General features: G+C 70.9%; 45 protein-coding genes and 3 pseudogenes. 30 read left to right on the forward strand and 18 right to left on the reverse strand.

Annotation, left to right across the window (positions count from 1 at the left end):
• Nucleotides 1-92: 92 nt before the first annotated feature.
• Both AB0P06_RS28160 and AB0P06_RS28165 read right to left on the reverse strand, forming a co-directional pair.
• The gene (locus tag AB0P06_RS28160; protein WP_363612118.1) at nt 93-662 is read right to left on the reverse strand and encodes a DinB family protein; all 570 of its coding nucleotides are present in this window, start codon (nt 660-662) and stop codon (nt 93-95) included.
• 95 nt (nt 663-757) lie between these two features.
• Nucleotides 758-1,411: a TetR/AcrR family transcriptional regulator gene (locus AB0P06_RS28165; protein WP_363612120.1), complete on the reverse strand. Its 654-nt coding sequence runs from the start codon at nt 1,409-1,411 to the stop codon at nt 758-760.
• A 191-nt stretch (nt 1,412-1,602) separates the two neighbouring features.
• Here AB0P06_RS28165 and AB0P06_RS28170 point away from each other — a divergent pair, with 191 nt between their 5' ends.
• Nucleotides 1,603-2,247: an SRPBCC family protein gene (locus tag AB0P06_RS28170; RefSeq protein ID WP_363612122.1), complete on the forward strand. Its 645-nt coding sequence runs from the start codon at nt 1,603-1,605 to the stop codon at nt 2,245-2,247.
• A 167-nt stretch (nt 2,248-2,414) separates the two neighbouring features.
• A complete protein-coding gene (locus tag AB0P06_RS28175; RefSeq protein WP_363612124.1) occupies nt 2,415-4,451 on the forward strand; it encodes a transglycosylase domain-containing protein in 2,037 nt (678 codons plus the stop codon).
• A gap of 55 nt (nt 4,452-4,506) precedes the next feature.
• Here AB0P06_RS28175 and AB0P06_RS28180 read toward each other — a convergent pair whose 3' ends face one another.
• The gene (locus AB0P06_RS28180; RefSeq protein WP_363612126.1) at nt 4,507-5,769 is read right to left on the reverse strand and encodes a hypothetical protein; all 1,263 of its coding nucleotides are present in this window, start codon (nt 5,767-5,769) and stop codon (nt 4,507-4,509) included.
• Between the two features lie 556 nt (nt 5,770-6,325).
• On the opposite strand from AB0P06_RS28180, the pseudogene AB0P06_RS28185 reads away from it, so the two are divergent.
• The 6 genes and pseudogenes from AB0P06_RS28185 to AB0P06_RS28210 all read left to right on the forward strand — a co-directional run.
• Nucleotides 6,326-6,601, forward strand: a pseudogene (locus AB0P06_RS28185) (hypothetical protein); the annotation flags it as partial.
• Between the two features lie 605 nt (nt 6,602-7,206).
• The gene (locus AB0P06_RS28190) at nt 7,207-7,752 is read left to right on the forward strand and encodes an AAA family ATPase (RefSeq protein WP_363612128.1); all 546 of its coding nucleotides are present in this window, start codon (nt 7,207-7,209) and stop codon (nt 7,750-7,752) included.
• A gap of 95 nt (nt 7,753-7,847) precedes the next feature.
• A complete protein-coding gene (locus tag AB0P06_RS28195) occupies nt 7,848-8,468 on the forward strand; it encodes a DJ-1/PfpI family protein (protein WP_363612130.1) in 621 nt (206 codons plus the stop codon).
• 397 nt (nt 8,469-8,865) lie between these two features.
• Complete coding sequence (locus tag AB0P06_RS28200) at nt 8,866-9,969, forward strand: hypothetical protein (RefSeq protein ID WP_363612132.1); 1,104 nt, start codon at nt 8,866-8,868, stop codon at nt 9,967-9,969.
• Between the two features lie 993 nt (nt 9,970-10,962).
• Nucleotides 10,963-11,523 (forward strand): hypothetical protein, encoded by a 561-nt coding sequence (locus AB0P06_RS28205; protein ID WP_363612134.1) that lies wholly within the window; start codon nt 10,963-10,965, stop codon nt 11,521-11,523.
• Between the two features lie 228 nt (nt 11,524-11,751).
• Nucleotides 11,752-11,925, forward strand: a complete 174-nt coding sequence (locus tag AB0P06_RS28210; protein ID WP_363612136.1) for a DegT/DnrJ/EryC1/StrS family aminotransferase — start codon at nt 11,752-11,754, stop codon at nt 11,923-11,925.
• A 23-nt stretch (nt 11,926-11,948) separates the two neighbouring features.
• Here the strand turns inward: AB0P06_RS28210 and AB0P06_RS28215 are convergent, their stop codons facing one another.
• Nucleotides 11,949-12,821 (reverse strand): glycosyltransferase family 2 protein, encoded by an 873-nt coding sequence (locus tag AB0P06_RS28215; RefSeq protein WP_363612138.1) that lies wholly within the window; start codon nt 12,819-12,821, stop codon nt 11,949-11,951.
• 175 nt (nt 12,822-12,996) lie between these two features.
• Between AB0P06_RS28215 and AB0P06_RS28220 the strand changes: the two genes are divergently transcribed.
• The 3 genes from AB0P06_RS28220 to AB0P06_RS28230 all read left to right on the forward strand — a co-directional run bounded on the left by AB0P06_RS28220 (nt 12,997) and on the right by AB0P06_RS28230 (nt 14,835).
• Nucleotides 12,997-13,332 carry a hypothetical protein gene (locus AB0P06_RS28220; protein ID WP_363612140.1) on the forward strand — a complete coding sequence of 112 codons (336 nt, stop codon included), beginning with the start codon at nt 12,997-12,999 and terminating at the stop codon, nt 13,330-13,332.
• Between the two features lie 306 nt (nt 13,333-13,638).
• On the forward strand, nt 13,639-14,073 hold the full coding sequence (locus tag AB0P06_RS28225) for an NUDIX domain-containing protein (protein WP_363612142.1): 435 nt from the start codon (nt 13,639-13,641) through the stop codon (nt 14,071-14,073).
• Nucleotides 14,074-14,301: 228 nt separating this feature from the next.
• Complete coding sequence (locus AB0P06_RS28230; RefSeq protein ID WP_363612144.1) at nt 14,302-14,835, forward strand: helix-turn-helix domain-containing protein; 534 nt, start codon at nt 14,302-14,304, stop codon at nt 14,833-14,835.
• 1 nt (nt 14,836) lies between these two features.
• On the opposite strand, the gene AB0P06_RS28235 is transcribed toward AB0P06_RS28230, so the two are convergent.
• The 4 genes from AB0P06_RS28235 to AB0P06_RS28250 all read right to left on the reverse strand — a co-directional run bounded on the left by AB0P06_RS28235 (nt 14,837) and on the right by AB0P06_RS28250 (nt 17,155).
• Nucleotides 14,837-15,253: a VOC family protein gene (locus tag AB0P06_RS28235; RefSeq protein ID WP_363612146.1), complete on the reverse strand. Its 417-nt coding sequence runs from the start codon at nt 15,251-15,253 to the stop codon at nt 14,837-14,839.
• A gap of 280 nt (nt 15,254-15,533) precedes the next feature.
• The gene (locus AB0P06_RS28240; RefSeq protein WP_363612148.1) at nt 15,534-16,382 is read right to left on the reverse strand and encodes a helix-turn-helix transcriptional regulator; all 849 of its coding nucleotides are present in this window, start codon (nt 16,380-16,382) and stop codon (nt 15,534-15,536) included.
• A 28-nt stretch (nt 16,383-16,410) separates the two neighbouring features.
• Nucleotides 16,411-16,935: a DUF6879 family protein gene (locus AB0P06_RS28245; protein WP_363612150.1), complete on the reverse strand. Its 525-nt coding sequence runs from the start codon at nt 16,933-16,935 to the stop codon at nt 16,411-16,413.
• Nucleotides 16,907-17,155: a hypothetical protein gene (locus AB0P06_RS28250; protein ID WP_363612152.1), complete on the reverse strand. Its 249-nt coding sequence runs from the start codon at nt 17,153-17,155 to the stop codon at nt 16,907-16,909. The genes AB0P06_RS28245 and AB0P06_RS28250 overlap by 29 nt, the downstream gene beginning before the upstream one ends.
• 291 nt (nt 17,156-17,446) lie before the next feature.
• Here AB0P06_RS28250 and tgmA point away from each other — a divergent pair, with 291 nt between their 5' ends.
• Genes tgmA through tgmC form a run of 3 tightly spaced genes read left to right on the forward strand, consistent with a single transcriptional unit; the run spans nt 17,447 to nt 19,867 of the window.
• The gene (gene tgmA / locus AB0P06_RS28255) at nt 17,447-17,698 is read left to right on the forward strand and encodes a putative ATP-grasp-modified RiPP (RefSeq protein ID WP_363612154.1); all 252 of its coding nucleotides are present in this window, start codon (nt 17,447-17,449) and stop codon (nt 17,696-17,698) included.
• Between the two features lie 4 nt (nt 17,699-17,702).
• On the forward strand, nt 17,703-18,659 hold the full coding sequence (gene tgmB / locus AB0P06_RS28260; RefSeq protein ID WP_363612156.1) for an ATP-grasp ribosomal peptide maturase: 957 nt from the start codon (nt 17,703-17,705) through the stop codon (nt 18,657-18,659).
• On the forward strand, nt 18,656-19,867 hold the full coding sequence (gene tgmC, locus AB0P06_RS28265; RefSeq protein ID WP_363612158.1) for an ATP-grasp peptide maturase system methyltransferase: 1,212 nt from the start codon (nt 18,656-18,658) through the stop codon (nt 19,865-19,867). Before tgmB ends, tgmC begins: the two co-directional genes overlap by 4 nt.
• Nucleotides 19,868-20,094: 227 nt before the next feature.
• On the opposite strand, the gene AB0P06_RS28270 is transcribed toward tgmC, so the two are convergent.
• The 6 genes from AB0P06_RS28270 to AB0P06_RS28295 all read right to left on the reverse strand — a co-directional run bounded on the left by AB0P06_RS28270 (nt 20,095) and on the right by AB0P06_RS28295 (nt 23,283).
• Nucleotides 20,095-20,943: a helix-turn-helix transcriptional regulator gene (locus AB0P06_RS28270; RefSeq protein ID WP_363612160.1), complete on the reverse strand. Its 849-nt coding sequence runs from the start codon at nt 20,941-20,943 to the stop codon at nt 20,095-20,097.
• Nucleotides 20,944-20,971: 28 nt separating this feature from the next.
• The gene (locus AB0P06_RS28275; protein ID WP_363612162.1) at nt 20,972-21,496 is read right to left on the reverse strand and encodes a DUF6879 family protein; all 525 of its coding nucleotides are present in this window, start codon (nt 21,494-21,496) and stop codon (nt 20,972-20,974) included.
• Nucleotides 21,468-21,668: a hypothetical protein gene (locus tag AB0P06_RS28280; protein WP_363612164.1), complete on the reverse strand. Its 201-nt coding sequence runs from the start codon at nt 21,666-21,668 to the stop codon at nt 21,468-21,470. Before AB0P06_RS28280 ends, AB0P06_RS28275 begins: the two co-directional genes overlap by 29 nt.
• 225 nt (nt 21,669-21,893) lie before the next feature.
• Nucleotides 21,894-22,127 (reverse strand): DUF397 domain-containing protein, encoded by a 234-nt coding sequence (locus tag AB0P06_RS28285; RefSeq protein ID WP_363612166.1) that lies wholly within the window; start codon nt 22,125-22,127, stop codon nt 21,894-21,896.
• A gap of 65 nt (nt 22,128-22,192) precedes the next feature.
• Nucleotides 22,193-22,426 carry a DUF397 domain-containing protein gene (locus AB0P06_RS28290; protein WP_363612168.1) on the reverse strand — a complete coding sequence of 78 codons (234 nt, stop codon included), beginning with the start codon at nt 22,424-22,426 and terminating at the stop codon, nt 22,193-22,195.
• Nucleotides 22,423-23,283 carry a helix-turn-helix transcriptional regulator gene (locus AB0P06_RS28295; RefSeq protein ID WP_363612170.1) on the reverse strand — a complete coding sequence of 287 codons (861 nt, stop codon included), beginning with the start codon at nt 23,281-23,283 and terminating at the stop codon, nt 22,423-22,425. The genes AB0P06_RS28290 and AB0P06_RS28295 overlap by 4 nt, the downstream gene beginning before the upstream one ends.
• Before the next feature lie 221 nt (nt 23,284-23,504).
• Between AB0P06_RS28295 and AB0P06_RS28300 the strand changes: the two genes are divergently transcribed.
• The 8 genes from AB0P06_RS28300 (at nt 23,505) to fxlM (ending at nt 33,213) form a co-directional block, all read left to right on the forward strand.
• Complete coding sequence (locus AB0P06_RS28300; protein ID WP_363612172.1) at nt 23,505-23,951, forward strand: ATP-binding protein; 447 nt, start codon at nt 23,505-23,507, stop codon at nt 23,949-23,951.
• A gap of 5 nt (nt 23,952-23,956) precedes the next feature.
• Nucleotides 23,957-24,391 (forward strand): hypothetical protein, encoded by a 435-nt coding sequence (locus AB0P06_RS28305; protein ID WP_363612174.1) that lies wholly within the window; start codon nt 23,957-23,959, stop codon nt 24,389-24,391.
• Nucleotides 24,392-24,421: 30 nt separating this feature from the next.
• Nucleotides 24,422-25,144 (forward strand): hypothetical protein, encoded by a 723-nt coding sequence (locus AB0P06_RS28310; protein WP_363612176.1) that lies wholly within the window; start codon nt 24,422-24,424, stop codon nt 25,142-25,144.
• Between the two features lie 103 nt (nt 25,145-25,247).
• Complete coding sequence (locus AB0P06_RS28315) at nt 25,248-26,057, forward strand: alpha/beta hydrolase (protein ID WP_363612178.1); 810 nt, start codon at nt 25,248-25,250, stop codon at nt 26,055-26,057.
• Nucleotides 26,058-26,521: 464 nt separating this feature from the next.
• Nucleotides 26,522-26,680: an FxLD family lanthipeptide gene (locus AB0P06_RS28320; RefSeq protein WP_363612180.1), complete on the forward strand. Its 159-nt coding sequence runs from the start codon at nt 26,522-26,524 to the stop codon at nt 26,678-26,680.
• Nucleotides 26,681-26,832: 152 nt separating this feature from the next.
• The gene (locus tag AB0P06_RS28325; protein ID WP_363612182.1) at nt 26,833-29,853 is read left to right on the forward strand and encodes a lantibiotic dehydratase; all 3,021 of its coding nucleotides are present in this window, start codon (nt 26,833-26,835) and stop codon (nt 29,851-29,853) included.
• Nucleotides 29,850-31,130: a lanthionine synthetase C family protein gene (locus AB0P06_RS28330; RefSeq protein ID WP_363612184.1), complete on the forward strand. Its 1,281-nt coding sequence runs from the start codon at nt 29,850-29,852 to the stop codon at nt 31,128-31,130. The genes AB0P06_RS28325 and AB0P06_RS28330 overlap by 4 nt, the downstream gene beginning before the upstream one ends.
• Before the next feature lie 13 nt (nt 31,131-31,143).
• Nucleotides 31,144-33,213 (forward strand): methyltransferase, FxLD system, encoded by a 2,070-nt coding sequence (gene fxlM, locus AB0P06_RS28335; RefSeq protein WP_363612186.1) that lies wholly within the window; start codon nt 31,144-31,146, stop codon nt 33,211-33,213.
• 236 nt (nt 33,214-33,449) lie between these two features.
• Here fxlM and AB0P06_RS28340 read toward each other — a convergent pair whose 3' ends face one another.
• Nucleotides 33,450-34,493, reverse strand: coding sequence for a HEAT repeat domain-containing protein (locus tag AB0P06_RS28340; RefSeq protein WP_363612188.1), 1,044 nt, complete (start codon nt 34,491-34,493; stop codon nt 33,450-33,452).
• Nucleotides 34,494-34,692: 199 nt separating this feature from the next.
• Between AB0P06_RS28340 and AB0P06_RS28345 the strand changes: the two genes are divergently transcribed.
• The 3 genes and pseudogenes from AB0P06_RS28345 to AB0P06_RS28355 all read left to right on the forward strand — a co-directional run.
• A complete protein-coding gene (locus AB0P06_RS28345) occupies nt 34,693-35,184 on the forward strand; it encodes an alpha/beta hydrolase (protein ID WP_363612190.1) in 492 nt (163 codons plus the stop codon).
• A 400-nt stretch (nt 35,185-35,584) separates the two neighbouring features.
• Nucleotides 35,585-36,094, forward strand: coding sequence for a GNAT family N-acetyltransferase (locus tag AB0P06_RS28350; RefSeq protein WP_363612192.1), 510 nt, complete (start codon nt 35,585-35,587; stop codon nt 36,092-36,094).
• A gap of 13 nt (nt 36,095-36,107) precedes the next feature.
• Nucleotides 36,108-36,467 (forward strand): annotated as a pseudogene (locus AB0P06_RS28355) (methyltransferase domain-containing protein); the annotation flags it as partial.
• A gap of 75 nt (nt 36,468-36,542) precedes the next feature.
• Here the strand turns inward: AB0P06_RS28355 and AB0P06_RS28360 are convergent.
• Nucleotides 36,543-36,890, reverse strand: a pseudogene (locus tag AB0P06_RS28360) (alpha/beta hydrolase); the annotation flags it as partial.
• Nucleotides 36,891-37,068: 178 nt separating this feature from the next.
• Here AB0P06_RS28360 and AB0P06_RS28365 point away from each other — a divergent pair.
• The 3 genes from AB0P06_RS28365 (at nt 37,069) to AB0P06_RS28375 (ending at nt 41,000) form a co-directional block, all read left to right on the forward strand.
• Nucleotides 37,069-38,778: a serine/threonine-protein kinase gene (locus AB0P06_RS28365; RefSeq protein ID WP_363612194.1), complete on the forward strand. Its 1,710-nt coding sequence runs from the start codon at nt 37,069-37,071 to the stop codon at nt 38,776-38,778.
• A 600-nt stretch (nt 38,779-39,378) separates the two neighbouring features.
• Entirely contained in the window at nt 39,379-39,747 is a 369-nt protein-coding gene (locus tag AB0P06_RS28370; RefSeq protein ID WP_363612196.1) for a YciI family protein, read from the forward strand.
• On the forward strand, nt 39,744-41,000 hold the full coding sequence (locus AB0P06_RS28375; protein ID WP_363612198.1) for a sigma-70 family RNA polymerase sigma factor: 1,257 nt from the start codon (nt 39,744-39,746) through the stop codon (nt 40,998-41,000). Before AB0P06_RS28370 ends, AB0P06_RS28375 begins: the two co-directional genes overlap by 4 nt.
• A 67-nt stretch (nt 41,001-41,067) precedes the next feature.
• Here AB0P06_RS28375 and AB0P06_RS28380 read toward each other — a convergent pair whose 3' ends face one another.
• Nucleotides 41,068-41,889 (reverse strand): hypothetical protein, encoded by an 822-nt coding sequence (locus AB0P06_RS28380; RefSeq protein WP_363612200.1) that lies wholly within the window; start codon nt 41,887-41,889, stop codon nt 41,068-41,070.
• Here AB0P06_RS28380 and AB0P06_RS28385 point away from each other — a divergent pair, their 5' ends adjacent.
• On the forward strand, nt 41,890-42,438 hold the full coding sequence (locus AB0P06_RS28385) for a tetratricopeptide repeat protein (RefSeq protein ID WP_363612202.1): 549 nt from the start codon (nt 41,890-41,892) through the stop codon (nt 42,436-42,438).
• 29 nt (nt 42,439-42,467) lie between these two features.
• On the opposite strand, the gene AB0P06_RS28390 is transcribed toward AB0P06_RS28385, so the two are convergent.
• Nucleotides 42,468-43,613 (reverse strand): serine hydrolase domain-containing protein, encoded by a 1,146-nt coding sequence (locus tag AB0P06_RS28390; RefSeq protein ID WP_363612204.1) that lies wholly within the window; start codon nt 43,611-43,613, stop codon nt 42,468-42,470.
• Between the two features lie 405 nt (nt 43,614-44,018).
• Here AB0P06_RS28390 and AB0P06_RS28395 point away from each other — a divergent pair.
• On the forward strand, nt 44,019-44,890 hold an 872-nt coding region (locus AB0P06_RS28395; protein ID WP_363612206.1), incomplete at its 3' end, for a S1 family peptidase.

Below are 44,890 nucleotides of genomic sequence, written 5' to 3' on the forward strand. Positions count from 1 at the left end.
AGATACGCGCCGACCTCCACCTCGGCCTGCTCCAACTCGCCTGCAGCATCATCTGCCTGCGAAAGCTCCGAACCTCATTCTGAAACGATCAGTTACTGGCCCACCCGTCCGTCGATGCACTCGCGCAACAGGTCGGCGTGCCCGCAGTGACGGGCGTACTCGTCGATCCTGTGCACCATCAGCTCCCGCGCGGCGATCCCGTCCTTCCCCAGGCGCTCGCCCAGATCCGGGTGTTCGGCCAGCGCGGCGTCGGTCGCGGCCTGCTCGCGCGCCAGATCGGAGTACGCGGCGTCGACCTCGGCCTGCTCGGCGACGGCTCCGTCGAAGTCCGCGTCACGTTTGCCGTACAGCTTCGGCAGTGGATCGCCGGGGCTGATCCAGTTGCGCCAGTCCCGTTCCACTTCGGCGAGGTGCCGAACCAGGCCGAGCAGCGACATCGTCGACGGCGGAACCGACCGACGGGCCAGTTGCTCCGCGTCCAGGCCCTCGCACTTCATCCGCAGGGTCATGCGGTAGTTCGTCAGGAAGTCCTGCAGCGTCGCGAGTTCGCCGTCCGGACTGACTCCTTCGCTGTTGCGGGGGTCGTCGTCCGGGTCGGCCCACATGTCGGGGTGGACGGTGGCCTGGCTCCATCGCGCGGGTTGGTCGCTCATGCGTTCCATGGTGGTTCGTGAGGGCCCGGGCTCGCCAGTGAGTTTCTCCACGGTGATCGCTTCGGGCCGTTGGCGGGGGTGGCCCCGTCGTGCCGCGTGCGACCTCAGGCCCGGGGTGCCAGCAGGTCGTCCAGTTCGGCCGCGAAGAGCAGGGCGGGGTCGAGGCCCATGCCGGTGAAGTGGCCGGCGAGCTCCAGCGACAGGACGCCGTGCAGGCGGGTCCAGAAGGTCAGGAACCGGTGGAGGGCCTCGGGCGGGGCGGAGTGGCCGGCGGCCCAGTCCCGGTGGTCCTCCAGGTAGGTGCCGAAGGGGGTCACGGCGCTGTCCGGGGCGAGCGCCGCGCACGCGTCGACCAGGGTCGTCATGATCTCGGAGGAGATGGCGGTGATGTCCGCGGGCGCATGGTAGCCGGGGACGGGGGTGCCGTAGACGAGGAAGTACCGCTGAGGGTCCGCCAGGGCCCAGCCGCGCAGGGAGTGTGCCAGCCCGGCCAGGTCGGCACCGGTGGCGGAGGCCGTGCGGAGGGTCTCGGCGAGGCTTCGGTACGCCTCCCGGACGAGTTCGGTGATCAGGTCGTCGCGGCTGGCGAAGTAGCGGTAGAGCGCCGGTCCGCTCATGCCCATCTGCTTGGCGATCGCGTTGAGGGAGAGCGCGGACGCCCCCGCCGTGGCGATCTGCTCCCAGGCGCGTTCCGTGATCTCGGCCCGGACCTGCGCCCGGTAGCGCTCCCGCGAGGCGTTCGCGCCCTTCGTCGCCATGGCCTGCCACCGTCCCCATTCATTCGGCTACACCCTCAAGGGTTCGTTAGAGGCTATCACGCAACCCATTGACCCGCCGTTCCGCATCGCGTTATAACTTCTAATGAACACGTGAGCATCTAACTCGGTGCGGCCGCGCGGTGCGGCCGACCGGTCGCGCTCACACCCCCCGACCGACGGAGGAGAACTCCATGTCCGGCATCCGTGGCACCGGCGTCCGCGCCGCTCTGTTCACCGTCCCGCTCGTCCTCGGCCTCCTCGGCGCCGCTGCCGCGCCCGCCGGGGCCGCCGGCTCCCACACCCCCCGGCCCGGCGCGTCCCTCACCTGCCGCGGGAAGGGCGTCGACCCCGACGCCCTCGTCCGTCACCGGGCCGAGATCGTGATCAACGCCCCGCTGCGCACCGTCTGGAAGCTGCAGACCGACGTGGAGCGCTGGCCGTCCTGGCAGGCCCCCGTCGAGACCGTGGAGCGCCTCGACCATGGCCCCTTCCGCAAGGGTTCGGCATTCCGGTGGACGACCCCGGTGCCCCCCAACCCCTCAACTCCCGCCACCAGCCTGGAGATCACCTCGACCGTCCGGCAGATCGAGCCCAACTCGTGCATCCGCTGGACCGGCCCCGCGATCGGCGAAGGACTGCGCATCGACGGCGTCCATGTGTGGAACTTCACCGAGGTCAAGGGTGGCGTCCGCGTGAGCACCGAGGAGACCCACACCGGCGCCCAGGTCGAAGCGGACGTTCCCACCGCGACCAGGATCCTCCGCGAGGGCCTCGAATCGTGGCTGCGCGACCTGAAGTCCGCCGCCGAAGGCCGTTCCCACAACCAGACTCACTGACCCGATAACTGGGTGTACGTCAACTGAGCAGTCGTCAATGGCTGGCCGCCGGACGGCCGTCTCGCGCGGTATGACCATGATCACACCAGTCTCCGGTGACCGTGGTGCAGCTCCCATCGCGTCTGTGTGTTCGAGGGGTGTCCCACGAGCGAATCGGAGACCGGACTGTGCGTGCTCACGAAGGTGGCGGGGCCCAGGAGGAGAAGACCGGACGGCGGCGGTGGCGCCCGTTGCGGCGGATCGACTACCCGCGCAGAGGGCGGCGCGGTGTCCGCCGCTGGCTTCCGTCCTGGCGGCAGCTGCTCCTGGTGGCGGGGCTCGGGGCGATGGTGCTGACGGGATGGCTGGCCCGGTTCTACATGATCACCGAGGTCCCGGACGACCTGAACTCCTTCGCCACCCAGCAGAACAACGTCTACTACTGGGCGGACGGCACCGAGATGGCGCGGATCGGTGAGATCAACCGGCAGGAGGTGCCGCTCGACCGGGTGCCGCAGCCGGTGCAGTGGGCCGTGCTGGCCGCCGAGAACGAGACCTTCTACTCGGATCCGGGGATCTCCATCACGGGCATCGGCCGCGCGGTCTACCAGATGGGCTCGGGCGGCGACACCCAGGGCGGCTCGACCATCACCCAGCAGTACGTCAAGAACATCTACCTGAACCAGCGTCAGGACATCTCCCGCAAGCTCAGTGAGATCGTCATCGCGATCAAGCTGGACCAGCGGATGAGCAAACAGGACATCCTGGCCGGCTATCTGAACACCAGTTGGTTCGGACGCGGCAGTTACGGCATCGAACGTGCCGCGGCGGCGTACTACGGCAAGGACGTCTCGCAGCTCGATCCGAGCGAAGGGGCCTTCCTGGCGGCCCTGTTGAAGGGGGCCGGGCAGTTGGACCCGGCGATCAGCGCGGACAACCGCCGGCGGGCCGAGGAGCGGTGGTCCTGGATTCTGGACCGGATGGTGGAGGTCGGCAGGCTCTCCGCCGCCGAACGCGCCGAGTACACGGTGTTCCCCGAGCCCAGGCCCCAGCCGAAGGCGGCGGGGCTGAGCGGCCAGGTCGGGTACCTGGTGGACATGGCCAGGGCCTATGTGGAGAGCCACAGCGACATCACGTCGGCCCAGCTCGACCTCGGCGGCCACCAGATATACACCACCTTCGAGAAGCCGAAGGTCAGTGCCCTGGCCGCCGTGGTGCAGGATGCCACCAAGGGGATCGACCCCGGCAACCGTGACGCCGACAGGTTCCTGCGGGTCGGTGCCGCCTCGGTGGCCCCCGACGGGAGGATCGTCGCACTCTACGGGGGCCCCGACTATCTGAAGCAGGGCTTCAACAACGCCAACACCTCCACGGTGCCGGTCGGTTCGGCCTTCACCCCGCTGGTGTACGCCGCCGGGCTCAGCCAGGGCGTGCAGCGCCAGCGGGGCGGCAGCCGTACCCCGGTGCTGCCCACCACCACCTACAACGGCGACAACGGCGTGAACGTGATGACCCCGGAGGGGCCGTACTGGGGGCGTGACGGGAAGATCGTGAAGACCGCCAACGACGGCAAGCGGGACTGGGGCACGGTCACCCTGAGGAGCGCGGTGGAGCAGTCCGTCAACGGGCCGATGATGCAGCTCGGTATGGACGTCGGCCTGGACCGGGTGCAGAAGACCGCCGCGGACCTGGGCCTGCTCCCGGTCAGCATGGGTGAGCTGGCGCCGGCCTTCGGGGTCGGGAACTCCACGCCGAGCGCGATCAGGACAGCCGACGCGTACGCCGCCTTCGCCGCGGGAGGCAGCCACACGGACCCCTACTCGGTACTCAGGATCACCCGGAACGGCGCGCCGCTCGCGCTGCGTCTGCCGACCGCCGTACAGGCGCTGACCCCGGCGGTCGCGGGGGACGTGGACGCGGCGCTCAAGGACGCGGTCCGCACCGGGAGCGCCAAACCGGCGGCGGAGGCGGGCCCGGACCTGGCCGGGAAGCCCGGTACCACCGCGGACCGTACGGCGGGGTGGTTCGTCGGCTACAACGGGCAGATGTCCACGGCCGTCACGGTCTTCCGGGCGGACCTGAAGGACATGAAGCTGCTCTCGCTGGAGGGGCTGGGCGGCGCCGCCCCGGACACCCCGGACTCCGCGCTGCCCACCCAGATCTGGACCTCGTACATGAAGACGGCCGGTGGCCAGGACGGCCGGGGAGAGGCGCGCGGCCGGTAGGCCGGGGCGGCCGGCGGGCCCGTGACACCACGGGCCCGCCGGCCGCCCGGACCGGTCACTTGACCAGGCGCGACCAGTCGGCCGGCTGCCCGGGGTCCAGCTGGCGCAGCTTGTCGAGCACCTTGGGGTCCTGGGCGTCCAGCCAGTCGGCGACCTGGCGGAAGGAGACGCAGCGGACGCCGTCCCGCTTGCAGACGCTCTTCATCACGTCCTCGATGGCCTGCATGTAGATGCCGCCGTTCCAGGTCTCGAAGTGGTTCCCGATGAAGAGCGGGGCCCGGCTGCCGTTGTAGACCCGTTCGAAGCCGCTGAGGTAGCTGTCCCGGGTCTCCTTCTCCCACGCGGCGTACTTCTTCGGGTCGCCCTTGGTGCTCTCCCCGGACTGGCTGGCGAGGAAGTTGAAGTCCATCGCGAGGCCCTGGGTCGACTTGCCCGGGTAGGGCAGCATCTGGAGCGGGAAGTTCCAGATGCCCTCCTTCTTGCCGGGCCAGACCTGGAATTCGCCCGGTGAGCTGGCGTCGTACCGGAAGCCGTCCGCCTTCTCGGCCGCGAGCAGGGCCTTCTGGCCCTCCAGGCAGGGGGCGCGGCCGCCGACCAGCTCCTTGGTGTAGTCGAAGGGCAGCGGCGGGAGGTCCTTGAAGCCGGTGTTGGTCTTCCAGTTGGTGACGAAGGAGATCGCCTGGTCGAGCTCGCTCTTCCACTCCTCGGTGCTCCAGTCGCGGCCGCCCTTGGCGTCGCAGAAGTGCCCGTTGAAGTGGGTGCCGATCTCGTTCCCGTCCTGCCAGGCCAGGCGCAGCTGCTCCAGGGTTTCCTTGATGTGGGCGTCGGTGGGGAAGTCGATGGCGGCGGCGCCGGCGTCGTGCTGCGGCGGGTGGTAGAGCGTGCTCCTGGACTTGGGCACGGTGTAGATGCCGGTCAGGAAGAACGTCATCTGGGCGTTGTTCTCCGCGCCCAGTTTGCGGAAGCGCGAGAACAGGTGGTCGTCGTTCTCCAGCGCGCCGTCCCAGGAGAACACCACGAACTGCGGCGGCTTCTCGCCGGGCTTCAGTTTCTCGGGCTTGGGCTGCCTGGGCTGCGGACCGGTGTCGGAGGTCGAACCGTCACCGAGCACCTTGACCACGCCGTCCCAGGTCGGCGAGGGGCTGGAACTGGGGCTGGGGCTGTCGGACGGTGTGCCGCTCGGGCTGGGTTCGGTGCTCGACGGAGCGACGTCGGCGGCGGACGGTCTGTCCTTCGAGTCGGAGCCTCCCGTGGTCAGGGCGAAGGTCGCGACGACCCCCACTGCCAGCAGGGCGGTTGCGCCACGAGCAGCCCGCACCGTTCCTCCGTTTCTCCGACATACAGTCAGATAAGTTTGGAAAGTAAGCCATACAGTGCGATCATCAGAACATTTTTGATCGGTAGGTGTCGAGGCGGAGACCGAACGGTGGCCCGGCGGGTGATCGCATAACTGCCCTACCGTGCAGGGTTCCTGACGCAAATCCGGCCACTCGTTCGGACCTCCCGGCCCCGGAGTCCGAGTCGCCTGAGTTGCTGTCAGGAATGAGGGTCGTGTCGGGCTCGGCCCCTTGACCGCTCGTGTGGCGCTTGTATCGGCAGCGCATGGCGGTGGCCCGGTCCCGGCGAGTGCGATGTCGTCGCCGCGACCGCATCCGCTACGGCGCGACATCACCGGCAGCGCGCGGTCTGCCCGAAAGCGCAGACCGCATCATGGCCCCGTCGAGGGGGTGCGGGAGGAAGCCCGCGCCGACCTCGCCGCGGTCCTGGGGGAGGCGCTGCGGCTGCTGCCGCCCGCGTGGATGCTGTACCGCAAGGGCGGGGACGTGTACACCGGACCGCACCCTGAGATCCGTCCTGAGGGCGACGTCGCGCCCTTCCTTCAGGCGGTCTCCGCCGGACTGCTGCTGACCTCGTCCTACGGAGAGACGCTGCACGGTGTCGGCGCCCGGGTGATGTACGGGGCGTCGATGCTGTACGTGCTCGCGGCGGTGCCGGCGTGGAAGCCGGGCGGTGGCTCGCCCCGGCCCGTCTGGCACGCGTCCGGCTTCCTCGTCCTCGCCTCGGTCCAGGTCGTGCTCGGCATCGCGCACATACCGGCGGTCCAGCTCCCCCTGGGCGTCCTGATGTTCGGACTGAGCGTGCTGGCGCTGACGCTGGAGCCCGTCGCGGAGCCCGTCGCGGAGCCGGAGCTGCCGAGGTCGCCACGGCGGCCTCGGCAGCTTCCTGCCGAATTGGTCTCGACCATTGCTCCGGGTCCGGGAGTGGGGGAGGCTCGCGGCGAAGCGCCGGGCTGCGGACTCCGGTGCTCTTTTCAGAGGGAAGAAGGTACCGGCATGGCGATGCGTAAAGCGGTTTCCACCATGGCCCTGGCTGGACTGTTGGCCGCGGGCGGGTTGATGGCCGCTCCGGCTGCTCAGGCGTCCACAAGGGTGACGACCGGATATGTCTATGTCGGTATGTACCCGAGCGGTGCCGCGTGTGAGGCCGCGGGCCAGGCCTACGTGGCCCGGGGGGAGGCGGTCAGCTACTTCTGCGATGTCGCCCCGACGACGGCCCGGCTCTCCATCTGGGCCTGAGTCGACAGGCACGCGGGAGCGGCAGGCCGCCGGCCCGGCGGCCCGGCCTTGAGCGGGCCCGGCGACGAACCTCGTCGCCGGGCCCGCTCGTTCGGCCCGTTCGCGGGCTGAGCGAGTGTCTCCGCTGTGGTTGGGTGTCGGATGACTTCTGGCGATGGTCTCGACACACAGGGGCATTGATGAAGCGCTACATCCTGACCGGTTCCCCCGGAGCCGGGAAGACGGCGATCCTGCGTTGGCTGGAGCACGACGGCTACACCGTGGTCGAGGAAGCGGCGACAGATGTCATCGCCCTGCGACAGGCCCAAGGCGAACCGGCGCCATGGACGAACCCGTCCTTCGTGGACGCGATCACCGACTTGCAGCGCCGACGGCAGGAGCAGGCCGCGTCCCTTCAGGACGAGGTGCAGATCTACGATCGATCGCCCGTCTGCACCTACGCCCTGGCCAGGTATCTCGGCCACCCGGTCTCTTCGGCCCTGGCCTGCGAGTTGGAGCGCATCCAAGCCGGGGACATCTACGACAAGAAGGTCTTGTTCGTCCAGAACCTCGGGTTTGTCGTACGGACCGACGCGCGGCTGATCACTTTCGAGGAGGCACTGCGATTCGAGCAGGTTCATCGGGACGCCTACGCCTCACTCGGATACGAGTGCGTGTCGATCGCCCCGGGCCCGCCGTCGGAACGGGTGGCAGCGGTCAAGAAGCGGATTGAAGCCGCGCCGTGAACCACCAGGCCCCATCTCGGACGACCGCACTCCCGGACCCGCCGGTTTCACCGGTCCCGGCGAGGTCCGGCCGGGTGGTGGCTATGCTGCGGCGCATGGACATCGTGATCCCGCTCTTCGACAGCTTCGAGCCGCTCGACGCGATCGGGCCGTACGAGATCCTCGCGTACGTGCCCGGTGCCACCGTGCGGTTCGTCACGGACGAACCTGGCCTGGTGCAGGACGTGTTGGGTTCCCTGCCGGTGCACGTGCCGACCGGGTACTCCGAGGTGGAACGCTGCGACGTCCTGCTGATCCCGGGCGGGGGCAGCTTCCAGACCATGGTGAACGACCCCGGGTTCCTCGGCTGGGTGCGCCGGATCCACGCCGGCACCCGCTTCACCACCTCGGTCTGCACCGGTTCCCTGGTGCTCGGCGCGGCCGGCCTGCTGGACGGCCTGACCGCCACCACCCACTGGGCCGCGGCCGCCGAACTGGAGTCGTACGGCGCCGTCTACACCCCCGAACGGGTGGTCCGGCACGACCGGCTGATCACCTCGGCCGGGGTCTCCTCCGGCATCGACATGGCCGTCCGGCTGGCCGCCCTGCTCACCGACGAGGTGACGGCCCAGGCGATCCAGCTCTACACCGAGTACGACCCGCAACCCCCCTTCGACACCGGCTCGGTGGCCAAGGCCCCGGCCGAGGTGCTCGAACGGGCCCGCACTCTGGGCTAGTCGAGCCGCGCGTCCAGCCGGGGGCGCCCTGGGACTCGGCATTTCGTTGCTCGTGGCAGAGCCCGCACGCCCGACCGGCCGCCGGTGACGCGGGAGGCCGGTGGGGTGTTCCGCCCGGGGCGAGCCGCAACTTCGCAACTGAGGGCGGCGTCCATGGTCGGGCTCCTGTGACGGGTTGACGGCCTCGCCCATCCTCCATGCCTTTGCGGCGCTGTATCGCCGAGCGGGACGACTGGGGGCGCGGTGACGCTGGACGGACGGGCAGCGGTGTTCGATGCCGTCGTGTCTGTTACCGATACAAGGATGAAACGCTCTTTACCGGAACCTGATGGGACTGACGAAAGGATGAAACCCTCTTCAGACAGGAATCTGACGTCCCGTCCCTACAGTGCCACGCATGCCACATACACATGGTCGGATCAACGGTCACCACCACAGGATCCACAGCCGAGCGTGCACACAAGCCGTCCTGACGGCAGTCGTGCTGGCCGCGGGCATGGCGCTGGCCGCGCCCGCGGGGGCCGCACCGCAGGACGGCGCCACCGCGGCCCTCGCCGCAGGGCCGGATTCCGTCACCACGCATTCCGGCGCCACGACCGCACAAGAGCGCAGCCGGATCGACACCTACTGGACCGCCACGCGGATGAAGCTGGCGGGCGCCCTGGTCCCCGAGATCACCCCCGTGCCCGAGGATGACAACACGCCTGACGATCCGCGGCCGCTTCCCGCGAACACGCTGGATCCCGGGGCCACATGGACGCACGGCGGAGCGGTGAACGAGAGCGTCGGCCGGCTCTTCTTCACCTTCTCCGACGGCTACGACGGCAGTTGCACCGCAACGGTCGTCAACAGCGCGAACCGCAGCACCCTCATCACGGCGGCGCACTGCCTGAGGGGCGTCGGGGCTGCCGCTGCCGACGACACGTGGCACCACAACCTCTACTTCGTGCCCGGTTACCGCAACGGAACGAAACCGCTCGGCGGTTTCAGCATCAAGAGCATGGCCACCTCATCCCGCTGGGACGCCGATCCGGGCAGGACGACCTCGGAGGAGGTCGCCGTCGCCGGCTACGACACGGGAGTCCTCGTGGCGAACCCCTCAGCCGGGGGACGACGGATCGCGGACGTCACGGGAAGCCAGAAGATCGCGTTCACCAAGCCCACCAAGGGCGAGTTCATCCACACCTTCGGGTACCCGAAGAACCGACTCAACGACCCCGGCGCCAAGTACGCCGGATCACGCATGATCCATTGCGCCGGACCGGCCCAGCCCGGCCCCAAGGCACCCCTCCTGTGGGGTGAGCCCTGCGACATGTCGCACGGGGCGAGCGGCGGTCCCCACCTCGCACAGTTCGACACCCGGACCGGCGCCGGCACCGTCGTCGGCGTCACCACCACCAGCGAAGAAGTCGCGGGCGGGCAGGCCAATACGCTCTACGCCACACGCCTTGGTGACAGCGCCCACCGTCTCTACAACTGGGCGCAGACACGCCTGGCCTGACGTCGTGTCAAGCTCCTGCCCGGCCGGCACCTCCTCCCGGCCGGGCAGGACCCGTGCCCGACGTGCGGCGCCGTGGGGCCTGGGCGGGCCGTCGAGCGGCCTCGGGCCGGTGCCGGGTCGGTGGCGGCCGGGCCGGCCTCCGGGTGCTCGCCGGTCGTGGCGGGACGCTCTCGGGAACGCCCGGGTCAGTGGACCCTGATCCCCTCGCGGCTCGCCCGGACACCGCGGGCGGCCGAGCGCACTGTGCCCGGCCGCCGCGGTCTTCTCCGGGAGAGCCTGGCCCAGCGCCCCGGCAGGCGCGCCGACCGGCCCCGGCTGCCGGAGACCTGTGACGGGTCCTGCCCTGCGGCCGGGGCCAGGGCCTCGGATGTCGAGCACGAGCCGTAGGCGGATGCGGATGTCGGTGACTTCCTTGTCGGTGACGGCGTCGCGGGACCACCCGACAAGGCGCTGTTCGGAGATGGTGCGGACGTCATCGGTGCGGTGCGGCGTGGGACGGTGCCGGCCCGGCCTGCGCTCCGCTCGACTCCCTTGGCCACTGGACGGCCCTTCAGAGCCGCGACAGCCAACCACCCTCACCACGGGCCCCGACCGCCCACACCGGCCATCAGGCCAGAAAGACACCGCACAGCGTCTCCCGGCGACCCGGACCAGTTCCTGGACGGCTGTGTCGAGCGGCGCGTAGGCGAGGTGGTAGGCGGTCCCGTCGGGCTTGCCGAGGCTGTGGCGGGCGAGCGCTCACCGTCGGCGGACAGGGCCTCGCCCTGGTGGTCGACGTCCCAGGTCAAGCCGCGAAGTCCTGCCGGAGTACAGGAGTGGGCGCCTTGCGAGGCGCAGATGTTTCATCGGTATGCGAGGTGTGCTGCATTTCCACCTGGCTGGACTCCTGGCGTCACACCTAGGGCACGTCTGAAATGACAGCTATAGGGGCTGTCGTTACGTTCGTCGCAGGTCGGTCGCCCGGCTGACGTCCGTATGACAGAGGGAAGTGAAATGCGCACGCGTACATTGGGTGTGGCCGCTGCCGGAAGCGCGGCGGTCCTTGCCGCCGCTGGTATCACCTATGCCTCGGTTGACGAATCCACCCCGACGTCCCCGTCTGTCCAGCTGGCGGCCCCGCCTGCCGAGCCTGTCCAACCAGCCGCCCCTGCCGCCCCTGCCGCCCCAGCCGTCCCTGCCGCAGCTGCTTCGGGCGGCGGCAGCACAGGCGGGGAGAGGGACGAGGGCCGTGACCACGAGGGCGGCGGACGCGGCTACGGCCACAAAGAAGAGGGAAGGATCTACTTCAACGAACGTACGTACTCCGCCTCCACCGAGGGCTGTATCACTGCGGCCAGCGGACTGGGCTCCAGTAGCTTCAGTGTTTTCAACGACAGCCGGAAGACCATCGAGGTCTTCCGCGGCTTTACCTGCGACAACGGCGCTCCGGTAGCCACCGTGGGTCCCCGCGGCGAAACCAACGGCATTGTGACCCGTACCGTCCACGGGGGCGTGTTCGGTGACGAAGGCGTCGCGGGCAGCTTCCGGGTGATCGGCGACTACGACGAGTGGTGACAGCGCCGGTCTCCAGTTCGGCGACCAGGGCCTGGGCGAGGACAGGTAGCCGTCGTTCAGGCCGGGCAGGGCGAGGGGCGACGCGGCGGAACGCTCCGTTGCCTACGAGCCGCAGCAGGTCGTCCCGACCGCAATGTGGCGGGGCCCTCGGGGAATCCGAGGGGCCCCGCCACACTCGCATCATCGATGGCGGTTTGTCAGCGGGGGGCGAGTTCGGTAGCGCGCTGAGTGAGTTCGACGGCGCCGGGGATTCCCCGCCTCGCTGCCTACCGGTACCTGGACTGCCACCTGCCCGTCACCGAGCAGATCGCCGCCCGGCAGCTGTCCCTGCCCTGCTGCCCGGCCATGACCAGCACGGACGTGCAGCGCGTCATCGACGCCCTCCGTGTCATCCGGTCCTGACCCGCAGGCTGCCGGGCCGGCTGTCAGATCACCGGCGGCCGGCCCAGCTTCGTCATCCGCCACACCGTGCTCCACCGCATCGGACGCCGCGGCGGACACGGCGTCCGGACACCCTCGAAGAACCCGGACCACCATGCCCTGAGACCGGCCGACGGCGGCCTCCGCACCAGCGTGTACAGCGCCCAGGAGGTGAGGTAGACCGGCACCAGAACCGCAGGGAGGTGACGCTTGGCCAACCACACCCGATTGCGGGCCGTCATCCGGTAGTAGGTGGCGTGACGGGCCGGGTCGGTACGGGGGTGCTGCAGCACCATGTCCGCGCGGTACTCGATCCCCCAGCCGGCGTCCAGCGCACGCCAGGCGAAGTCCGTCTCCTCGTGCGCGTAGAAGAACGGGGCGGGGAAGTCGCCGACCTGGTCGATCACACTCATGCGGATGGCGTGGCCGCCGCCGAGGAAGGTGGTGACCTCGCCCGACAGCAGCGGGTCCGAGGCACCGAAGCGGGGCACATGCCGGCGCTGGGTGAACCCCGTCTCGTCCGCGATCCGGAAGCTCACCACCCCAAGGCGCGGGTTCTGTTCGAAGGTTTCCCGGATCAGCCGGAAGGTGTCGGTCCGGGGAAGCAGGCCGTCGTCGTCCAGGACCACCAGGACGTCGACACCGCCGAGTTCGCGCAGCCGGTCCACCCCGGCGTTCCGGCCGCCCGGGATGCCGAGGTTCTCCGGCAGTTCCACGGCATCCACCCACGCCGGAAGTTCCGGGAGCTTCACTCCCTGCCCGAGCACCACGGCCTTGACGCTCTCGCCCTCCTGGGCCGCCACCGAGTCCAGGAGCGCGTGCAGCTCCTTCTGCCGGTCGCCCATCGTCAGCACCACCACGCCCAGCGTGACGTCCATCGCACCCGACCCCATCGAGGAACCCTTCATGATCTCGCCGACACCGGAACCCGCGGATGTGTCGTTGCGCGTACTCGCCGAGACAGGGCGGCTCCCGGACCACCAGTACATGGACCAGCACACCCTGACCTGGATTGCCCGTGGGCGGCCTGCCGGTCCGAGTGCCCGAGTCACGATGCCACACCGGCCGGTCCTGCTGGTACCGGACGCCTCCTGGTTCGCGGGCCCGGCCGTGATCGATTCTATCCACGGCGCCCGGCACAACGCCCGCGTCAGCCTCCTCGTTCAGCTCCTCGCCCGCCACCACGGGCTCGACCACGACTCGGCCCTGGCCCTCGCCGCCGCGGCGGCCTGCCACGACTGCCACCGCCATCACGACCGCGACGACCGGGGTCACGGCCGGCGCGCCGCCGGCTGGCGCGCCTCGCCCTCGCCCTCGCCTTCGCCTTCGCCAGAGGCCACCACGTTTTCCTGGAAGGCGTCTTCGGCACCGAGCGGTACGACGCTGTGAATAACACGCGGCGCGCGAACCGAAGTGGGAGTGTTCGCCTGTACCGGTCAGCGGCTACTCGCTCTCGCCACTGCCATCCGGCACAACTGGACCACCGCACCACGATCGGGCGATCAATCATCGCAACTGAGCACCGAAGACACCGGACTCATTCATCCAGTCCTGTCGACCGAAGATTAGTTGACGACAGGTCAGCACATTTAGAATCGTGGACCCCTTGGATTCGCCCCGTCGGCTGGGCCCATGGCGCGTGGCCCGCGGTCCTGCGGGCTTCCGCTGATCATTCATGACCAAGTGGAGGTTTCGATGCCCGAGAAGGTCGTCAAGGAGAAGGTGCTCGTCTACGTCGTGCGGGACGGGCGGCTGCTGGTGTTCCGGCACACCGACTACAGCTACGAGGAGGTCGGTATCCAGGTCCCGGCCGGCAGCATCCGGCCGGGAGAGGGCCCGGAGGTCGCCGCGCTGCGTGAGGCCCGGGAGGAGACCGGCCTCACGGACTTCAAGATCGTGCGCAAGCTCGGCGAGACCGAGTACGACATCAGCCCGTACCGGTTCGAGATCCAGCGCCGCCACGTCTTCCACCTGGAGCTCACCGAGCCGACCCCGGAGCGGTGGATGAGCCAGGAGGACCACGACGGCGAGCAGGAGCCCACGTACTTCGAGTGCTTCTGGATCCCGCTGGAGGCCGCACACATCCTCCAGTCCGGCCAGGGCGCCCTGCTGGGACGCCTGTTCGGCTGACCACGTCCGCGCACCCTCGGCAAGGGAGGCAGCCGATGAACCGCCGCACCGAACGGCGCCCCCTGATCGAGCAGTTGTACCGGGGCCTGGATTCCGAGGCGGCCAGGACGGCTTCCGCGGGCGCAGATGGCCGCCCGCGTTGCGCGAGCACTTCACGCTGTCCGACGCCTCACGTCGCGGGAGCCGGCGGATCCGCTCGCCGGCGACGATGTTGGTGAACGTGCCGGAGTGCTCGAACACTCCGGCCATCAAGCCCCGTGGGCGGGCATCCGGTTCTACCCCGGCACCGCCCCTGCCCTGCTCGGCGTGCCCGCGCACGAGCTGCGGGACCAACGCGTCGACCTCGCCGGCCTCTGGCCGGGTGCCAAGGTGCGCCGTCTTACGGAGCAGATCGACGTGGCGCCCGACCCTGCCGCCGCCCTCGAGGATCTGGCGCTGTGCCTCGCAGCCGAAGCTGAGCCCCGCGACCCGCTCCTGCGTGCGATCGTGGTGTCCCTGGCGGCCGGCCACTCAATCACAGCGACCGCGAAGTCAGTGGGCCTGGCCACGCGACGACTCCACCGCTACTCCCTGGCTGCCTTCGGCTACGGCCCCAAGACCCTGGCCAGGGTCCTTCGCCTGCGACGTGCCCTCGCCTTGGCCCGCGCAGGCGTCCCCTTCGCGGAGACGGCTGCACGGACGGGCTTTGCGGACCAGGCTCATCTGGCAAGCGATGTGCGGGAGTTGACGGGGGAGTCGCTGAGCGGCCTGGTGGGACGGTAGCTCACGCTGAGGCGTTCGGCAGGGGTGCGAAGAGGTCGACGCTGTTGCCGTCCGGGTCATGGACCGTGGCGTAGCGCTGGCCCCAAAAGGCGTCCCACGGCTTCAGCTCACCGTGACAGCCGGCACCGGCAAGGTCCTGGTACACCACGTCGACGTGCTCGGGGTCCGTACACCGGAACGCCAGCGTTACCCGGCCACCGCCCGCTGGTGGAGGCCACGTCGGGTGGAACGAGCGGATGGTGTCTTCGGTGTCGAGGACGAGGCGGAGCCCGCCCGGAAGTACGGCCTCGACGTGCGGCTGGTCTTCGGATCCATCGGGAAACCCGATCCCGAGGCGCCGGTAGAAGGCGAGCGAGGCGGCCAGATCGGAGACGACGAGGCCGACGGAGTCGAACAGCGGTGCCGGTGTGCTGTTCATGATCGGCAGCGTAGGCAGAGGACGGGCGCCGGGTCTTGAAGAAAACGGACGCCCGTGTCCTGATCCCGGGTGCCGGCCGACCGCACGTCGATTGTGCCGCCGGAGCGTTCGGCGATGACGAGCGCCGCGATCGGGGAACGGCAGTGGTTGCCCTTGCAGATCACCAGTACCTTCCGGCGGTCCCTGGTCATTCGGTGATCACGAAGGGGGTGACGGGCGGTTCGGGGCGCCGTGGTCCGGTCAGGCGGCGGCAACGAAGTTGAACGGAGTTGCGCGGGCATCACTCCAGGGCGTCGATCGCGGAGGTGACCAGTGAGCGAGCGGCGGCACCATGGACGGCGAGGCCGGCAAAGCGGGTGAACGCCTCTACGTAGAGGGCGACATCGCTGGGTGCGGTCACGGTGACCTGGGCGGAGAGCAGTTCCACGGCGGCCTGTTGCTCGTCGAAGATGTTGAAGGTCTCCACCGGCCACATGGTGCGGGCCGCCGAGTGCGGGATGATGCCCAGCGACACCGAGGGCCGCGACATCACCGTGAGCAGGTGGCTGAGCTGTCCGGCCATTGCGGTGGCGTCGCCGATCCGGTACCGCAGCACGGACTCCTCGATGACGGCGACGAAGCGACGGCGGCCCTCGAAGACGACGCTGGAGCGGGCCAGGCGCGCCGCGACGGCGTCGGCCACATCGTCGGGGGTCTGCCGGAAGTCGGCCACCGTGCGCAGCAGAGCTTCGGCATACGGTGCGGTCTGCAAGGCCCCGGGTACGACCCGGGAGGAGTAGGCGCGGAACAGGCGGGTTCGCGTGTACAGCGGCACCCGGGACTCCTGGGCCCGGCGCAGGCCGGTGCGGGTGAGCCGCCGCCACTCGACGTACAGGGAGTCCGCCGCCCGGTTGGATGCGATCAGGTCGGCGGCCTGGTCGTCGGCGCCGCACGCCTGGCACCACGCCCGGATGTCGGAGTCCGACGGAGGAGTCTTGGCGTTGAGGATCCGGGAGGTCTTGGCCGGGTGCCAGCCGCAGAGGGCGGACAGCTCCCCGCCCTTCAGCCCGGCGTCGCGCATGAGTTCGCCAAGCCGGCCGGCGAGGGCCGCGCGGGCCGCTTGGGAGCTGGAGGACGGGGAGATCGGCATCGCTGCTGCGGTCGGTGCGGGGTGCCGGTCAGACGGCGAACTTCTCGTGCGGGACGGCCCGGTCCCAGACCGCCTCGAACGCGGTGGCGCACAGCAGGGCCACCGCGGGGTCGTCGCTGAACGACGGGTCGGCGGACTCCCCGTCGCCGGTGGAGTGGTTGAACCGCACCAGTTTGCCGTCGAACAGCCAGAAGTCGTTGCCGGGCAGTGCGATGTCCGACGCCTCACGTCGCGGGAGCCGGCGGATCCGCTCGCCGGCGGTGATGTTGGTGAACGTGCCGGAGTGCTCGAACCGGATGTACTCCGACACCGGCTCGGACACGATCCGGGCTCGGCGGACCTCGACACCGCGGTGAACGGTCTCCTCGACGAGGGACAGCCAAGGGCGCCACCAGGACGCGCGGTCGGCCGGGTCGTACCGGAATCCGCTGCGCCACGCGGTGAACGCGTCCTTCTCCTTTGTCACGCTGTAGGAGTCGCGCATCTCCAGGTGGACGGCGGTGTGCTGGGCGGCGTTCAGCTGCTCAGCGAACGTGGGCACTGTCTGCGGCATCGCAGGCACTCCTCAGGATCGGCACCATGCGTGCGGGCAGCCGGACCACGTCCTCGGTGTCGGGGATGCTGCCGGTCTCCAGGCACTTGGCGCGTAGCTTCTCGTCGGCCTTCCAGCCCTGTACGACGATCTCGCCTGCTTCCTCGTCGTACCAGACCGTCGGGCACTCATCGTCTCCTGTGTTGGAGGCCGATCCAGATGAACCGTAGTGCCGTGTCAACTTCCCTTTGCAAGCTGGTTGCGCGGATTTGCCCGACGATTCCTGACTGTGTTGCCACCGTCAAGGGCGCGGTTGCCGGAGCGCGGAGGCCCCGGTTGCTTGATTGACGCGTTCGGGTGAATCCGTGCAAGACCGTGCAACTCCTTTGGATGGGGACTTGGTTGCTCCCTATCGTCGTGCAAGGCCGCCGGACAGGGTGAAGGGCTGCGGTGCGTACCTGCGCTCGCACGGCGACGACGCCTTCCCACGGCCACGTTTCGTACGGGACCAGCGAGCACGGGAGGAAACCGAATGACAACGAGTACCGCAGTGCGCCCCTGGGGCGTCGGCAGGCTCCAGCCGTACCCGGTGGTGCACGAGCAGCCGTTCGCCACCGTCGCGATCGACCCGGACACGCAGCTCGGGGTCTTCCTCGACGGGGACGGGCTGGTGGTGGAAATGGGCAAGCACGGCACCAGCAAGGGGACCGAGACGAACCCGCAGAGCACCAACAGCGACAGCCGCAACGACTCCGACCACGACCAGGACAGCGAACAGGACTGATGACGTGACGGGTACGGGACCGGTGGCCGTGGCCACCGAGGCGGACGACCGGACCGCCGACATGGTGATCACCGAGCTCAACCGCCGCGACGTACCGGTGATCAGGTTCAACCCCGCCGACATCGGCCACAGCCTGACGGTCTCCGCCCAGTTCGGCACCTGCCCGGCCATCCCGGCCGGGCAGGTCCGCACTCCGTCCAGGACCGCCGAGCTGGCCGGCATCCGCTCGCTGTACTGGCGCCGCCCGACCTGGCCCGCCTTCGAACATCTCGCGCCCCAGGACGCCCGCTTCGCCGCCGCACACGCCCGGCACGGACTCGGCGGCGTGCTGTACGCCCTGCCGCACTGCCTCTTCGTCAACCACCCCCTGCGCAACCGCGGGGCCGAGCACAAGCCGCTCCAACTCGCCACCGCTCAACGTCTGGGCCTGACCGTCCCGCCCACCCTGGTGTCCAACGATCTCACCGACATCCGCGCGTTCATCCACGCCCACGGCGAGGTGATCCACAAGACCCTGCGGTGGACGCCGTACCAGCAGGGCGACACGGGGCTGACCTCCTGGACCGAGCCGGTGACCGCCGACACCGTGGACGAGTCGGTCGCCGTCGTCCCGCACCTGTTCCAGGCCCGCGTCGACAAGATCGCCGACGTGCGCGTGGTCGTCGCCGGCACCCGGCTGTTCGCCGTGCGGATCGACTCCGACCTGCTGGACTGGCGCAGGGACTACGGCGCACTGACCTACAGCGTGATCGACCTGCCGCCGCAGCTGGAAAAGGCGCTCCTCGCCTACCTGGAGCACTTCGGTCTCGCGTCGGGAAGCTTCGACCTCGCCCTCGATCGTACGGGCGGATTCCACTGGCTCGAACTGAACCCCAACGGGCAGTGGGGCTGGCTTGAGGACGAGACCGGCCTGCCACTCACCGTGGCCTTCGCCGACCTGCTGATGCGAGGACGATCATGACCAAGGACACCGAACCCGAACGGCACGCGCTCGCCGACCGCCTCGCGGCCGGTGGCCACCTGACCAGCCCGCGCCTCCGCTCGGCGGTCGAGTCCGTGCCACGCGAGCTGTTCCTGCACCCCGGGGTGTTCCTGCCCACCGGCGACGGCCTGTGGAAGCCGGCCACCCCACTCGGCACCGACCCTGCCCAGTGGGGCCGCATCGCCTACCGCGACGAGTCCCTGGTCACTCAGCTCGACGGCCACCTCACCGCGGACCAGGTCGCGGCCCCGGTACGCGGCTTTCCCACTTCCTCCTCAACCCTCCCGGCCACCGTCGTCGGCATGATCGAGGCCCTGGACCTCGAAGACGGCCACCAGGTCCTGGAGATCGGCACCGGCACCGGATACTCCGGCGCGCTGCTGTGTCACCGCCTGGGCGAGGACAACGTCACCACCGTCGAGGTCGATCCCGGCGTGGCCGGGCGCGCCGATGCCGCCCTGGAGGAAGCCGGATACTCCACCTGGACCGTCACCGGCGACGGCCTCCTCGGTCACCCCCGCCGCGCCCCCTACGACCGGGTGATCGCCACCTGCGCGGTACGCCGTATCCCCTACACCTGGATCCGGCAGACCAGGCCCGGCGGCACCGTGCTGGCCACCGTCGGCTCCTGGTCCTACGGCACCGGTCTGGCCAAGGTCACCGTCAACGACGACGGCACCGCCGAAGGCCGGATCATCGGCCGCAGCAGCTTCATGCCCGCCCGCGCCCAGGCCGTCACCCCGCTCAGCGGCGACCTGTCGGCCCGCGCCGCCTACACCGACACCGAACGATCCACTTCCCTCGACCCGAAGCTCCTCGATGAGTGGATGCCCGCCTTCCTCACCCAGCTCGCCGCTCCCGGCACACAGCTCCAACGCGCCGTTGACGGAGAGGGCCGACAGACGGTCTACCTCTTCGACACCGACCGGGAGTCCTTCGCCGCCCTCACGGAGGACGGCGAAGGCTGGACGGTTCGCCAGGGCGGCCCCGCCGCGCTCTGGGACTCCGTCGAGCGGACGCTCACTGCCTGGCACGACGCCGGCCGGCCGGACATCACCGCCGTTCGCCTCCAGATCACCACCAGGGCGCACGTCTACTGGATCGGTGGCCGGCAGATCGCCACTGCCGCCCGCTCCTACTGGATCGGCGACAATCAGGCCCTGCACTGGGAGCACCGGATTGCCTGAACAGATCGGCGACGGCCGTGTGATCACGCAAGGGCTACGCCTGGGCTTCAGGGGGGCAACGGCCGGATGTGTGGTCAGCGGGACGTTCGAGTGGACCGCCTTCTGCCACGCCCCGGGGTCCCGCGACCGGTACACCACGGGGTTCCGCCAGGTGCAGGAAACATGACGTTAGGGAGCGGCCAGGGGCATCGGCGACGAACTTCTACCTTCTACGGACTTCTGTGCATTCACCCGAGAGTGTCAATGGCCGCGGTGATCAGCGAGCGGGCGGCGGCGCCGTAGACCGCCTGTGATGCCAGCTCGGCCCATGCCCGGACGTACTGCGCGACCTCGCTCGGAACGGTTACTGTGACGGCGGCGGTCAGCAGTTCGACGCTCACCCGCTCATCGTCGAAGACGTTGAACGCTTCCAGGGTCCACATGTCGCGGCCGGCACGGAACGGGATCACGCCGAGGGACATCCTTGGAAGGCTCATGAGCGCCAACAGGTGATCGAGTTGACCGGTCATCGCCTCGGCGTCGCCGATTCGGTAGCGCAGGACGGACTCCTCGACCAGGACCGCGAACCGGTGGTCCCCTTCGCGCACAACGTGCGACCGGGCGAGCCTTGCGGCCACTGCCTTGGCAACGTCGTTGGGGGTCCGGTGAAACCGGGTGATGTTCGTCAGCAAGGCCGTTGCGTACGCCTCTGTCTGCAACAGCCCAGGGATCACATTGGAGCAGTACACGCGGAAGAGGCGGGTGCGCTCGTACAGCGGAACGTAGGATTCCTGCACACGTCGCAGGCCCGTTCGTTGAAGTCGCCGCCACTCGACGTACAGGGAGTCCGCCGCCCGGTTGGATGCGATCAGGTCGGCGGCCTGGTCGTCGGCGCCGCACGCCTGGCACCACGCCCGGATGTCGGAGTCCGACGGAGGAGTTTTGGCGTTGAGGATCCGGGAGGTCTTGGCCGGGTGCCAGCCGCAGAGGGCGGACAGTTCCCCGCCCTTCAGCCCGGCGTCGCGCATGAGTTCGCCAAGCCGGTCGGCGAGGGCCGCGCGGGCCGCCTGGGCGCTGGAGGACGGGGAGATCGGCATCGCTGCTGCGGTCGCTGCGGGGTGTAGGTCAGAGGGTGAACTTCTCGTGCGGGATGCCCGCCGTCCATACGGCTTCGAACGCCGCAGAGCAGAGGGCCACCGCGGCTTCGTCCTCCGTGAAGGCGTGCCCGGCCCAGTCGCCGTCGCCCGTGAACCAGTGGAAGAGCACGAGCCGGTTGTCGATGAGCCAGAAGTCGTTGCCCGGCAGAGCGATGGCGGAGGCCTGGCTCCGGGGGAGCCAGCGGACCTGCTCGCCGGCCAGGAGGTTGACCGGTGTGGTGGCGTGCTCATACCGGATGTAGTCCGTGACCGGCTCGGAGACGATCCGAGCCCGCCGCATGACGACGCCCCGGGCAATGGCGTCCGTCACCAAGGGCACCCACGTCGGCCAGAATGAGGCGTTCGGGTCGTTGTCCACCTCGCCGGTCCGCTTGAAGTGGTCGAAGGCTTCGACCTCGTCCCCGACCGAGTAGTTGTCGCGCATCTCAAGATGCACAGCGGAGCGTGTCGCGCCCTTCAGGAGCTCAGCAAAGTCCGGCACGCTCTGCGTCATCACAAGCCCTTCTCAAGATCGGGATCATCCGCGTCGGGATGCGGGCCACGTTCTCGCCGTCAGGGATACCGGTGGTGTGGCCGGGCACCCACTCCGTTTCGCTGAGCCGGGTCCTCTTCTCCGGGGTCAGGTTCCAGCCCTGGATCAACAGTTCCCGCTCTTCCTCGTCCACCCACACCGTCGGCGAGCCGCCGCCCCCGGTGTTGGGGCCGATTCCGATGAACCACTGATACCCCTCCTGTCACGTACCTCGCGCATTCTTGCGCTCGGAGTTGACGTGAGCACCAGCATCGGGCCTCCGAGGCCGCCTGTCAGGCGTTTTCAATTCTGACGAGCCGCCAGTGTGTCGTTCTCGTCGTGGAGATCAGGTGGGTCGGCTGTTGACCGGTGCTGGTGGTCAGGGGGTGAAGTGGGGGGAGTGGGCTTCGATGGCCTGGACGAAGGCGGTCCATTCGGCGTGGTCGAAGGCGAGGTGGGGGCGGGTGGGGTGCTTGTCGTCGCCGAGCCAGACGTCGCCGTTGGGGAAGCGGGCGATGATCACGCAACTGCCGTTGGCGTCGCCGGAGAAGGGGGACTTGGTCCACTGGGCGTGGGCGGGGTCGTGGTCGTAGGGGTCGTGGTTCTTGGTCACGGGATCTCCTCCTACGCGCGCGATGGCCCTGCCCGGAGTGGGCAGGGCCGTGCTGGTGGTGCAGTTCAGGTGGTGAAGTTGGGGGAGCGGGCTTCGATGGCCTGGACGAAGGCGGTCCATTCGGCGTGGTCGAAGGCGAGGTGGGGGCGAGTGGGGTTCTTGTCGTCGCCGAGCCAGACATCGCCGTTGGGGAAGCGGGCGATGATCACGCAACTGCCGTTGCCGTCACCGGAGAAGGGGGACTTGGTCCACTGGGCGTCGGCGGAGTTGTGGTCGTAAGGGTCGTGCTTGTTGCTCACGTCAGCTCTTCCAGCTTCCGTTCAAGGGCGGTGATGGTGTCTTCCGGAGACAGCGCGCACCGCTTGACCCGGGCGATGGCCCGCTCGGCCCGTCGTACGTCGCGTCCCGTTCTACGCGGGAGCATACCGCCGACGGCTTCGATGAACGCGAAGCCGTTTTCGAGATCGTCAGGGAACCGCATCAGGGCGATTCCCGACGAAAGGATGCCTGGCCGTCCGGCACTCAGCGGCACCATGCCCAGTGTGACGTTGGGGTACTGGGCGACCTTGATCGCGTGCCGGATCTGTTCGGCCAACACTGCCTGGTCACCGGCTACGAGCAGCGCGATCTCACCGAAGTAGGCCTCGAACGTGAGAACCGGGTCCTGCGTCAGCCGGCGTTGGCGGAGAATCCGGACCTCGGCTCCAGCCTCCACACGTTCCTCGTTGGGAGAGTCGAGACCGGCCGTAATCATCTCCTTTGCGTATCCCTCGGTCTGGACCAGGCCGGGGAACGCCGAGGGGAAGTACTCCAGCATGTGTGAGGCATCGGCTTCGAGCGCGAGATACTCCGCGAACGCCGGCGTGATCGCTTCGGCATAGTCGAGGTCGCGCCACCACTGCTTGGTCGGGCCGTTCCCGAGCAGGCTCTCCAACTCCTCACGTTCCTGGCCGGAGACGCCGTAGTGGTCGAGCAGCGTCTTCAGATCGGCGGCGCTGATCGGCTGGTGGGCGCGCTCGATTCTGCTGAGGCGAGCGGGGTTCCAGCCCTTCAGGCCGACCGTGACGTCGGCCAGGGTCTTGTTGTTCTCCAACCGCCAAGCGCGCAGTTCATCGCCGAGGCGGATCTGCCGGATCGCGGACAGGCTCTTCTTCAAGCTGGCGCCTCCCCTCTGAGTGTGGACAACCAGTGTTGCCAATGATGGACCGTCACCTCAAGCCAGTTCAAGATCAACGGATTTGTTTCTGTGTTCGGGTTGAAAGTTCGATTCTGCATCCGTCACACTCAGCGTGACCGCACGGACACGCTCCTGACGGGGCGTCGTCGCGTCGTGCGTGCTGCCAATTTCCGCCCGCAACCGAGGCGAAGGGGCGAACCATGTCCACTTTGAGCAGACCTGTCCTCCAGACCTGGGAGGCGATCCTCACCGAGCACGACCGCTCGGTCCGGACCGCCCGCCACCAGGTCCACCAGCGACTCACCGACTGGGGGTGGCAGGGCGAGCGTGTCGACGATCTCGTCCTGATCGTCTCCGAGCTCGTGACCAACGCGATCGTCCACGCCTGCCAGGGGCAGGGCGAAGTCCGGCTCTACCTCCAGGAGTTCGGCGGCGACTGCCGCCTGGAGGTCTGGGACCCGCGCTGCGACCTGCCGCTCCAGGAGCGCCGTCCTCGCCGGTTCGGCGAGGGCGGGCGCGGGATCGAGCTGGTCCGACAGCTGGCGTTCGACTTCGGAGTGGTCATACGGCGCGGTGCGGGCAAGCGCGTGTGGGTGCGCGTTCTGCTCGCCGAGGGGGAGAACCGCCCGGCGCCACTCAGGAGTTGAACGCCATGACCACGGACTGCCGCCCCAAGCACCGGCGCCGTCCCAAGCACCGCCGCAGTACCACCGGACGTGATCACGCCGCGCGCGAAGGTCATCCGGTCACCCCCACCGCCCGTCGGACCATCGGCCACCCGACCGCCGACTGTCCGACCGCCGACTGTCCGACCGCCGGCCGCCCCAGCGCCGCCGAACTCGCCGCCCTCGCCGTCGTGTTCGCCCTCAGCCTCGGGCTCGCCTGCGTCGCCTCCGCCCTCGTCGACCCCGGCGAGCCCGCGACCGCCCACGTCGTCTGGTGGACGACCCTCGCCGCCGCCCTGATGCGCGGCGTCAGCTGGTCGGACACCTTCCTCGACCGCCGGCACCGGCGCCAGTACCGGTACCGGCCCCAGCCCCAACCCCACCCCCACCCCCAGCCTCTGTACCGCAGCTCCGACCGCTGACCCCCTCGACTCGTCCGGAGAAACACCCCCATGCACCCCGCCGCCATCGCCTTCCGCGACCCCGCCGCCCTGCACGCCCGCTGTGAGATCGCGGGTATCCGCAGACTCGCCATCGAACCCGGTTACGAGACCTGCGCCGTCCTGCCCGACGGCCACTGGGAACCCCTCCCCGACGGCTACCCCGAGCGGTTCGCGCCCAGCATCTTCAGCCGGGACAGCGGTCTCATCGAACTGTTCCGGCTCCCCGAGACCGTCACCGGCCGGGACGCCCTCACCGCGCTCGTCGGCACCCTCGGTGACCCCGTCCCCGTCACCCTCGGTGAGACCGACGACCCGCCGGGCGAGCCCACCACCCACCTCAGCGCCGACACCGGCCTGCGCCCCGGCCTGCACGTCGACAACCACCAGAACCTGCCGTACGCCGCCCGGGAGACGGCCCGCCGACGCCTCTGCGTCAACCTCGGACCCGGCAGCCGCCACCTGCTCCTCGCCGACACCGACATCAAGTCCATCTGCCGCACCCTCCACGACCGGTACGAGACCCACCACCCGCGCACTAACGACCTGCGGTTCTTCGTCACCCTCCGCCGCCCGCTGCGCGTCCTGCGGCTGCGGATCGACCCGGGCGAGGGCTGGTTCGCGCCCACCGCCGTGCTGCCGTACGACGAGTCCACGGAGGGCCAGGACCAGCCCTCGGCCACCGCCTCCTGGCTCGGTCACTGGGAGCGAGGGGTGTTCGGCCCGCTGATCTGACCCCATCCGGCGTGGTCCTCAGCGTGGCGCACCCGGGCCCGTCCGGGTGTGCCACGCTGGTGGGTGGGGAGGACCGGAGCACGACGAGATCGGGAGGCCCGTGATGGCCGAGATCAGGGTGAACGGGGTGGCGCTGCACTACGAGGCCCGGGGTTCCGGGCCCGGGGTGGTGCTGGTCCACGGCTCCTGGAGCGACGCCGACAGCTGGGCGCGTGTCATGCCCGGACTCGCCGAGCGGACCACCGTGGTCGCCTACGACCGGCGCGGGCACAGCCGCAGCGAGGACCTGCTCACCCAGGGTTCGGTGTACGAGGACGCGGCGGACCTGGCCGGCCTGATCCAGGGGCTCGGCCTCGCGCCCGCCTTCGTCTGCGGCGACTCGTACGGCTCGCTGGTCGTGCTGCGGCTCGCCGCCGCCCGTCCCGACCTCCTGCGGGGCCTGGCCGTGCACGAGCCGCCGGGGACGTCGATGCTGCTCGCCGACCCTACTCTGCGGCCCATCGGCACGGCCTTCGCGGACCGGATCAACGCCGTGCGGGAGCTGCTGGAGCAGGCGGAGTCGGCCGCGGCCGCCGAGCTGTTCGTGGAGTCGCTCGCGTTCGGCCCGGGGGCGTGGGAGCAGCTGCCCGCGCCGATCCGGCACACGTACATCCGGAACGCGCCGACGTACCTGGACGAACTGCGCGACCCCGACGCGCTGGACCTGGACCTGAACGCGCTCGCCCGGTACACGGAACCCGCGCTGCTGACGCAGAGCGACGACAGCGCGCCGATGTACGGCGAGGTGCTGGACATGATCGACCTCACTCTGCCGAAGGCGGAACGGCACCTGTACACGGGCGCCGGTCACGCTCCGCATCTGTCGCAGCCCGAGGAATGGGTGGGGGTGACCCTGCCGCGCGTCTTGGCGTGAGGCGCGGGTTGGGGGCGTGAGCGTGTCAGTGCGCGCCGGGGCTCACGCTGGGGCGCACTGACACGCCCGGACATGGGCTGTCCGGTACGCCGGGGGCCGGTTGCGATCGCGGACCTGGCGTCACTTTCCGGATTCCAGTGCAGGCCCACGGTAATCGTCACTACGCTCCCACCGGGCCCGAAGTACCGGTCGGCGGGCCACAGGGCGGGGTCTACAGCCGGGCCCAGCTCTTGAACCGCGCGCATGCGGGGAGACGGCTGACGTGTGAAGACGACAGCTGCCGTGCCCGACAACTGCACCGAGTCGTCGGGCACGGCAGTAGCCCAGCGCAGGTACGGGCGGATCCATCAGCTCCCGGCCGGGTGGCCGGGGAGCGGCTGTGGCAGCGCCGGCAGGGCGCTGCCCGGCAGCCGCACGCACCACCGTCCGAAGCACTCCCTTGGTTGCGAAGGAGGAACTGCAGGATGAACACGACCAGCACCGCACGGACCCAGCCCCTGTCGGAGACCAACACCGTCGACCTGGACCTGGACGTCACCATCGTCACCGCAGGCCCGGTGGCGGCAGCTCTGCTGTCGAGCACCGACGACGGGTGCGACACCGTCCGCGGCAGCGACTGCTGACCCTGTCCTGACTAGGTGCCTGGGCGGGCCGAGAAACTCCCGCCCAGGTACCCCGGGCGACCACCCGTTCCCGACCGAAAGGTAAGGACATGGCAGCAGGTGAACACGGTTCGCACTATCAGCCGTTGGGGACAGCGTTGTGGCGGGCGAGTGTGATTGGCGCTGCCGGTGATCTGCCTGCCTGGCCGGGTGAGAGCGCGGACGCGGCCGAGCAGCGGAGGTGGATCGCGCGGGTCTGGACGATCCGGCCCCTGGCGCAGGCCGTCGCCCTGGCCAGTCCGTCCCTGGCCGGCCGGATCGAGCAGCTTCTCGTCGGAGGGGGTGACTCCGGTATCCGGCTGCGCCGTACGACGATGTCCCTGGCCCGTTACCTGCTCCGTGCTCAGGGCCGGGCCACCCCGTTCGGTGCGTTCGCCGGGGTCGGAACCCTCCGGTTCGGTGAGGGCGCCCGCTTTCGGTGGAGCGGGGACCACCGACTTCGGGCCCGCCCGGACGCAGTGTGGCTTGCCGAGGTGATCGCCCGTCTCGAAGCGTGCCTGCCCTTGCTGGAGCGGCTGCCAGTCGTCGCCAACGACTGTGCGATTGAGCGGGGTTCGAGGCTGGTGGTGGCGTGCCAGCCGCATCTGAGTACCGTCTGCGGTGGCGGCGATGCCGTCGAGGAGGTGTCGGTTCGCCTGACCCCGGTGGTGCGCGCGATCACGGTGGCGGCCCGGACACCCGTTGCTGCCGCCGCCCTGGTGGACGGGGTCGTGGCTCGGTTTCCCGGTGTCGCCCGCGACGCGCTGCGAGAGGTGGTGGGCGGCCTGGTGGCGTGTGGCGTGCTGATCAGCAGTCTGCGGGCGCCCGGGACCTGCACCGACCCCCTCGCCCACGTGCTCGGACAACTGGATACGGCGGGCGCCGACGCCGTGCCTGAGGCGGCGGCGCTGTGCAGGGACTTGCATGCCCTCTACCGCGAGCTGAACGGCACCGGCCGATCCGGGGAGCTCGGCCGCCTCCGGGTGGCCGAGCGGATGCGTGCGATGGCCCCGGGCGCTGACCAACCCCTGGCCGTGGATCTGCGGCTCGGCGCGGCACTGATGCTGCCACAGGCGGTCGCCGACGAGGCCGCCGCCGCAGCCGGAGCGCTGATGCGGCTCAGTCCGCAGCCCACGGCGAGCCCGTCCTGGTGCGCCTACCACCGGGACTTCCTGGCCCGCTACGGTTCCGGCGTCCTGGTGCCGCTCGCAGTGCTCACCGACCCGACCCGGGGGCTCGGCCACCCGCTCCACTTCACCGATCCGCAGGCCGGCGTTGGGGTGACGCGGCGGGACAAGGCCCTGCTCGCCCTTGCCCAGCAGGCCGCGTTGGAGGGCCACGAGGAGATCGCCCTCGACGACGCCGTCCTCGACCGGATCGCCCCCCTGACCGAAACACCACACCGGCCGGTGACAGCGGTCGATGCCCTGGCCGACCTGTGTGCTGTGGACCTGGGCGCGATCGACCGAGGCGAGTTCACCCTGACCGTGCGGGGGCTCGGGCGCCGAGGCGCGACCACCGGACGGTTCCTCGACCTGCTGGAGAACGGCGGCCGCCGACACGCTGCCCTCCACTCCGACCAGCCGACCAGCGTGCACGGCGCCATCGCCGCACAACTGTCCTTTCCCCCGAGGCATGTTCGTACTGAGAACGTGCTGCGCGTTCCAGCCGTCCTGCCGTGGGTGATCCCCGTGGGTGAGCACCGCGCCGACACGCGCGGAACTCTGCCGCTTGCGGATCTGGCCGTCGCGGCGGACGCGCAGCGCTTGTACGTGATCTCCCGTTCGCGAGGCCGGGTCGTGGAACCGATGCTGCCGCTCGCCGCGGCCCGGCACACCATGCCGCCGCTGGCGCGGCTGCTGTTCGAGATCCCGCGCGCCGCCCACCCGGCGGTCGCCGTGTTCGACTGGGGCATCGCCGGCTGCCTGCCCCGGCTGCCGCGTGTACGCCACGGCCGCAGCATCCTCGCCCCGGCCCAGTGGCTTGTCGACCCCGCTGACCTCCCTGGACCCGATGCCCCCACCGACCAGTGGGAGGAAGCCGTACGGCGGCTGCGCGCCACCCGAGCGGTGCCCGCCCGGGTGGCGCTCGGCAACGGTGACCGGCTTCTGCGGCTGGACCTGGACAACCCGATGGACGTGGCCGTCCTGCGACGCCATGCCACGCCCACAGCCGCCCCGCTCAGAATCTCGGAAGCGCCTGCCACGGCCGAGCTCGGCTGGTGCGAGGGCCGGGCCCACGAGATCGTCATCCCGCTGGCGGCCACCGCCCCGCCGCGCCCTGCTCCGGCGTTCCTGAGCAGCACCCGCCCTCCGCCGGTCGCCAACCCGCACGACGGCGACGGCGTGGTGTCCGCCAGGCTCTACGGACCCCCGCAGACGGTCGACGAAATCCTCACCCACCGCCTGCCGGACCTGCTGAACCAATGGCCGACGCCCCCGCTCTGGTGGTTCGTCCGGTACCGCACCCCCGTTCCCCACCTGAGACTGCGCCTGCACGAGCCCGACCACCGGCACGCCTGCGGTCAGGTGGCCGCCTGGGCCCGGGAGCTGCGGCACGTCGGCCTGGCCGACGAGGTCACCCTGGACACCTACCAGCCTGAGACCGGACGCTACGGGACCGGGCCGGCGATGGCCGCCGCAGAGCGGCTGTTCAGCGCCGACTCGACTGCCGTCCTCGCCCAGCTCTCCTTCCTCGCCGCGAACCGGAACATCCCACCGCAAGCGCTGACCGCCGTGAGCCTGGCTGCCCTGGCCGCCGCTGTCGCCGGGGGCCGACCAGCGGGAATGCACTGGCTGCTCCGGCACCCCGAACACACTGCCGGGGCCTCGGCACAGGACCGCGCCATGCGCCGCCACGCACTGATCCTCGACCAGGACCACACCGCCTTCCGGTCACTGGCAGGCGGCCGGGAACTGGCCGCCGCCTGGGCGGACCGCGCCGACACAGCGGCCCGCTACGCCGCACAGCTCACCGCCCGAGGCGGTCGGCCTTCTCCCGACAGCGTCCTCGGCTCACTGCTGCACCTCCACCACGCCCGCGCGTGCGGTATCGACCCCGTCGGCGAGGGCACGACGTACAAGCTGGCCCGGGGCATCGCCCTGGCCAGCACCGCCAACCCCGTCGACCGGCCGAACCGGGAAGGGGACCGATGACCGTGGCGAAGGGGAACACGTCGTACCCGTCGGCGCTGCGCGAGCGTGCCGCAGCCGTCGCCGAACACCTCGCCGCCGCCCTCGCGGTTCCGCCGGACGTGGATTTCGGAGCCGACACCGCCCCCGGCAGTGCGCGCTGGCGCGACCAGTCCCTGTCCAAGGGCGCTGCCGGAGTCGCCGTTTTGCACGGCCTGCGGGCCAGCGCCCAACTCGCCGACACCGCGCCCGTGCACGCCTGGCTGGCCCGCGCCACCCGCGACGACCTGAGCGCCGGCACCGGAGCGGGGCTGTGGTTCGGCGCCCCCGCCGTCGCCTTCGCCCTTACTGTCGCCACACCCGGCCGCTACCCGGGCGCAGCCGCCCGCCTCCACCAGGCGGTCACCCGCCTCACCGCCGACCGGCTGACCGCCGCCGACCAGCGGATGGATGCCGCTCTGCGCCCCTCACCGTACGAGTTCGACCTCACGCGCGGCCTGAGTGGCCTCGGCGCCTACCTACTGCGGGCCGACCCTGGCAGCGGCCTCCTGCGGCGCGTTCTCGTCTACCTGGTACGCCTCACCCACCCCATCGCCGCCCGCGACACAGCCGGGACCAGAGCGCCGGGCTGGTGGACCGCCGAGGTGCCCGCCCGTTGCGACGATCCGGCCTTCGCCGACGGACACGCCAACCTCGCTATGGCCCACGGCATCACCGGCCCCCTGGCCCTGCTGGCACTCGCCGCGCGCGAGGGTGTCACCGTCGACGGTCACCACGAGGCCGTGGACACCATCTGCCAGCACCTCGACGCCTGGCGCCAGGCCTCGCCCGCCGGACCCTGGTGGCCCGAACGGATCACCCTCGACGAACTCGACGACGGGCGCCCTCACCAGGGAGGGCCGAACAGGCCCTCCTGGTGCTACGGCACACCAGGCCTCGCCCGCGCCCAGCAGCTCGCCGCCCTCGCACTCGGCGACACCGCCCGCCAGCGCGCCGCAGAACACGCCCTCGCCTCCTGCCTGGCCGACCCCGTCCAACTGAACCGCCTCACCGACCCCACTCTCTGCCACGGCTGGGCCGGCGTGACCGCCACCGCCTGGCACGCGGCCGCCGACGCCGACACACCCCACCTCTCACACCAGGTGGACCACCTGATCCAACGCCTGCTCGACCACGGACACCACACCGCCCCCGATGCGCTGCCCGGTCTCATCGAGGGCAGCGCCGGCGTCGCCCTCACTCTGCACAGCATCGCCACCGCCGGCACCGACGGCTGGACCACCTGCCTGCTGATCGGCTGAGAGGAACGACCACATGCCCGGCCCCACGCACACCCCGTCCGCCGACTGGCGCCAGACCAACCTTCACTTCGACACCTGGCAGCACGCCGAACGCGCCGCCGCCGACCTCCTCCCGCTCCTGACCGAAGCCGAGGACACCTCCGCCCTCGTCGCCTGGTGGTTCATCCGGAAAGGCGAAACGTGGCGGCTGCGCCTGCGCTCCGCCCCGGGTCGCGACAACTCCGCCGCCGTCCTCCTTGACCAGCTCACCGCCCTGCCCGGGCTGCGCTCCCTCGCCCACGGCGTGGTGTACGAGCCGGAGACCCGCCGCTTCGGCGGACAGCCGGCCATGGAGATCGCCCACCACCTGTTCCACGCGGACAGTCGCCACGTCCTCGACCACCTCGCCCACACCGCCGAAACAGGCGACCACCGCACCGAGATCGGGGGACGGCTGGCCACCCGTCTGATGCGTGCGGCCGGCCAGGACTTTTACGAACAGGGCGACATCTGGGCATCGGTCGCCGAGCATCGCGCCACCGCCGGAAGCCCCCAGCCGTCAGCCTCGACCCTCGCAGCGGTCCAGACCCTCATCACCGCCGCCGCCGACCGTCCCGGCAGCCCGCTCTCCCGCGAGCCCGCGTGGCCGACAGCCTTCGAGGCCGCCGGCCACGCGCTCGCCGACCTCGCCCACCACGGCCACCTGGAACGCGGTATACGGGCCGTCCTCACAGACCACCTGCTCTTCGCCTTCAACCGGCTCGGCATTCCCGCCAACCGGCAGGCCGCACTCGCCACCGCCGCCCAGCACACCGTCTTCCACCACCGATCCGGCGCCGACCGCGACTCCCGCCGCACACCGACCACCCCGACAGTCAGGCCAGCATCCATGAACGCCACCAGCCCGGCCCCCGACCCGCAGGCCCTGCGCGACGCCCTCGTCACCAGGATCGACAGCCTCCACACCTTCCGTACCAAGGCCGTCCGCGACGCCTTCCTCGCCGTGCGACGGGAGCTGTTCCTGCCCGAGGTCGACCTCGCCACCGCCTACCAGCCCAAGCAGGTGGTCACCAAGCGCGCCGCCGACGGCACCGCACTCTCCTCAGCCTCCAGCCCCAACATCGTCGCCACCATGCTCGAACAGCTCCAAGCAGCCCCCGGGCAAAGCGTTTTGGAGATCGGCGCGGCCACCGGTATCAACGCCGCCCTCCTCGCCGAACTCACCGGCCCCACCGGCACCGTCGTCACCATCGAACTCGACGAAGACCTCACCGAAAGCGCCCGCGCCCACCTGGCCGCCGCCGGATACCACCGCGTCATCGTCCTGTGCCGCGACGGCGTTCTCGGCGACCCGGACCGCGCGCCGTTCGACCGCATCATCGTCACCGCCGGAGCCTGGGACATCCCCGCCGCCTGGTGGATCCAACTCGCCCCCACCGGACGCCTCGTCGTCCCACTGCGCCTGCACGGAAGCGGCCTGACCCGCTCGCTCGCGTTCATCCGCACCGCCGACGACCGCATGGTGGCCACCGACGCCGCAGTGTGCGGATTCGTCCCGCTGCGAGGCGCCGCCGAGATGGGCGAGATCCACGTTCGCCTTGCCGACGACGCCATCCTCAAGGTCGACGCCGACGACCACCCCGACCAGGAGACTCTCGCCAGGGCCCTGACCCACCCCGCACACCTGAAGTGGACCGGCATCCACGTACGGCACGACGAACCCGCTGCCCACCTCGATCTCTGGCTCGCCACCACCGACACCGGGCTCCACTTCGGCAAACTGGCCGTCGGCCCGGCCACACGCGCACTCCTCCCGGCCGACCCCGCCGTGCGCTGGTCGGGCGCCGCCCTCCATCAAGGCGCGGCCTTCGCCTACCTCACCACCCGAGCCGTTGACGACGACACCGACGAACTCGGCATCGCCGCCTACGGGCCGGACGCCGACAAGCCGGCCGCTCTCACCGGAGACCTCCTGCACCACTGGAGCCGGAAGCGCCCCGCCCAGCCCACCGTCACCGCTCACCCCGCCGCCACCCCCGACGACCGGCTCGGCCCCGGAACACGCATCACCCGCCCGCACACCAGGCTGACCATCAGCTGGTGAAGACCGTGTACGAGGAGGTCGTACCGCGGCGATCTGTCCGACACCCGATGGGCCTTGGTCGAGCCCGTAGTGGTCCTGATTGCCCGTGGGCTCGCAGCGGTGTTCAGGAACGGCCGGCGTTCCCGGCCCGTGTGGCCGCGTGCGGCGGCCTTCTCCAGGTCGAACAGGGAGAGCCGGGTGCCCCGGGTGGGGCGTTCTCGCGCCGGACGATGATCCGGGTGTCCCCGGTCCAGGGCTCAGCTGCTCTGCCCAAGGCTCCTTGGCTGGTCGGCCGCGACCAGTTCGGCAGCGTGCGCGAGGTCGCCGCCCGCCCGCCGGAGCAGCGCCTCGACGTCGTAGCCCGGTGAACCGAAGCCGGCGCCGAGGCCAAGCCGGATACCGGAGTCGAAGCGCCCCATGTGCACAGAGGCCTCCAGGGCGGGGCGGAGCCGGTCAAGCGCGCACAGCAGGTCCCAGGCGGATGCATCCAACCGGGCCCGTTCCACCGGGTCGCAGGCGTTGACGGCGGCGGTGACTCCGGCGCCGTCGGGCTCGTACTCCAGTAGGTCCGGCAGCAGTTCGGGGATGCCCATGATCCGAGCCGCACTGAAGGTGAGGGCGTGGGCGCCAGTAGGGTCGTTGAGCAATTCGGCCAGCAGCGGGACGACGCGCCGGTCATGCCGCCGGGCGAGTCCACGGATGCCTTCCTCCCGGATATCCGCATGCTCGTCGGTCGTCCGCTCCCAGAGCGCGGCCCGGATCCCGGGGCTGTCGACTTCGACCTGGAAGCCCAGCGTGAACGTTGCCCGGTTACGAACCTCCGGATCCTCGTCGCGGGTCAGCGTGATGAGCGCGCGGATGTCCGGCCCGTCCGGCAGTCCAGTGGCCACCCCCGCAAAAGAACTCGCCACCCGCCGGCGAACATCGGCGCCGGGATGTCCAGCGAGAGCGGCAAGGACGGGGACGGCACGCTGGTCGTCCGTCCTCTCGATCGCGCGCGCCAGGGAGCACAACACGTGGCCCTCGGTCTCTCGCTCCGCGAGCGCGACCAGCGCGGCCACCGTCTCGGCGCGGACCACTTCGTTCTGATCGCTCGCGTCGCCCAGCAGGTCACAGCCCGTCGCACGCTCGATCGGATCATCCGAACCGATCAGCTCCAGGCCGAGCGGCAGCGACCCCAACCCGTCAGCCGCCGCCCGCCACAGCAACGTCCGGTACTCGCCCCGGTCGTTCGCCTCCTCGGCACCACGCGCCGCGATCAGCGCCTGTCCGACCAACTCCGCCACCACGCCCGCTTCCATCCGGGCAGTCTGATGCACGAACCACGGATGTGCGCGGGAGTTATCGCCGACCCGGCGCAGCGGCCCGTCGGACATCGCGGTCGGCAAGGAGCAGTGACCCACCACCACCGTCGTTCTACCGGCCCGGCGGGGCATACAGCGGAGAAGGGGAGCTCAATGGGGCCGCGGCGGCAGGAACGGTGGACGCGGTCGGGAGTGGATGGCCCTGGTCAGCAGCGCCCCGCACGCCGGTTGGCGCCCGCCGTTCGCCCGGTACGCCCAGGACCACCCGATCCCCGCCGTCGACGCGGCCGCCGCGCACTACGCCGGGCACCCGGACGACCGGACCCTGCGCGCGCTGACGCTGGCCGCCGCACCGTGGAACTTCGGCGAGCACGCCCTCGCCGAGGGCCGGTCGCTCCTGGCGGGCCTGGACTACAACCACGCCGCCGTGGCGTGGGCCGACGCGCACTTCGACGACACGTATCAGGCGCGCTGGGCCCCGCAGGCGGTGCCGACCCTGATCGTCAGCGGCGCCCTGGACCGTGTGGTCACCCAGCGCCTGTGGCAGGACGAACCGGCCTTCACCCGCCCGCACATCCTGCACCGACGGATCGAGGGCGCCGCCCACTTCCCGTGGATCGAGAACCCGGAAGCCGTCCGCGCGGCCTTCGCCGACCTGATCGACCGGCTGGACCGCCCGGCCACGTGAGGGAGCACGTGTCTCGGGCTGGAACGGATCCACCTGGTCGGTCTCTCCTACGGTGGCTGGTTGGCCCTCAACCAGAGGGGCACCGGGTGATCCCGGGAGTCCGGGCCGAGATCGTGCAACGGGCCGGCCACGGATTCAACCCGGAGCGTCCTGATCTGGTCAATGAACACCTGCTGCGGTTCATCACCTCCTGCCGGCAGGAGATACGGAGCTGACCGGAGGTCCTGTTTCACCGCTACAACGGCATCCTTAACTCCCCACGGTTTCCCTGCACTTGTCCACCGCAGAGCGGGATGCGATCGTGGCGCCGGATCCGATTCGTCTCCTGCCCAGGAGCGGCGGACGGTGCAGTCCGCGAAATTCCCTGGCATGCCTCTTCCTGCCCTGCTGAGATGAGAGCATGAACCTCTTGCCTACTGGCGGGACCGAGGTCGTTGTACCGGTCCGCGTGCGTGATCTGACGCCCGCAGATCTGCCGATGTGCGCATGGTCCGGCTCGGCTACTCATCTGCGCTGTGTGGCCAAGGAGTTGGAGCGCACGGCGGCCGGCGAGGTGGACTACCTGGCCGTCTGTACGGCGGCCGGTCTTCCCGTGGCGATCGGCGGCGTCGACTACCGGGCAAGGCCCGGAGCGGGCACACTGTGGCAGCTCGCGGTGCTTCCGGCGTTGCAGTCGTGCGGTCTCGGCACGCTGCTCGTCCGGGCCGCGGAGGACCGCATCCGGGCACGCGGGATCCTGCGGGCCGAACTCGGTGTCGAGGAGAGCAACCCGCGGGCCCGCGCACTGTACGAGCGGCTCGGATACGTGGCCTACGACCGGCAGCCCGACGCATGGGACGAGGAAGCGCCGGACGGTTCGATCCACCGGTACGAGACCATGTGCGCGCTGATGCGCAAGGACCTGTCGTAAGCGGGACGTCGGCGTGGCCTCGCAGGCGTGGGGGCGCGCTCCGACACCCGGGTGTGGGCCTGGCCACATCACCGCCCATCTGGATGAGCCGGGGCTGGCGGCGTTCGGTGTCGATGCCTCTGCTGTGATGATCAAGTCGGCTCAACAGGCCTATCCGGGCCTGCGGTTCGACGTGGGCTCGATGGCCGCGCTGAACATCGCTGACGGCGTGCTGGGCGGCGCACTCTCACGTTGGTCCGTCATCCACACTCCGCACACGGCGGAGCACTGCATCAACAAGATCCGGGCATGGCGGGGCCTGGCCACGAGCTACGACAAGACGCCCGCGAGCTACACGGCGGGGCTCCAGCTACGCGGATCCATCGTCTGGATGCGCAGCCTCGACCCGGGCCGCGGTCGCGGCGCCCGGTCGGCAGAGCGGACGCCGCTGCCGCTCACCTCGGGCCGGCGAGGTGACCGTCCGGCCAAGATGCCGGGCGAGGAACCGGACCGCGCTGTCGGCCTCGAACCTGGGCATGTCGATGTGCTGGCCCGCGTTGGCGTGCAACGTCCTCTCCTTCGAGGCGAAGGCGTCGAACAGCGCGAGGCCGGCCTCGGGCAGGATGCGCTCGTTGTCCCACTGCATGGCGAACTCGATCGGGACGGTGATCTGCTTCGCCGTCTCGACCAGGGCATCGGGCCACATCATGCCGAAGACCGCGGCCGTGATCCTGGGCTCGACCGCCACCAGCGGCAGCCCGATCGCGGTGCCCAGGCCGATCCCGACGTAGCCGACCGGCCCATCGGCGCCGATATCACGACTCCAGACAGGCCCTGGGGCGGCGCGCGCGACGGCCGCCGTGATCACTTCTGGTGGAGCGTCACAGTGCTTTGACAGTAGGGGCATTGCGGTATATGGACCTGGTCGGGGCGGGTGTACGGTCGTGCCAGTCGGTTGGGGTGGAGGGCCGGAGGGGCTGGGAGGGGAGCAGGGCATGGAGCCATTGGAGCCGGACGACCCGCGGCAGGTCGGTGAGTACCGGGTGCTGCGGCGGCTCGGCGCGGGCGGCATGGGCCGGGTGTACCTGGGCCGTACGGCGGGGGGCCGGACGGTCGCCGTCAAGGTGGTCCGCAGCGAGCTGGCCGAGGACACCGAGTTCCGTGCCCGATTCCGGCAGGAGGTCCGGGCGGCCCGGCTGGTCGGTGGCCGCTGGACCGCGCCGGTGCTGGATGCGGATACCGAGAGCCGCCACCCGTGGGTCGCCACCGGGTACGTCGCGGGTCCGGCCCTCGGCGCGGCCGTGCGGGAGTTCGGACCGCTGCCGGCCGACTCGGTACGCGCGCTGGGGGTCGGGCTGGCCGGGGCGCTGGCGGCGGTGCACGCGCTCGGCCTGGTGCACCGGGACGTCAAGCCGTCCAACGTGCTGCTCACCCTGGACGGCCCGCGGCTGATCGACTTCGGCATCGCGCGGGCTCTGGAGGCCGCCACCGCGCTCACCCGGTCCGGCTTCGTGATCGGCTCGCCGGGGTACATGTCGCCGGAACAGGCTCAGGGGGCCGTTGTCGGACCGCCGTCCGACGTCTTCTCGCTGGGCGCCGTGCTGGTGTACGCGGCGACCGGCGTGGCGCCGTTCGGAGAGGGCCTCAGTGTCGCGTCGATGCTCTACAAGGTGGCGCACGAGGACCCGGAGTTGGGGGGCCTCGATCCGGGGTTGCGCGCCATCGTGATGGCCTGCCTGGCCAAGGACCCGGCGCGGCGGTTGGCGCCGGTGGAGCTCGCCGAGCGGCTCGACGGGTCCGGGGTCGGCACGGCGCGGCTGAGCGAAGGGGCCTGGCTGCCAGGGACGCTGTCGGCGGCGGTAGGCCGGCGGGCGGTGGAGCTGCTGGACCTCGACCACGTGCCCGCGCCTCCGGGTGCCGGCCAGGCGTGGCGCGCGACGATCGTGGAAGGGGGCGCGAGCGGGGGACCGGGCGGGCACGTGCCCCCTGGTCCGCCGGCCGGAGCGTTCGGCGCTCCGGCGGCCCCGGCCCCGCAGTTCCCGCCTTCGGCCCCGCCGGGTGCTCAGACGGGCATGCCTCCGTATGGAGCACCGCCGTTCTTCCCGCAGCCGCAGCCGCAGCCGCCGGTGCGACGCCGCTTGCCCGCTGTGCTCGGGGCATCGGTGCTGGTCGCCGTGGTCGCGGTCGGCGTCACCTGGTGGCTGTCGAGAAGTGACGAATCGTCAACACGCGGCCAGTCGTCGGCCGCCGAGCAGCAGTCGCAGGCGGGCGGCGGGTCCGTCTCGACCGGGCAGCCGCAGAACCCGGCCCGGTCGGGCGCGCCCGCTCAGCAGAGCGCCGCCCCGTTGACCGCCGCGCCGTCCCCCACGGGTGCGATTCCGCAGGCATATCTCGGCTCATGGAGCGGCGTCCTGACCGAGCCGGGCCTGTACGGTTCGGTCACCTATCGGATCACCCTGCGGCAGGGAGAGGTGGACCAGGTCGTCGCCAACGCCACCAGTATTTGGCCCGATGGCAGAACCTGCAGCGGCACCGACTATCTGGAGTCAGCGAGCGCCAATCAGGTCGTGCTCAAGGTCTCGGCGCTGACCGGGGGCCTCGGGTGCACTCCGGATTCGACGCCACGGGTGTATGCGATCAAGCCCAATGGGACACTGCACCTGGAGGTCCGCGGCGGGTCCGGCGATCTCACCCGCACCTCGTGACCGGGGACGCGGCCCCCGGGGTGCGGCGTCGAAGACCGACATCCACGTCAGTGGTCCACCGGAACTGACAGTTCCTCCGTCAGACGGCCCGTCGCGTTGGGTGCCGGCGCTGCCGCACGTCTTGGGGTGAGGCGCATATGGGGGGCATGAGGGTGGTGGCGCGTGCCGGCGCTCACACCGGGGTGCGCGCCACCACGCTCTGTGCTGGGCGACCGGGCGCGCCGGTCAGCCCCGCCGGGACCTGCGGTGCACCCGCAGGAAGCACACCGCCAGGCCCGCGAAGGCGACCGCGCCGGCGATGCCGGCCACGTGCGGCCCGGCCGAGCCAGGCCCGCCGCCCGGCGCCGTCCCCGGCCGGTGGCGGCGCCGTAGCGGCCGTCGTCGTGCTCGTCGTGCTCATGGGGGCAACCTCCTCGGAAGGGATCGTCACGGTAGGGTCGGAGCCGCTCGACGGATCCTGATCCGCGCCGGCGGAATCACCCGATCCGCTGGTTCCGGCTGATCCGCTGAACCCCGCGTCGGCATGTCAAGGACGGCCGGCCCGCTACGACCACCTGATGACGGGGCCCGACCGGGCGCCGCGACGGTGAGGAGTTGGACATGAAGTTCCTGCTGATCATGCACATCAACCCGGCCATCATGGAGGAACTGACCGAGGCGGAGCGTCAGGAGATCATGGCCGGCCACGGTGAGTTCATGAAGACGACCAGCGAGTCCGGCGAACTGGTCAGCACCGAGGCGCTGGCCGACCCGTCCCAGAGCTCGGTGGTCCGCGTCCGCGACGGGGTGCCGGTCGTCACCGACGGCCCCTACCTGGAGGCCAAGGAGTTCCTGGGCGGCTACTACCTGGTCGACGTCGCGAGCCGGGACCGCGCGCTGGAACTGGCCGCGCTGATCCCGGACGCCCGGGTCAACGGCCTGGGCATCGAGGTCCGCCAGGTGATCTTCTCCGGCGGCCCGTCCGCGTGAGTGCCGACCGCGCCACCGTCGAGGGCCTGCTGCGCGCGCTCGCGCCGCAGGCCCTCGGCGCGCTGGTGCGCCGGTACGGGCAGTTCGACCTGAGCGAGGACGTCGTGCAGGAGGCGATGCTCGCCGCGGCGACCCGCTGGCCGGCCGAGGGCATCCCGGACAACCCGCGCGGCTGGCTGACCACGGTCGCCGGCCGCCGCCTGGTCGACCAGATCCGCAGCGAACGGGCCCGGCGCCGACGCGAGGACGAGGTGGCCGCCCGCGAACCGGATCCGACCTCGCCCGGCCCCGGCGAGCCGACCCCGGCCGACCGGGACGACACGCTCACCCTGCTGTTCCTCTGCTGCCACCCGGCGCTGAGCCCGGCCTCGCAGGTAGCGCTGACGCTGCGCGCGGTCGGCGGCCTGACCACCGCGGAGATCGCCCGCGCCTACTTCGTGCCGGAGCCGACCATGGCGGCCCGGATCAGCCGGGCCAAGCAGCGGATCAAGGCCGCCGGCAGCGAGTTCACCATGCCGGTCGGGCAGGACCGGGCGGAGCGGCTGCGCGCCGTGCTGCACGTGCTGTACGTGATATTCAACGAGGGCTACACCGCCAGCTCCGGCGACCGGCTGCGCCGCGACGACCTGGCCGCCGAGGCGATCCGGCTGACCCGCCTGCTGCACCGGCTGCTCCCCGACGACGGCGCGGTGACCGGTCTGCTGGCCCTGATGCTGCTCACCGACGCCCGCCGGGACGCCCGCACCGGCCCGGACGGCGAGCTGGTCCCGCTCGACGAGCAGGACCGCTCACGCTGGGACCGCGGTCGCATCACCGAGGGCGTCGCGCTGGTCACCGACGCGATGAGCCGCCCGGCACTCGGCCCCTACCAGTTGCAGGCCGCCATCGCCGCGCTGCACGACGAGGCGCCCAGCACCGACGAGACCGACTGGCGCCAGATCAACACGCTGTACAAGATCCTGGAGCGGATCTCGCCGAACCCGATGGCCAGCCTGAACCGGGCGGTGGCGGTCGCCATGACCGACGGACCGCGGGCCGGCCTGGCCCTGCTGGACGAACTGGCCGCGGACGACCGGATCACCGACCACCACCGGCTGCACGCCGTCCGCGCACACCTGCTGGAGCGGGCCGGCGACCACCCGGCGGCCCGGGAGTACTACCAGCGTGCCGCCCGCGGTACCACCAGCCTGACGGAGCGCCGCTACCTGGAGGCCCGCGCCGCCCGGTCGGCGGCCGGTCCGGCCCCCGGCTGACCAGGCCCGGGGCAGGCCCGGTCGGGACGGCACTGCGCACGCCCTCGGACCGCGGCGCCGGTGTCGGTCAGGGGCCTGAGAGGTCGCTCCGTCGGGAGAGCAGCCCGGAGCGCCGCCTGGCGAGCCGGCCGGTGAGCCGTACCGCGCCAAGGGCGATCACGTAGCCGAAGGCGAACTGGACGGTCAGCAGTTGCAGGTACGGGGTCGAGATGCCGCTGCCGATGAGGAGGGACCTGAGGAACGGTGGCGCGGCCAGAAGGACCGAGGCCAGTGCGGCGCGGCCCGTGGTGCGGGCCGTACAGGCGACGGCGGCGCCGGTGACGACCGGGGTGACGAGTGGGAATGTGGCGAAGCCGCCCGTGAGGGTGATGGCGATGCCCCCGGTGATGATGGCGACGGTGAGCGCCCAGGGCACCGCGGAGCGCGGGTGCGTGCGGCCCGGCGGTGCGATCAGGAGCAGGAGGGCGTTGAGGACGAGCAGCCAGAGGTCGGGCAGGTCCAGGCTGAAGGAGAGCGCGATGTCGGCCGGCATGCCGAGCAGGCCGGGGAGGGCGAGGACGCGGACCAGTGGCACCACCACCATGGTGACCAGGGCGAGGATCCTCGCCGCGGACCAGCGGTTGGCCAGGACCGCGCCCGCCGTCAGTACTGGCGGAACGAGCGTCGCGGCCGCCGCGACGAGGGGGCCGTCAAACTCGGCGGGGTAGATGGAGCTGGCTGCGGAATCGGGGTCGGTCGCGAGCCGGAAGGCGCCCCAGAGCCGGCCCGCCGCGTACGTCCCGGCCAGCACCGCGGCGAGCGGGGCCGCGCCGGCGAAGGCGCGGCCCAGGGGGTGGTGGAGGTCAGGCCGAGCCGGTTTCGCCCTTGCCCACGCACGGGGGAGGCCCATGTGATCGGGAACCTGGGCAACCAGAGCCTCGGCACCGGGCAGTACCGGCCCGCCGCCGCCTACTACCGTGAGGCGATCGCGATTCTGCGGGAGCAGCCCTCGCAGAGCCGGGACGAGTGGGCGATGGGCGTCTGCGAGGCCAACCTCGGCGTGGTGGGCCTGCTCGCCGGTCATCCGGAGGCGGCGGACGTCCACCTCAACCGGGCGCTCGCTCGCCACCGTTCCACCGGGGACCAGGTGTTGGAGAGCATCACGCTGGCCAACCTGGGGGACCACCACCACCGCCGGCTCGGCCGGTCGGACCGGGCCGCGGAGTACCTCCGGGAGGCGCTGGGCCTGATCGACCGGACCACCGGGAACCCGCGTCTGCGGGCGAAGGTGCTGGCGGTCCTGGCCGAGCTGGTTGTGCCGGCCGGGCCGGCCGGGCCCGTCGGGCCTGCTGAACTCCTGGGGCCCGCTGATCTCCTGGGGCCCGGCGAGCTTCCGGGGCCCGTCGGGTTGCCCGTGCCCGCCTCCGTCTCCCTGCGGCGCGGTTCGGCCGCGGGGTGAGCGCGCCGCCGCCGTGACGGCCCCAGGTGTCAGCCGTCCAGGGACTCGCGGACGGCCGTGATCAGGCGGTTGGCGCGGGCGTCGCCGTGGCCGATCATACGGTTGGCGACGTACGCGAAACCGGCCCCGAACTCGTCGTCACCGAAGGCGAACTGGCCGCCCGCGCCGTCGTTGCCGAAGCTGCGGGCGCCGAACAGCGGGCGGAACGCCGGTGAGTCGAGCAGTACGCCCGAGCCCCAGCGGGCGCCGAGGTCGAAGCCCAGGAAGCCCTGCCCGGAGGAGAGTTCGCGGACGGCGTCGGTCACCGTGTCCGGCGAGAGCAGCCGCTCGCCGCCGTCGATGCCGGTCACGGCGGCCGCGTACAGGCCGGCCAGACCGGTCGCGGAGGCGACGGCGCCCGCGCCCGGCAGCTCGACGGCGTGCAGGGCCGGGTCGTTCCAGCCGTGCGGCTCGTCCAGCCCGGGGAAGACCAGCGCGCCGTTCATCGTCACGATGCGGGTGAGCAGATGCTCGGGGCCGGGCATCGGGCGCCGCCCCTCGGCCTCCACCAGCCGTGCCACGCGGCCGAGTTCGCTGTCGGGCAGACCGATCCAGGCGGACAGGCCGAGCGGGTCGCCGACGGCCTCGCGGAAGTACGCGCCAGGGGTGAGCCCGGTGATCCGGCGGACGACCTCGCCGATCAGGAAGCCGAGGACATGGCCGTGGTACTCGTGCGCGGTGCCGGGCTCCCAGATCGGCCGCTGCTCCTCGATGGCGCGCACGACCGGCGTCCAGGCCGCGATCTCGTCGAACGAGAGGACGGCGTCCAGGGCCGGGATGCCCGCCCGGTGGCCGAGCACCATGCGACAGGTGACGGCCTCCTTGCCGTGCCGCGCGAACTCGGGCCAGTAGCGGCTCACCGGCGCGTCCAGGTCGAGGCGGCCCTGCTGCGCGAGGAGGTGGGCGCAGACGGCGACCAGGCCCTTGGCGCAGGAGAAGACCGGGACGACGGTGTCCTGCGCCCAGGGGCGGCCGGTGCGTTCGTCCGCGATGCCGCCCCACAGCTCCACGACCTTGCGCCCGTCGGCGAACACCGTCACGGCGGAGCCGAGTTCGGGGAAGTCGTCGAAGTTCCGGGCGAAGGTGTCGGCGACCGCCCCGAAGCCCGCGTCGGCCCAACCGTGGTACTGCTGCATGGCTCTCGTCCCGTTCTTCCGCGTGCGGCCGTGGCGCGCCCCGGCGGCGGCCGCGATCACTGACCGGGTCACGTTACGGTGGCGCGCCGTCCGGCACGAACGATTTACCGGGTCCCGTTCTGCCGAGCTTCGTCTTCCGGGCTTCCGTTCGTCTGTGGGCGATACGGGACGGGCGACGGACCGCCTCCCCCGAGGTGAACCGAGGATGAATCAGTTGTCGGTTACCGCACAAGTGTCCGATCGCCCTGGCATGATCGTTTCACGGGGTGGGCCGTCGGAAGGGGGACCCATGTTCTTGCCCATGCCCAGGTGCCGGCCGGTCCCGACCGCCGTCGTCGGACTCGGCGTCACCGGCTGACGAACAGCCACCCATTCCTGTCCAACTCTGCGTTCAGAAAGTGACCCATGCTACGCAGGACCTCTCTCCGTACCTGGCGGGGCGTGCTGGCCGCGGCCGTCGCCGCCGGCGCCCTGACCACCTTCTCCGCCGTCCAGGCGGGCGCCGTCACCGGCGCCCCCGCCGCCAACGGCACGTACGCCTACACCGCTCGCCTCGACATCGGCGACAACACCCGGGCCTGCACCGGTGCGCTGGTCGACCGACTCTGGGTGATCACCGCGGCGAGCTGCTTCGCCGACGACCCCGCGCAGCCCGCCGCCCTCGCCGCCGGTGCCCCGAAGTGGAAGACCACCGCCACCATCGGCCGCACCGACCTCACCAACACCGGGGCCGGGGCGGTCTCGGAGATCGTCGAGCTGGTACCGCGTCAGGACCGCGACCTCGTCCTGGCCCGCCTGGCCACGCCCGTCGACGGCATAGCCCCGCTGCCGCTGGCCACCACCGCCCCGGCCACCGGCGAGACCCTGCGCGTACCCGGCTACGGCCGCACCACGACCGAATGGGCACCGCTCAAGCTGCACTCCGGCCAGTTCACCCTCGACGCCGTCAAGACCACCTCGGTCGACACCACCGGCGTGAACGGCGCCGCCGTCTGCAAGGGCGACACCGGCGCTCCCACCGTCCGTGAGACCAACGGCAAGGCCGAACTCGTCGCCGTCGCCTCCCGCTCCTGGCAGGGCGGCTGCCTCGGCAGCACCGAGACCCGCACCGGAGTCTCCAGCGCCCGGACCGATGACCTCACCGGCTGGGTCAAGGACACCGTCCGGAGTGCGGGGGTGCGCGGTGATGCCAACGGGGACGGCCGCGCCGATGCGCTGATGGCCTACTACCGTGGTGACGGGGGGATCGGTTTCTATACGTCGTTGACGGCGCCCAG

The organism is Kitasatospora sp. NPDC088351 (genome assembly GCF_040685575.1).
In the GTDB taxonomy this organism is placed as follows: Bacteria; Actinomycetota; Actinomycetes; order Streptomycetales; family Streptomycetaceae; genus Kitasatospora.

Coding starts and splice junctions, on each gene's coding strand:
- AB0P06_RS28160 (WP_363612118.1), bottom strand. CDS start 662: ATGGAACGCATGAGCGACCAACCCGCGCGATGGAGCCAGGCCACCGTC.
- AB0P06_RS28165 (WP_363612120.1), bottom strand. CDS start 1,411: ATGGCGACGAAGGGCGCGAACGCCTCGCGGGAGCGCTACCGGGCGCAG.
- AB0P06_RS28170 (WP_363612122.1), top strand. CDS start 1,603: ATGTCCGGCATCCGTGGCACCGGCGTCCGCGCCGCTCTGTTCACCGTC.
- AB0P06_RS28190 (WP_363612128.1), top strand. CDS start 7,207: ATGAAGCGCTACATCCTGACCGGTTCCCCCGGAGCCGGGAAGACGGCG.
- AB0P06_RS28195 (WP_363612130.1), top strand. CDS start 7,848: ATGGACATCGTGATCCCGCTCTTCGACAGCTTCGAGCCGCTCGACGCG.
- AB0P06_RS28200 (WP_363612132.1), top strand. CDS start 8,866: ATGCCACATACACATGGTCGGATCAACGGTCACCACCACAGGATCCAC.
- AB0P06_RS28205 (WP_363612134.1), top strand. CDS start 10,963: ATGCGCACGCGTACATTGGGTGTGGCCGCTGCCGGAAGCGCGGCGGTC.
- AB0P06_RS28215 (WP_363612138.1), bottom strand. CDS start 12,821: ATGGACGTCACGCTGGGCGTGGTGGTGCTGACGATGGGCGACCGGCAG.
- AB0P06_RS28220 (WP_363612140.1), top strand. CDS start 12,997: ATGCCACACCGGCCGGTCCTGCTGGTACCGGACGCCTCCTGGTTCGCG.
- AB0P06_RS28225 (WP_363612142.1), top strand. CDS start 13,639: ATGCCCGAGAAGGTCGTCAAGGAGAAGGTGCTCGTCTACGTCGTGCGG.
- AB0P06_RS28235 (WP_363612146.1), bottom strand. CDS start 15,253: ATGAACAGCACACCGGCACCGCTGTTCGACTCCGTCGGCCTCGTCGTC.
- AB0P06_RS28240 (WP_363612148.1), bottom strand. CDS start 16,382: ATGCCGATCTCCCCGTCCTCCAGCTCCCAAGCGGCCCGCGCGGCCCTC.
- AB0P06_RS28245 (WP_363612150.1), bottom strand. CDS start 16,935: ATGCCGCAGACAGTGCCCACGTTCGCTGAGCAGCTGAACGCCGCCCAG.
- tgmA (WP_363612154.1), top strand. CDS start 17,447: ATGACAACGAGTACCGCAGTGCGCCCCTGGGGCGTCGGCAGGCTCCAG.
- tgmC (WP_363612158.1), top strand. CDS start 18,656: ATGACCAAGGACACCGAACCCGAACGGCACGCGCTCGCCGACCGCCTC.
- AB0P06_RS28270 (WP_363612160.1), bottom strand. CDS start 20,943: ATGCCGATCTCCCCGTCCTCCAGCGCCCAGGCGGCCCGCGCGGCCCTC.
- AB0P06_RS28275 (WP_363612162.1), bottom strand. CDS start 21,496: ATGACGCAGAGCGTGCCGGACTTTGCTGAGCTCCTGAAGGGCGCGACA.
- AB0P06_RS28300 (WP_363612172.1), top strand. CDS start 23,505: ATGTCCACTTTGAGCAGACCTGTCCTCCAGACCTGGGAGGCGATCCTC.
- AB0P06_RS28305 (WP_363612174.1), top strand. CDS start 23,957: ATGACCACGGACTGCCGCCCCAAGCACCGGCGCCGTCCCAAGCACCGC.
- AB0P06_RS28310 (WP_363612176.1), top strand. CDS start 24,422: ATGCACCCCGCCGCCATCGCCTTCCGCGACCCCGCCGCCCTGCACGCC.
- AB0P06_RS28315 (WP_363612178.1), top strand. CDS start 25,248: ATGGCCGAGATCAGGGTGAACGGGGTGGCGCTGCACTACGAGGCCCGG.
- AB0P06_RS28320 (WP_363612180.1), top strand. CDS start 26,522: ATGAACACGACCAGCACCGCACGGACCCAGCCCCTGTCGGAGACCAAC.
- AB0P06_RS28330 (WP_363612184.1), top strand. CDS start 29,850: ATGACCGTGGCGAAGGGGAACACGTCGTACCCGTCGGCGCTGCGCGAG.
- fxlM (WP_363612186.1), top strand. CDS start 31,144: ATGCCCGGCCCCACGCACACCCCGTCCGCCGACTGGCGCCAGACCAAC.
- AB0P06_RS28340 (WP_363612188.1), bottom strand. CDS start 34,493: ATGGAAGCGGGCGTGGTGGCGGAGTTGGTCGGACAGGCGCTGATCGCG.
- AB0P06_RS28345 (WP_363612190.1), top strand. CDS start 34,693: ATGGCCCTGGTCAGCAGCGCCCCGCACGCCGGTTGGCGCCCGCCGTTC.
- AB0P06_RS28350 (WP_363612192.1), top strand. CDS start 35,585: ATGAACCTCTTGCCTACTGGCGGGACCGAGGTCGTTGTACCGGTCCGC.
- AB0P06_RS28365 (WP_363612194.1), top strand. CDS start 37,069: ATGGAGCCATTGGAGCCGGACGACCCGCGGCAGGTCGGTGAGTACCGG.
- AB0P06_RS28370 (WP_363612196.1), top strand. CDS start 39,379: ATGAAGTTCCTGCTGATCATGCACATCAACCCGGCCATCATGGAGGAA.
- AB0P06_RS28380 (WP_363612200.1), bottom strand. CDS start 41,889: ATGGGCCTCCCCCGTGCGTGGGCAAGGGCGAAACCGGCTCGGCCTGAC.
- AB0P06_RS28390 (WP_363612204.1), bottom strand. CDS start 43,613: ATGCAGCAGTACCACGGTTGGGCCGACGCGGGCTTCGGGGCGGTCGCC.